This window comes from Providencia sp., from assembly GCF_040396775.1.
In the GTDB taxonomy this organism is placed as follows: domain Bacteria; phylum Pseudomonadota; class Gammaproteobacteria; order Enterobacterales; family Enterobacteriaceae; genus Providencia.
Genome location: NZ_JBEBNT010000007.1, coordinates 57672 through 115342, shown reverse-complemented (window position 1 = coordinate 115342; position 57671 = coordinate 57672). Strand labels below are relative to the sequence as shown.

The window sequence follows — 57671 nt, the reverse complement described above, 5'->3', positions numbered from 1 at the left end:
CCACTGTCGCTTTGGTGGAGTCGTCAAAAATTTCAGACAGGTCAGGGCGAGTACGGCCTTGTTCATCAACAGGCGCATTCACCTTATTAATGATAACACCGATAATATTCTTATTACGTTGGCCACCGAATTCGTTACGAACTAGCTCTAAACGCTCTTGCATTTGGGTGATTGAGCTATTACCCGTCGCAGTGACAAAAACAATTTCAGCGCCTAACGTTTTGGCAATTTCATAGTTTAACGACTGAGCAAAAGAGTGTTTGCGCGTTGGCACTAAGCCTTCGATTAAAATCACTTCCGCATTTTTGGTGTGATCATGGTAGCGGGCAACGATCTCTTCCATTAATACATCTTTTTTAGAAGAGGTCAGCAGTGATTCCACGTATTCCATCGTCAACGGTTCAACAATGGTTGTAATACTTGAATGGGAACGCAGAACTTCAGTAGTTTGGTCTTTATTGCCAGAGATGCGGGGCTGTGCGATAGGTTTGAAAACGCTTAATTGAACACCTTTTTGTTCCATTGAGCGAACGACACCTAGGCTAACGCTAGTTAAGCCAACGCTGGTGCCGGTAGGTATTAACATAATTGTACGGGACACGGGAACCTCTTTATTTCGGTTACTCTAATGACAAAACGATACCGCCAGCATTTGCTGGCGGTAGATGTTTCTTATGCGGTTAAACGCGCAGTATCTTGAGCGATAACCAACTCTTCATTGGTTGCGATAACCATTGCCGGGCGGCTGTTATCGGTAGTGATTAAACCTTCTTTACCGAAGCGTGCCGCTAAGTTACGTTCGTGGTCATATTCGAAACCAAGGATAGCCAGTTTCTTCAGGGTAATTTCACGAACTTGTGCTGAGTTTTCACCAATACCGCCTGTGAAGATGATAGCATCAAGACGGCCTTCCATCAGTGCACTGTATGCACCAACGTATTTTGCTAAACGGTGGCAGAAAACATCCATTGCACGAGTTGCATCTTCTTTTGTGCCATAGTTGTCTTCAACATAGCGACAATCACTTGTTACGCCTGTTAAGCCTAATAGTCCAGATTCTTTGGTCAGCATTTTGTTGATTTGGTCAACACTCATGCCTAAAGCGTCATGTAAATGGAAAATAATCGCAGGGTCGATATCGCCACTACGTGTTCCCATGACTAAACCTTCTAATGGGGTCAAGCCCATAGAGGTATCAACACATTGGCCGTTAACAATGGCAGTGACAGAACCGCCGTTACCTAAATGGCAAGTGATGACGTTTAATTCTTCAACAGGTTTGTTGAGTTTTTTCGCCGCTTCACGAGAAACATAGTAATGGCTTGTGCCGTGTGCGCCGTAACGGCGGATACTATGTTCAGAATACAATTCGTATGGCAGGGCATACAGATAGGCTTCTTGTGGCATGGTCTGATGGAACGCAGTGTCAAATACAGCCACGTTTTTGTTGATCAGATGAGGGAACGATTTTCTTGCCTCTTCAATACCAATCAGGTGAGCAGGGTTATGCAGTGGAGCAAATGGGATTGCTGCCTCAATACCTTCAATCACTTCGTCAGTGATTAAAACAGAAGAGGTGAATTTTTCGCCGCCGTGAACAATACGGTGACCGATTGATGTAATTTGCGCTGACAACTCAGGTTTTTCAGCAAGAATGGTGTTGACAATGAAATTCAATGCTTCGCTATGCGCCGCACCAGCACCTAAAGGAGCTTCCTTTTTAGCACCATCCATTTTCCATTTAATACGGGCTTCAGGGAGGTTGAAACACTCAGCTAAACCGGATAAAAATTCGTCACCGTTAGTTGGATCAATGATGGCGAACTTCAGCGAGGAGCTACCGCAGTTTAGAACCAGTACCAGCTTACTTGACATGGAAATACCTATCGTTAATTGTTGTTGTGAAGCCTTTTAAAAACATGAAAAGACTCAGATTAAAAATATGGTTCGCTAGAGCCTAGCGTATTTATGACCTGAAACATCATGATTGATATCATGTTAAAGGCGAAAAAGTTAAAGATCTTGGTAATCTTCAAGGGGGTTATAAAGCTATCGTTACGCTATTGTGCAAAGTGCTATATAAAAGAAAACTTCGCATCTGGTGTTGAAATAACGACCAAAACCCCAATATATAACTGTTGTCTATCTTTTTATTGAAAAGATAGATAAAGCGATAAAATAACAAATTCAACAGCAATTCTAAATGTGGCAGATTCTACTAAAAATATTTTATATTTTATACGTTTTTTTTAAAAATAGGTCGTTTGATTGATTAAAATCATAAGTGTCGTATAAAGTGTAGTTATAGCACGAAGTTAGATATTTATCAGAATAGCTGATTTTAATTAAGGTCGCTCAACTTAAGGTAAATTCAATAAAATAATTTGTTTAACTTAAGTGTGCGTTCTCGCTCACAATGGCGTAAGCTTAACGACAGCTAGTCAGTTTTAGAAGTGCATAGGAAACGATTCATGAGTACATTGCAAAATACACCCCCCGGTTTTTTTAAACGCTTCAGATTAGGCAACCGCTATCTGAAAACCTTTCCTATGGAAAAAAAACTGGCACCTATTTTCCCTGAAATCCGCATTAATAAAGCGGTGCGTTTTGGTATTCGCTTTATGCCACCGATTGCTATCTTTACGCTAGCTTGGCAAATCGCGTTGGGTGGACAGCTTGGCCCTGCTATCGCAACGGCATTATTTGCCTGTAGTTTACCAATGCAAGGGTTATGGTGGTTAGGGAAACGTGCGTCTACACCTCTACCCTCTAGCTTGCTGAGCTGGTTTTACGAGATCCGAGACAAATTTACGGAGGCGGGAATTGCGATGGCCCCCGTTGAACAACAGCCTGATTACATGGCGTTGGCTGACCTACTTAAACGTGCATTTAACCAACTCGATCGTTCCTTTATGGAAGATGTTTAGTAAAAAATGACTGTACAATTTTTATTAAAAGCTAGATTTAACAATAAGTAATGCAAAAAGCGTGTTTAGATCAATAAAAACGATGTTTTCACTGTCTTAGATGTGGGTTGAGTGCGAAGATAAACCATACTTTTCTGTAGGAGAGCCATAATGGAAATGACTAACGCCCAACGCCTGATTTTATCAAATCAATATAAAATGATGACAATGTTAGACCCAGATAACGCGGAACGTTATCGCCGCCTGCAAACGATTATTGAACGTGGTTTTGGGTTACAAATGCGCGAGCTAGACAGAGATTTCGGTCATTTAAGCGAAGAAACATGTCGCACTGTGATTGAAATTATGGAGATGTACCACGCGCTGCAAGTCTCCTACAGTAATTTGCCTGAAAAACAAGATATTGATGGCCGTCGTGTGCAATTTTTAGGCTTTGATGCAGCAACGGAAGCGCGTTATTTAAGTTATGTGCGCTTTATGGTGAATACAGAAGGGCGTTATACCCATTTTGATAGCGGAACCCATGGCTTTAACTCGCAAACGCCAATGTGGGAGAAATATGTACGGATGTTGTCGATTTGGCATGCGTGTCCGAGGCAGTATCATTTGTCAGCAGTGGAGATTACTCAAATTTTTAACGCTTAGTTTTGCTCGTCGCATTTTGCGCTGTAGCAGTGTTGGCTTCACACACTAACCCTAGTCACATACTTATGTATGCTCCTAGGGATTAGCGCGCTTGCCGCCTCGCTACAGCACAAACTCCTTAGAGCAATCTCGTCATACTTCACTTCGTCGCCTAGTGACAAGGCGAATTATTTAGAACAAACGGAATCAATCGATATAAAAATTTCAAATTCAAATTCAAATTCAAATTCAAATTCAAATTCAAATTCAAATTCAAGTTAACATTTCTTTCCTGTTTTAACTCACCAGTGCACTCAAATCTAAGTCATTAACGCAAATCTTGATTATTTTTGTTATTGAGGTTGCGTATTGGCGTCTATTTAGCGTTAACTAAGAGATAGAATCGATTCAAGCACATGAAAGGGGTAGATGTGAAACTAAAGGCAAAGGGTTTTCTATTTGATTTGGATGGGACACTGGCGGATTCGCTGGCGGTAGTTGAGCGTTGCTGGTGTAAATTTGGTGAGCGCATAGGGAAAAGCCCTGAAGAAATTATTAGCTTTATTCACGGAAAACCTGCACTGACCAGCCTGCGTCATTTTTTGCCAGAGGCCAGTGATGAAGAAATTATGCGTTATTTTCGCTGGCTCGAAAAAATGGAAAGCGAAGATGTCGAAGGCGTTGTGGCTCTACCAGGAGCAGTTGCCTTATTAACACGTTTGAATGAAATCGGTGCGCCTTGGGCGATTGTGACCTCAGGGACTGTACCCATCGCACATGGACGCCAGCAAGCGGCGGGATTACCAGAGCCGAAACACTGGGTGACATTTGAAAAAGTGTCCAAAGGTAAGCCAGATCCAGAGCCTTTTATGTTAGGGGCCGAAGCGCTTTCTCTGCCTGAGAAATCCTGTATTGCCTTTGAAGATGCTCAAGCAGGCATTCATTCCGCACTAAGTGCAGGTTGCCAAGTAGTTGCAGTCCATGCGCCAGAGAGCTTACCGCGCCGTGATGAAATCGATGTAATTGTTAGTTCGTTAGAGCAAATTTCTGTTATGGGACCTGACATTAATGGGGATTATGAACTTTTAGTGTCAAAATTGCCTTAATAGTGATCTAATCAAAGAAATTCTCCGTAAAACATGGTTAACTAAAGAAAATCTTTAGCAATGTTTTTTTTCGTCGAAAGGGGATGTTTTGAACGGAGAATTGCTGTGGGTATTAACCCTCCTGCTGATCGCTATCGTTCTTTTTACCACGAATAAAGTCCGTATGGATGTGGTGGCGTTATTGGTGATTGTGGCGTTTGTACTCAGCGACACCTTAACGTTAGAGCAAGCGACTTCAGGTTTTGCTGACCCGAACGTGTTGTTGATAGCGGCACTGTTCGTCATTGGTGATGGCCTTGTCCGTACTGGTATTGCATATCAAATGGGGGACTGGCTTGTTCGCGTTGCAGGAAGTAGCGAGAGCAAGATGTTGGTGTTTTTGATGCTAACCGTGGCTGGACTCGGTGCTTTTATGAGCTCGACAGGCGTTGTTGCCATCTTTATCCCCGTTGTACTGAGCGTTGCGGCTCGAATGAAAACATCTCCAGGTAGATTAATGATGCCACTGGGGTTTGCTGGGTTAATCAGTGGCATGATGACTTTAGTTGCGACCCCCCCTAACATGGTGGTAAACAGTGAGCTAGTGCGTGAAGGGATCAAGGGATTCCAATTTTTCTCAATTACCCCTATTGGTATTCTTATTCTACTGGCTGGTATTGCTTACATGTGGCTGACACGTCGTTGGTTAGGCAGTAATGAACCCGATAAACTTCCTGAACGCTATCGCCGCACCTTCCGTGATTTAATCCGTGATTACAAGCTAACAGGCCGTGCGCGCCGTTTAGCTATCCGTAAAGGTTCACCACTGATTGGCCATACTCTTGATGAATTGCACCTGCGTTCACGTTATGAAGCTAACGTGGTGGGGATTGAGCGCTGGCGGAAATTTCGCCGCGTGATGGTCAGTGCAACAGGGGGAACTGAATTACGTGAACGTGATGTCTTACTGGTAGATATATCGGTAAGTGATGACGATTTACGCCTTTTTTGCAGTGAACAATTGCTAGAGCCAATGATTTTACGTGGAGATTATTTCTCGGATCAATCTCGCGATGTAGGGATGGCCGAAGTGTCCATGAACCCAGACTCTGAGTTACTGGGGAAAAGTTTACGAGATATCAAGTTTCGTACACGATATGGCCTAAACGTGGTGGGTATTCGCCGTGATGGTAAGGCATTGGATGGCAAGCTGGTAGATGAGCCGCTGCGCCTCGGGGATATTTTGCTGGTGATCGGTGATTGGAAATTGATCCGTATCTTATCGACAAAACCACGTAACTTTATTGTATTGAATTTAGCGGCAGAGGTCGAAGCGGTCGCACCTGCGGCTTCACAAGCACCTCATGCCTTGTTTTGTTTAGCATTAATGGTCGCTATGATGGTGACCAATGAAATTCCTAACTTTATCGCGGCATTAATTGCGTGCCTGCTGATGGGGAAATTTCGCTGTATCGATATGGAAAGCGCCTATAAATCGATTCACTGGCCAAGTATCATCTTGATTGTTGGCATGATGCCTTTTGCGCTTGCACTGCAAGAAACTGGCGGGATAGCCCTTGCGGTTGACGCTCTAATGAAAATAGCGGGCGGTTTAGGCCCTCATGTGATGCTACTGTGTTTATTTATTCTGTGTGCCACGATTGGCTTGTTTATTTCTAATACAGCCACTGCAGTATTAATGGCACCGATTGCTATTGCTGCGGCACGGCAAATGGAGGTTTCTCCTCTACCTTTCGCGATGGTAGTAGGTATTGCGGCATCTGCGGCCTTTATGACGCCAGTTTCTTCACCAGTAAATACCTTAGTTCTCGGCCCAGGTGGTTATAAATTCTCTGATTTCTTAAAAATTGGTGTACCGTTTACCATTATCGTGATGTTTATTAGTATTGCGGTTATTCCTCTCCTTTTCCCTTTTTAAATAATAGCCCTAGCTAATAGGGCTGTTATTTATCACTCATAATATGGGTAATTGTAATGAACTTATTTGCTTTAATTCAGCTTAAGTTGAATTAAGGATAAGTCTGATGTCACTTATCTTGCATACATTTTTATAATTAAAACCATTAATTAAATTAGTCTTATTTTCTGGAAACTTAGAATGCATATTATCATTGCTGCGATTTCAGCGCTAGCCGCGCTTGTTTGGGCATTACACTCATTACAAAATTCAGGTGTTGATCTTAATTCGTTTAATCCATTTACGTGGGCTCGACGCAGAAAGTGGCAAAAACAATACGGCACAAAACCTATTTATAATTTATCGACCGCGACTGACGCTGCCGCTGCCATTATTGTGGGAACATTAAAGCAAGAGGGGGAAATTTCTCGAGAGCAAAAACAAACGGTTATTGATTTATTTGCTACTAATTTTAACTTGGGAAATCAAGAGGCAATGGATTTGTTTGCTTCATCCGCTCACCTCGTGCATAACGAAATAAACTTCGAACACAGTATTCCACATATTCTAAAATTAAGTATCAAACAATTCACGCCATCAATGATAACGACATTTCTTTCGCTATTAGAACAGGTTGTTGAGTTAGAAGGCACGCCTACAAAAATACAGGCTAATATTATTGAAAGAGTCGGTATTGAATTTAAAAAAATCAATAAAAATAAGATTGGTTGGAAAAATTAAATCTAATTTGCACCGCAAAATAAAGACCCATTTTATGGGTCTTTATTTTGTATAATTCGGAGGGGTTAATTACTAATTTCATCTAACGAAAGCGTAAATCCCGGAACAAATTTTTCCATAAAGTAATCCATTTCTGGGCTTTGTCTTTCGGCTAACATTTTTTCAAGGCGCTTTTTAGCCAATTTAAACTCACTATTTCCAGCAGATAACTCTTCTAAGCATTTTAAATAAGCGCATAAGGAATCGGCTTGTTTAACAATAAAATGTTCTTCTTCAGACTGTAAGTCTTCAATAATCAGTTCCCGAAAGTCACCTTGTAACTCTTCAGGTAACATATCCAGCAATTTTTGCTGCGCGAATTTTTCTATTTTTTTGTATTCATGGGCAATTTGCTGATTATGATACTTAATTGGCGTGGGTAAATCCCCGGTGATGACTTCGCTGGCGTCGTGATACATAGCAAGCAAGGCAATACGAGAGGCGTCGACATTCCCGCCAAATTTTTTATTTTTAATGATAGCGAGTGCATGAGCGACCATCGCGACTTGTAGGCTGTGTTCAGAGACATTTTCCGTTCGGACATTCCGCATCAGTGGCCAACGGTGGATAAGTTTCATTCTAGCTAAGTGTGCAAAAAAGTAGCTCATAAGTCCTCATAAACAGCGCTAAACAGTAGGTAAATTATAACGTGTATAGTCGCAGAGGGATATACATTTATGGCAGGTTATTATTTAGGAAATCTGAGTAAAGGTAATTAGCTCTGTTAATAAATAATATTTAATTTAAAAATTGGAACCGTATTATCTAATCTTAATGAAAATAATATTAATTAATAAAGGGGGTAATATGGCTGACAACGATCATAGACGAAAAGGCTTTGTTTCTATAGAGAACTATTGGGGAGAGGAAGTACAGTCAATTATAATTGTCCATCATTCAGGTAAGATGGAAAAAACAGAGGGATTTGTTAAAAATATAAAGCATGGTGAAAAAGAAAAAGATGTTTTTCATTTTTATTATCAAACCGGTTTATTTTCACCTAAAAACACGTGGAAGGTAATAGTAATCACCATTAATGGTGATGTTTATGAGACAGATGGCTATTTCTCATGTTCTATCGCGGATTCGGATAAAGGTGTGACCGTTATCGGCATTAATGGTGATACTAAAACGGCCTATGTTTCTTTTCCAGAATCAGGAAGTTGCTCTGAAAAATTAATACGTGTAAAACGCCATTCTTTATTCGATGCTCAATTAGAGAGATATCTGAGGTAAGCATTAAGAATTATATTTATTATAATTTGATTTGGTTGTGTTAATACATATAATGGAAAATCACTAAGTAAATCTTCAAGGGATATTATGAAATATTTTCCTTTTATACTTTTAGGTTTTTTTCTGGTTGCGATATATATTATTTCCATTATTTGATAATCAAAAAAATACATTCATTTATCGATGATTAAATGTTGAATTTAAAAAGCCTCCACAATTGGAGGCTTTATTGTTATTAATAAATAATCTAAATAGGATATTATTGGCGATAGCCTTCAAGGAAGCGGCCAAATTTATTAATTGCCATTTCAAGATCGTCTGCATATGGTAATGTCACGATCCTAAAGTGGTCCGGTTCTGGCCAGTTAAATGCGGTACCTTGTACTAATAACACTTTTTCTTGCAACAGCAAATCAAGGATCATTTTTTGGTCATCATGGATATTAAAACGCTTAATATCAATTTTCGGGAACATATACAGTGCGCCTTGTGGCTTCACACAAGATACACCAGGGATTTGGTTGATAAGTTCCCATGCACGATTACGTTGTTCGTATAAGCGGCCACCTGGCTGAATAAATTCACTGATACTTTGATAGCCCCCCAGTGCTGTTTGAATTGCATGCTGCATCGGTACGTTGGCACACAAACGCATAGACGCTAACATTTCTAAGCCTTCAATATAGCTTTTAGCATGTTTTTTCGGGCCGTTTAGTACCATCCAACCTTGTCGGAACCCAGCAACACGGTAGGTTTTTGATAAACCATTAAAAGTGATGGTGAGCAAATCAGGTGCTAAAGCTGCGATGGAATGGTGAACGGCATCATCGTACAAAATTTTGTCGTAGATTTCGTCAGCATAAATAATGAGGTTATGTTGACGTGCTAGTTCAACAATTTCTAATAGTAAATCTTTGCTGTAGACAGCCCCAGTTGGGTTATTGGGGTTAATGACAACAATACCACGAGTTCTTGGGGTGATTTTGCTACGAATGTCTTCGATATCTGGCATCCAGCCTTGTTGCTCATCACACATATAGTGAACCGCTTTCCCACCTGAAAGGGAAACAGCTGCTGTCCAAAGTGGGTAATCAGGTGCAGGCACTAACATTTCATCGCCATTATTAAGCAGGGCTTGCATCGCTTGGACAATAAGTTCAGATACACCGTTGCCGATGTAGACATCTTCCACAGTCATTTCGTGAATACCACGAGCTTGGTAGTGCTGAACGATAGCTTTACGCGCAGAATAGAGCCCTTTGGAATCACAATAACCTTGAGAACTTGGTAAGTTACGTAAAACATCCACAAGGATTTCATCAGGTGCTTCAAAGCCAAACGGTGCCGGGTTACCAATGTTTAGTTTGAGGACTTTATTGCCTTCCTCTTCTAAGCGTTTAGCTTCTTTTAATACGGGCCCACGGATGTCATAACAGACATTATCGAGCTTGCTGGATTTAGTTAGATTGTTCATTGTTTTCTCATTACCCTAACGGGATTACATTGGTAGGGGGAACCGGCTTTATTGTCTTACTGTACTCCTCCCTCAGAAGCTTTTGAAGATGCAAGGTTATTTTTGGTGTAAAAGGTTGGTTAAAGCATAAATGTGATGTTTGACATCTTATTATATTCTTTAAGTTAGCTTTACATTTCAAATAACACACTTAATTAGGATTAATATTTCAATAATATCGAGAGTTTTGGTGTGTAAAGATGGAAAAAAGAGAAAAATAACAGTTGAATTAAAAAATTGTATCAAAATGTAATATTGAGCCTGAATTCGTTATTCTGGACATAAATTTTGCCGAATATTGCCCTTTTTTTATGTTTTTTTGACCTTTTTTGTTAGTAATATTGATTGTTTCACTCAATGTTTTTTCACTTAACATGTGTTGAAAACATATAATTCATTGAAATTTATCAAAATAGTAAAATAGTGAAATGAATTTTATAATGTGCTTACATTAAAATAATTGCGATTACATTAAATATGTTACTATTTAGCCGTAGTTTATAAAGCGTTTCTTTAATCAGGTTCTGGAAGAGAATCCGCTTTTTGTTAACACCCTTTTTGATTTATTGGCAGTATTCTGTTTATACCCGCATTGATGTTATTCGTTAATAACGGGCAGGTTGTAACCAGATAAAATAATGAGAAGTCATTGCAAATCTAAGGATTAGAGATGCACTAGATGAGTCGTTTTAAATTATATCGCTGATTCTCATGGAGGAGAGCAGAACACCAGGTAACATAAATATTATATAAGAGAATGAACGATGATAAATTCCAATCGTCCCATCATGAACTTAGATCTAGACTTGCTGCGTACATTTGTTGCAGTCGCTGATCTAAACACATTCGCAGCTGCGGCTGCAGCAGTGTGTAGAACGCAGTCTGCGGTAAGTCAGCAGATGCAGCGTTTAGAGCAACTTGTCGGTCGTGAGCTGTTCGCGCGTCATGGGCGTAATAAACTCCTCACGGCACATGGTTTGCAATTACTGGGTTATGCACGACAAATCTTGCGTGCGAATGATGATGCGACCGCATCATTGACCTATAACGATGCAGAAGGCGAGCTACGTATCGGTGCATCCGATGATACCGTTGATATTCTATTGCCATTTTTGCTAAATCGTATCGCTTCTGTATATCCACGTATTGCAGTTGAAGTTCGCATTAAGCGCGCCCAATTTATTGAATCAATGCTGGATAACCATGAAATCGATTTAGCATTAACAACAGCACGTATTAGCCATCACCCAAAAACAGCGCTGAGAACCGTGCCAGTGCTATGGCACAGTTCGCCGGACTTTCAATTACGTCATAACGAGCCGATCCCGTTAGTCGTAATGGATGAAACCAACCCATATCGTAAACTTTGCACGCAAGCATTGGATGACGCTGGGTTACCATGGCATATCGCTTATGAAGCTGCATCTTTACCCGCAGTACGTGCGGCTGTAACCGCTGAAGTTGGGGTGACTGCACGTCCGATGGAAATGCAAAATGCAGATTTACGGATTTTAAATGAAACGGATGGCTTGCCTCGTTTGCCTGATATTCAATATTGGTTATATAAGAATGCAGACGAGCAGAAAGACTTTGTTTTGACCGTCTTTAGTGCCATTGAAAACAAAAAAATCCCTTATGTTGCGGCATCAGCAAGTGAACTCGCTGAAGGAAACGAAAGTAATAACTAATCGTTTCAAGTGATTTTGTATCACGGCTGATAAGTAAGTTATACAATAAATAAAACGGCAATTCCTATACTTTAAGGAATGCCGTTTTTTTATATCAAAAATTTGCATAAACAAAAGCGTAGGTAAAATATTTGCAATCTAATTATTTTACACAAAGGGAATGGGGTACTCAATTCAAAGGAATATATCGCCTAAAGTGATATTAGCTAAGTGAAAGTATAACCATATTAAACAAAGGGAAATGCCATTCTTTTTCAGATGTGTATATCTACAGAGTAAGATGCTTAGTAACTGAAACGATTATTTCATATTGATGTGTTAAATTTTCAATATTGGAGAAGACGTATAAGAAATCATTTTAAAACTAGGTATAAATATTGAGCAACTATTTTTAGAAATCGTTATCAAGTTCAAATTTATCATTTTTTTATCGATTTCAGTACACAAAACCCGCAATTAACCACTTAATAAGTATGGTTAAATGTTGAAGACCATGAAATAATTGTGATGTAGCTGGCAGAACCTGAATTTCATTTTTTAGTTAACGATTTGTTACGTTATTAACAATCTTTTTTTGCTGAATTGATAAAATAGCACTGGATTGTCAGCGAGTTAGTACAACTGTTGAATAAAAAAGCGTTACATGTTCTTAAAGTAAAATTGAATGCCATGTAAACAAATTGAGTACTTTTTCAATAAATCTGTGCGTTAGATCAAATAAAAAGCGCAATTTTTCATCTGTTAAGACAGGTTTTTCCTGCGATAATGGTGTAGTAAAAACGAATAATCAGTTAAACTAGTTTGAGTGTTTACTTATGTTTCATTACACTGACACGTTTTAGCAGATCATGAGTACTTTTTGTTGTTCGAATGTTTTTTGAGTGTGAAGTTTTTGTAATAAATACGGGTTATTTTACCTAATTTGGGTAAAGTAAATTGTAATGAGAGAGGACAAACCAAACGCAGTCATCAGGCTGATTTATGTTTGGTGATGATTTTTGGTCTTTCTTCTCGATTAACTGGGCAATTGTGGTGCAATACTGCCGTGTTGTAAAAAAGAGCAGTTTACGCACCATAAGTAATGAGTAAGCAACGAGTATGTCTACATCAATCCTAGCGTTAGCCCATAACTGGGCGTTTGCGATATTCCTTATCGGCACTATCGGTCTTTGTGCTTTCATGTTGGTCGCTGGTCACTTCTTGGGTAGCCGCGCCAAAGCCAGAACAAAACATGTTCCTTACGAGTCAGGTCTTGATTCGGTCGGTAGTGCACGTCTTCGTATGTCAGCTAAGTTCTACTTAGTCGCCATGTTCTTCGTTATCTTCGATGTTGAAGCCATGTTCTTATTTGCATGGTCAGTTGCCATCCGCGAAGCCGGTTGGGTAGGTTTCATCGAAGCCGCGATCTTTATTCTGGTATTGTTGGCGGGATTGTTTTATCTGGTTCGCGTAGGAGCATTGGATTGGACTCCAGTCCGTTCCCGCGGAAAAGTGAAGCATCCTAGTGAAGTTATTAAAATCAGCAATCGTCATCCGCAGTAAAAAGCGAGGCATTATACAATGGATTATACGCTCACCCGCATAGATCCGAACGGTGAGAACGACCGTTACCCACTGCAAACTCAGGAAATCGTTACCGATCCTCTGGAGCAGCAAGTTGAAAACAGTGTATACATGGGGAAACTTTCTCATGCACTTCACGATGTGGTTAACTGGGGGCGCAAAAACTCTCTATGGCCATATAACTTTGGTCTTTCATGTTGCTATGTAGAAATGGTGACTTCGTTCACGGCTGTTCATGACGTAGCCCGCTTTGGTGCGGAAGTACTTCGTGCTTCACCTCGTCAAGCCGACTTCATGGTTGTAGCAGGAACCTGTTTCACAAAAATGGCACCTGTTATTCAACGTCTGTATGACCAAATGCTCGAACCGAAATGGGTTATCTCCATGGGTTCATGTGCCAACTCTGGTGGCATGTATGACATTTATTCTGTTGTACAAGGCGTCGATAAGTTTATCCCTGTGGATGTGTATATCCCGGGTTGTCCACCGCGTCCAGAAGCCTACATGCAGGCTCTGCTTCTGTTGCAAGAATCTATCGGTAAAGAGCGTCGTCCGCTCTCTTGGGTCGTTGGAGACCAAGGGGTTTACCGTGCCAACATGCAATCAGAAAGAGAAAGAAAGCACGGTGAACGTATCGCAGTGACAAACCTGCGTACACCAGACGAAATTTAAGGCTTAAAGCCATACAGCGTAACAGAGCAATGTTGTTGCGAAATAATAAACCTGATCAAGCGTTATGGTGAAGAATGATGACAGATCAGATAGCGCAAGCGAGTAGTAACCAGCCAGGATGGCAGACACAGGATCATTTAAATGACCCTGTGCTTCTGGAACTGCGCAATCAATTTGGGCCGGATGCCTTTTCTGTTCAAGCAACTCGCACTGGCATGCCAGTGATATGGGTTCGTCGTGAACAATTACTGGAAGTAGTCGATTTTCTTAAGAAATTACCGAAACCGTATGTCATGTTATTTGACTTACACGGGGTAGATGAACGTCAACGAATTCACCGTCAAGGTCTGCCTGAAGCAGACTTTAGTGTTTTCTACCACATCATCTCCATCGACCGTAACCGCGATATCATGTTAAAAGTCGCTCTGAATGAGAAAGACTTGAATGTGCCTTCTGTGGTTTCACTGTTCCCAAATGCCAGCTGGCATGAGCGTGAAGTGTGGGATATGTTTGGGATCACCTTCCAAGGTCACCCAAATCTGCGCCGCTTGCTGATGTCGCCAAACTGGGAAGGTCACCCACTGCGTAAGGATTACCCTGCGCGTGCAACTGAGTTCGACCCCTTTGTTCTGACAAAACAGAAACAAGATCTGGAAATGGAAGCATTAACTTTCAAACCAGAAGAGTGGGGCATGGCACGTGGAAATGAAAACGAAGATTTCATGTTCCTGAACTTAGGGCCAAACCACCCATCATCACACGGTGCGTTTCGTATCGTATTGCAACTTGATGGTGAAGAAATTATCGACTGTGTGCCTGATATCGGTTACCACCACCGTGGTGCTGAGAAAATGGGTGAACGCCAGTCATGGCACAGCTACATTCCATACACTGACCGTATCGAGTATCTCGGTGGTTGCGTGAATGAAATGCCTTACGTGTTAGCCGTTGAAAAACTGGCTGGCATCGAAGTGCCTGACCGTGTGAAAACCATTCGTGTCATGCTGTCTGAGTTATTCCGTATTAACAGCCACTTGCTGTACATCAGTACTTACATCCAAGACGTCGGTGCAATGACACCGGTATTCTTTGCGTTTACTGACCGTCAAAAAGTGTACAACGTGATTGAAGCTATTACAGGCTTCCGTATGCACCCAGCTTGGTTCCGTATCGGCGGTGTTGCGCACGATTTACCACGCGGTTGGGAAAAGCTGCTGCGTGAGTTACTTGACTGGCTGCCAAAACGTTTAGAATCCTATGTCACGTCAGCACTGAAAAACTCCATCTTGAAGGGCCGTTCGATTGGTACAGCAATGTACAACAAAGAAGAGGCACTGGCATGGGGTGTAACGGGTGCAGGTTTACGTGCAACAGGCGTTGATTTTGACGTGCGTAAATGGCGTCCATATTCAGGCTACGAAAACTTTGAGTTCGATATTCCAATCGCGCACAACGGTGACTGTTATGACCGTGTGATGATCAAAGTGGAAGAGATGCGCCAGAGTATCCGTATTCTTGAGCAATGCTACAAGAATATGCCAGAAGGCCCATTCAAAGCCGACCATCCACTGACGACACCGCCACCAAAAGAGCGTACGTTGCAGCACATTGAAACCCTGATCAACCACTTCTTGCAAGTGTCTTGGGGCCCTGTGATGCCTGCGAATGAATCATTCCAGATGGTTGAAGCCACGAAGGGTATTAACAGCTACTACCTGACCAGTGATGGCAGCACCATGAGCTACCGCACACGTATTCGTACCCCGAGTTATGAGCACTTACAGCAAATTCCTTCGGTGATCAGAGGTAGTTTAGTTTCAGACTTAATCGTCTATCTGGGTAGTATCGATTTTGTAATGTCGGATGTGGATCGCTAACCATGCATAATGAACATAACGAAAATGAGAAGCACAACGAGCTCAATGTCGTGAATGTGTTTGAACCGCAAGTCAATCATGGCTTTGTCTTAACTGAGAAAGAACGTGAAGAGATTGAAGGTGAAAAGCACCATTACGAAGATGCGCGTGCTGCCTCAATTGAAGCACTGAAAATTGTGCAAAAAAACCGCGGTTGGGTTGAAGACGGAGCTATCCATGCGATTGCTGATGTCTTAGGCATTCCAGCCAGTGACGTTGAAGGTGTGGCCACATTCTATAGCCAAATTTTCCGTCAACCAGTAGGTCGCCACATTATTCGCTATTGCGACAGTGTTGTTTGCCATATTACAGGTTATCAGGGCTTAGAAGCTGAAATTATTAAACAGCTGAATATTCGCCCGGGTCAAACAACAGCTGATGGCCGCTTTACCTTGCTGCCAACCTGTTGCTTAGGTAACTGTGACAAGGGTCCAACGATGATGATCGATGAAGACACTCACAGCTACGTACAGCCTGAAAATATTCAAAAATTACTGGAGCAGTATCCATGACAAATTCTGTTAATCCAGTGATCCGTACTGCCGAAACTCATCCTCTAACATGGCGTTTGCGTGATGACAATCAGCCTGTTTGGTTAGATGAGTATCGCAGTAAAAACGGATACAAAGGTCTTGAGCGTGCGCTCAAAGGCATGGCACCCGATGAAGTTGTGAATCTCGTCAAAGACGCTGGCCTGAAAGGGCGTGGTGGTGCGGGCTTCTCAACAGGTCTGAAATGGAGCCTGATGCCGAAAGACGAAAACATGAAACTGCGTTACTTCTTATGTAATGCGGATGAAATGGAACCGGGTACCTATAAAGACCGTCTATTGATGGAACAACTGCCTCACCTGTTAGTTGAGGGGATGATCACAGGGGCTTATGCACTGAAAGCCTATCGTGGTTATATCTTCCTGCGTGGTGAATACGTTGAAGCAGCGCAAAACCTGCGCCGCGCCATTGAAGAAGCCAAAGCAGCAGGTCTGTTAGGCAAAAATATCCTCGGTTCTGGATTCGATTTCGAACTGTTTGTGCATACCGGTGCTGGGCGTTATATCTGCGGTGAAGAAACTGCGTTGATTAACTCCTTAGAAGGTCGTCGTGCAAACCCACGTTCTAAACCACCATTCCCTGCAACATCAGGTGCTTGGGGCAAACCAACTTGTGTAAATAACGTCGAAACTATCTGTAACGTGCCTGCAATTTTAGAGCACGGTGACCAGTGGTATATCGATTTAAGCGCAGGTAAGAGTAAAGATGCCGGCACAAAACTGATGGGCTTCTCAGGCCGTGTGAAAAACCCAGGTCTGTGGGAATTACCGTTTGGTACCACGGCGCGTGAAGTCCTTGAGGACTACGCGGGTGGGATGCGCGATGGCTTGAAATTAAAAGCATGGCAGCCGGGTGGGGCAGGAACAGATTTCCTGACCAATGACCACCTCGACTTACCGATGGATTTCGAAAATATTGCTAAAGCAGGCAGCCGTTTAGGTACTGCGTTGGCGATGGCGGTTGATCATGAAATCAACATGGTTTCGTTAGTGCGTAACTTAGAAACCTTCTTTGCGCGTGAATCTTGCGGTTGGTGTACGCCATGTCGTGATGGATTGCCGTGGAGCGTGAAAATTTTGCAAGCACTGGAAAAAGGCGAAGGCCAACCGGGCGACATCGAAACATTAGAGCAACTTTGCCGTTTCTTAGGTCCGGGTAAAACCTTCTGTGCTCACGCACCGGGTGCAGTCGAACCGCTGCAAAGTGCCATCAAATATTTCCGTGATGAATTCGAAGCGGGTATCTCGCAAAAAGATCTGCGCAATTTAGTGCAGATTGCAGGTATCCAGCCAAACCTGCTGAAGCAGCGCTGGTAATCGTTTCGCGATTGAGCAACCGCGAACGAGGTTTTTCACGAAGAACGTATTTTTGATTAACGCCTGCTTTATGCGGGCCTTTGGGAAGCATGCTGACTATGGCTACAATATATGTAGACGGCAAAGAATATGACGTTAACGGGTCTGAAAACCTGTTACAAGCCTGTCTTTCTCTCGGGCTAGATATTCCTTATTTTTGCTGGCATCCGGCGCTGGGAAGCGTTGGCGCTTGCCGCCAGTGTGCGGTTAAGCAGTATCAGAACGCGGATGACACCCGCGGTCGCCTAGTAATGTCTTGTATGACACCGGCAACGGAAGGCACGTTCATCTCTATCGATGATGAAGAAGCCAAGCAATTCCGTGAAAGTGTTGTGGAATGGCTGATGACCAACCACCCACACGACTGTCCAGTCTGTGAAGAGGGCGGTAACTGCCACCTGCAAGATATGACGGTGATGACCGGCCATAACATGCGTAAATATCGTTTTACGAAACGCACACACATTAACCAAGATCTGGGGCCTTTCATCAGTCATGAAATGAACCGTTGTATCGCGTGTTATCGCTGTGTTCGTTACTATAAAGATTACGCAGATGGTACGGACTTGGGTGTATATGGCGCACATAACTATGTGTACTTCGGTCGTACAGAAGACGGCACGCTGGAAAGTGAATTTTCTGGTAACTTAGTCGAAGTCTGCCCGACAGGGGTATTTACCGACAAGACCCACGCTGAGCGCTATAACCGTAAATGGGATATGCAATTTGCACCGGGAATCTGCCAACAGTGCAGTATCGGTTGTAATACCAGCCCGGGTGAACGTTATGGTGAAATTCGCCGTATCGAAAACCGTTATAACGGCTCAGTAAATCACTATTTCCTGTGTGACCGCGGTCGCTTTGGTTACGGCTACGTTAACCGTAAAGACCGTCCACGTCAGGCTGTCTTGAACAAAGGTGGCGTTAAACAGGTTATCTCTGCAATTGAAGCTATGCAAAGCGGTGCGCAAATTATCAATCAAGCGAAAAAAGTGATTGGTATTGGCTCGCCTCGTGCAAGCATTGAAAGCAACTACGCATTACGTGCATTAGTGGGCGCGGAAAACTTCTACTCAGGTATCTCTACGGGTGAGCAAAGCCGCTTAGCGCTGATGCAAAACATCCTGCAAAATGGCGGTATCTATACGCCAACACTGCGTGAAGTTGAAGGCTACGATGCGGTACTGGTTCTGGGTGAAGATTTAACTCAGACGGGTGCGCGTATGGCACTGTCTGTTCGCCAAGCGGTGAAGGGTAAAGCACGTGAAATGGCCGCAGCTCAGAAAGTCGCTGACTGGCAAATCGCGGCCATCATGAACATTGGTCAGCACGCGAAATACCCGCTGTTTATCACCAACGTTGATGATACTCGCTTAGATGATGTTGCCGCTTTCAATTACCGTGCACCGGTTGCTGACCAAGCGCGTTTCGGTTTTGCTATCGCCAATGTGATTAACGGTGAAGCGCCTGCGGTTAACGACTTACCTGCGGACCTGAAAGCGAAAGTGGAAACTATCGCACAAGCCCTTTCAAGTGCGAAAAAACCACTGATTATCAGCGGTAGCCACAGCGCGAGCGATGCAATGATCCAAGCCGCAGCGAATGTGGCATTTGCACTGAAAGCGAAAGGCGCACAAGTAGGCTTATCTTACTTAGCTTCTCACGCGAATAGCTTCGGTTTAGCGATGATGAACGCACAGCCATTAGACAGCGCATTAGCTCGCATTGAAGCGAACGAAGCGGATGTGGCTATCGTTATCGAAAATGACCTTTACCGTCACAGCAGTGTGGACGCCGTCAATAGCGCATTAGCGAAATTGAGCCACCTGATTGTTGCTGATCACCAGCAAACTGACATCATGGATAAAGCAACGCTTATTCTGCCAGCGGCGAGTTTCGCTGAAGCAGACGGTACGTTGATTAACCAAGAAGGTCGCGCACAACGTTTCTTCCAAGTCTTCGACCCTACGTATTACGACAAGGCTATCGTGATGAACGAAAGCTGGCGCTGGATGCACTCGCTGCAAACAGAAGCGCAAGAACGTGATGCAGATTGGTCGCAACTTGACCATGTGATCGCTGACTGTGTGGCTGCATTACCGCAATTTGCTGGTATTGTGGATTCAGCACCGAAAGCATCATTCCGTATCCGCGGACAAAAATTAGCGCGTGAACCACATCGTTACAGTGGCCGTACAGCAATGCTGGCGAACCAATCTGTGCATGAACCACGCCAACCGCAAGATATTGACTCTCCATTTGCTTTCTCAATGGAAGGGAACAACAGCCCAACCGCACCACGCCAGCAAATTCCATTTGCTTGGGCACCGGGTTGGAACTCACCTCAAGCGTGGAATAAATTCCAAGCGGAAGTCGGTGGCCATTTATTATTTGGTGACCCGGGTGTGCGTTTGTTCAATTCAACGGAAAGTAACCTGGGTTACTTCACTGATATTCCAGCAGCTTACCAAGCAGCGGACGCTCAGTGGGTGGTGGCGCCGTATTACCATCTGTTCGGCAGTGATGAAATGTCACAGCGTTCAGAGGTTATTCAACAGCGCATGCCTGAGCCCTATATCATGCTGAACACGCAAGATGCTGCGGCACTTGGCTTGGCTGCAGGGACAAAAGCTGAATTTAGCCATGCAGGCCAAGGGTTCAACTTGACTGTACGTCTCAGTAATAACCTGTCAGCAGGTCAAATTGGCTTACCATTAGGGATGCCGGGTATCGCACCTTCAATGGCTGGCGTGTCAGTCAATAATCTGCGGAGGGGAGCATGATGGATTGGATTTCTCCTGAAGTGATGGAAGTGTTAATTTCCATCCTCAAATCTGTCGTCATTTTATTGGTTGTTGTGACTTGTGGAGCATACATGAGTCTGGGAGAGCGCCGTATTCTCGGTCTATTCCAGAATCGTTATGGTCCAAACCGCGTTGGCCCATTTGGGATGGGCCAGTTAATCGCTGACATGTTCAAAATGCTGTTTAAAGAAGACTGGATCCCGCAGTTTGCGGACAAGAAAATCTTTACGCTTGCGCCAGTTATCGCATTTTGTTCATTGTTCCTTGCATTCGCCATCGTGCCTGTCAGCCCGACTTGGCACGTCGCAGACTTGAACATCGGAATTTTATTCTTCCTGATGATGGCGGGTCTGGCGGTGTATGCAGTGCTGTTCGCAGGTTGGTCAAGTAACAACAAATATTCATTATTAGGGGCGATGCGTGCTTCAGCACAAACCGTCAGTTACGAAGTGTTCTTAGGCTTATCTTTAATGGGCGTAGTCGCACAAGCAGGTTCATTCAACCTGATTGATATTGTGAACTCCCAAGAAGGCATGTGGAACATTATTCCTCAATTCTTTGGTTTTGTGACCTTTGCGATTGCGGGCGTTGCGGTATGTCACCGTCACCCGTTTGACCAACCAGAAGCAGAACAAGAGATTGCGGATGGTTACCACGTTGAATACTCAGGGATGAAGTTCGGTTTATTCTTCGTCGGTGAGTACATTGGTATCGTAACGGTTTCCGCCCTGATTGTGACGCTGTTCTTCGGTGGCTGGCATGGCCCGTTCCTGCCGTCATTCTTGTGGTTTGCTATCAAAACTGGCTTCTTCATGATGATGTTCATCTTGATCCGTGCCTCTTTACCGCGTCCACGTTATGACCAAGTGATGTCTTTTGGCTGGAAAATCTGCCTGCCATTGACGCTGCTTAATCTGCTGGGTACTGCAGCAGTGATTTTATACAACGCTCAGTAAGGGGTGATTGAACCATGACATTGAAAGAGTTATTGGTCGGTTTCGCCACCCAAGTACGTAGTATTTGGATGGTCGGCCTACATGCGTTCGATAAACGCGAAACGCAAATGTATCCAGAAGAGCCGGTTTATCTGCCACCCCGTTACCGTGGTCGTATCGTGCTAACGCGCGATCCAGACGGTGAAGAGCGTTGTGTTGCGTGTAACTTATGTGCGGTTGCTTGCCCAGTGGGTTGTATCTCATTGCAAAAAGCTGAGCACGAAGATGGACGCTGGTACCCGGAATTTTTCCGCGTTAACTTCTCGCGCTGTATTTTCTGTGGTCTGTGTGAAGAGGCTTGCCCAACCACGGCAATCCAATTAACACCTGACTTTGAAATGGCCGATTGGCGACGTCAGGATCTGGTTTACGAGAAAAATGACCTGTTGATTTCAGGTCCGGGTAAATATCCTGATTATAACTTTTACCGTAAATCGGGTATGGCGATTGCAGGTAAAGACAAAGGTGAAGCGGATAACGAAGCGAAACCGATTAACGTCAAAGACCTGTTGCCATAAGGAGCGATATTCATGGAATTTACATTTTATATCGCCGGTCTGGTTGCAATACTTGCAACTTTGAGGGTGATAACTAATACCAACCCGGTGCATGCACTGTTGTATCTGGTTGTTTCTCTGCTGGCACTGTCAATGGTGTTCTTCTCACTCGGCGCGTATTTCGCGGGTGCGTTAGAAATCATCGTTTATGCAGGCGCCATCATGGTCTTGTTCGTGTTCGTCGTCATGATGCTGAACCTAGGCCGCTCTGTGCAAGAACAAGAGCGCGCTTGGTTAACACCGAAAAACTGGATTGGCCCTGCGGCATTATCCGCCGTGTTACTGGCTATCCTAGTTTACGGCATCACGTCTTTATCTTATGAAAAAGGCATTGATGGCACAGTGATTGGGGCGAAAGAAGTCGGTATCAGCTTGTTCGGGCCATATGTTCTGGCTGTGGAACTTGCTTCATTGCTGTTATTGGCAGGTATCGTCGTCGCATTCCACGTTGGACGTGACCGTAAAGAAAACGGTGCTGATCTTGTTAGCATCGCGGAGGAGCAAAAATGATACCTCTAGAACATGGTCTGATTTTAGCGGCAATTCTATTTGTGATGGGGCTTAGCTGCCTTGTTATCCGCCGCAACTTGCTTTTCATGTTGATCGGACTGGAAATCATGATTAACTCAACTGCACTGGCATTTGTCGTCGCAGGGAGTTTTTGGGGGCAACCAGACGGCCAGATTATGTATATCTTGGCAATCGCGCTGGCTGCAGCGGAGGCGAGTATTGGATTGGCGTTGTTACTGCAACTCCATCGTCATCGTCAGAACCTGAATATTGATAAAGTCAGTGAGATGCGCGGATGAACCTACTCTATTTAACTATTCTGTTGCCTTTACTGGGGTCGGTGTTGTTAGCCTTCTCCCGTGGACGCTGGTCAGAAAACGTTTCGGCCATTATTGGTGCGGGGTCGGTCGGCTTAGCTGCCCTCGTCGCATTCTATGCTGGTAACGAATTTTTAGCTCAACCCGACGCTGGCGTGTTTGTTCAGCCACTTTGGACTTGGATGTCTGTCGGGACCTTTAATATCCCATTCACCCTGATGTTAGATGGTCTGTCACTGACTATGTTAGGTGTGGTAACGGGTGTGGGCTTCCTTATTCACGTATATGCTTCTTGGTATATGCGTGGCGAGGAAGGTTACTCACGTTTCTTCGCTTACACCAACCTGTTTATCGCGAGCATGGTGGTTTTAGTCCTGGCTGATAACATGATGCTGATGTATCTCGGTTGGGAAGGGGTAGGGCTGTGCAGTTACTTGCTGATTGGTTTCTATTACACCAATCCAGACAACGGCAAAGCCGCGATGAAAGCGTTCTTTGTAACACGCATCGGTGACGTATTCCTTGCTATCGGTATGTTTATTCTGTGGAATGAACTAGGCACACTGAATTTCAGCGAAATGGCGGTGTTAGCACCTCAGAAATTTGCTGAAGGTTCAAGCGCAATCAACTGGGCGACCTTGATGTTATTAGGTGGTGCAGTCGGTAAATCTGCTCAGCTACCATTACAAACATGGTTAGCCGACGCGATGGCGGGTCCAACACCCGTTTCTGCACTGATCCACGCCGCAACCATGGTAACCGCGGGTGTTTATTTAATCGCACGTACCCATGTCCTGTTCCTGTTAGCGCCTGAAGTATTACACTTAGTTGGCGTCGTCGGTGCGGTAACATTAGTACTGGCAGGTTTTGCTGCTGTTGTGCAAACGGATATCAAACGTGTCCTCGCTTACTCCACCATGAGCCAAATTGGTTATATGTTTTTGGCGCTGGGTGTTCAAGCTTGGGACGCGGCGATTTTCCACCTGATGACTCACGCCTTCTTTAAAGCGTTGTTGTTCCTGTCAGCAGGTTCGGTGATCCTCGCTTGCCATCACGAACAAAACATCTTCAAAATGGGTGGGCTGCGTAAGCAAATCCCATTCATTTACGCTGTGATGTTAATCGGCGGAAGCGCACTGGCAGCATTGCCACTGTTTACCGCAGGTTTCTACAGTAAAGATGCAATTTTGTGGGGCGCGCAGCTTGATGGACAAACTGTGTTGTTGTGGGCAGGTATCCTCGGTGCATTAATGACCGCAATTTATACCTTCCGTATGATTTTCATCGTGTTCCACGGTGAAGCAAAAATCAAAGCGCACAAGGTTAAAGGCATCACTCACACATTGCCACTTGGCATTCTGGCTATCCTTGCAACGTTTGTTGGTGCATTAATCCACCAACCATTAGAAGGGGTGTTCCCAGCGGAAGCCGCAGGAAGTGAAGACGGTAAAGTTTTACTTGAAGCGATTTCTGGCGGATTTGCAATCGCAGGTCTGTTGATTGCTGCATTCCTCTATCTGTTTAGACGTTCCATTGTTGATGCTATCGCGAAAACCGCGGTTGGCCGCTTCTTCAGTGCTTGGTGGTACCAAGCATGGGGATTCGACTGGCTGTATGACGTCGTCTTTGTGAAACCGTTTAAAGGTATTGCATGGCTACTGGAAAGCGATCCGATTAACTCACTAATGAATATTCCTGCGCGCTTATCAAGCTTAGCGAACAAAGGACTTTCTGTGAGTCAAAACGGCCAGATCCGTTGGTATGTTGCCTCATTGGGGCTGGGTGCAGTGCTGATTTTTGCTCTGCTGCTTTTGGTTTAATTAAGGGACACATTGCGCCATGCTACTACCTTGGCTAATACTTATTCCCTTCATCGGTGGCCTGCTGAGCTGGCAGGCTGACCGGTTCAGTCACCGCGCTCCACGTTGGATTGCGCTGGCGACGATGGGATTAACACTTATTCTTTCCGTGCAACTGTGGTTACAAGGGAGTTACTCTCTGGCTAATCCACAAGGCATTCCACTGTGGCAATCTGAGTTTTTAATGCCGTGGATCCCTGCACTGGGAATTAACATTCATTTAGCGATTGACGGTTTATCACTGTTGATGGTCGTTCTGACCTCTATCATGGGTGCGTTCTCGATTCTGAGCTCATGGAGTGAAAACCAAAAGAACCAAGGTGCTTATCACTTTAACCTCCTGTGGATTATCACTGGGGTGATGGGGATTTTCACCGCTGTTGACCTGTTCTTGTTCTTCTTCTTCTGGGAGATGATGCTGATCCCAATGTACTTCCTGATTGCAAATTGGGGACACAAAGGCTCAGAAAACAGACAACACGTTAACGCGGCGACCAAGTTCTTTATCTATACGCAGGCAAGCGGTTTGATTATGTTAGTGTCCATCATTGGATTGGCACTGGCACACTTCAACTCAACCGGTACCTTAACATTTGATTACGACCAGCTATTAGGCACGCAAATGTCTAGCGGTGTCGCATTCATGTTGATGTTAGGCTTCTTTATTGCCTTCGCTGTTAAAATGCCACTAGTACCATTCCATGGTTGGATGGCAGATACCCAAGAGCAATCGCCAACCGCAGGTTCGGTGGACATCTCCGGTATCATGCTAAAAACCGCGGCTTATGGCCTGCTACGTTTCACGTTACCGCTGTTCCCAGAAGCGTCTATCCAGTTCACGCCAGTGGCAATGACACTGGGTGTGATCAGTATCTTCTACGGTGCATGGTTAGCGTTCAAACAAACGGATATTAAACGTCTGGCGGCTTACAGTAGCTTATCCCATATGGGGTTTGTGACCGTGGCGATTTATGCAAGCTCAGTGTTAGCGTACCAAGGTGCTGTGATCCAAATGATCACCAACGGTCTGTCTGGTGCAGCGCTGATTATCATCAGTGGTCAACTGTACGAGCGTACGCAAACGCGTGATATGCGCATGATGGGTGGGTTGTGGAAACGCATTAAATGGTTACCAGGAATGTCCCTGTTCTTTGCTGCGGCAACATTAGGTATGCCAGGTACAGGTAACTTCATTGGCGAATTCATGATCCTATTCGGTAGCTTCAGCCAATTCACATTAGTGACCTGCATTATGGTATTTGGTGTGGTGTTTGCCTCTATCTACTCACTGTGGATGATGCAACAGACTTATTACGGCACACCAAAATCAGAAAAAGAAATGAAAGGGTTAACGGCGCGTGAATTCGGTGTGCTACTGGCTCTGGCTGCTTTACTGGTTATTATCGGTTTCTATCCACAACCAATTTTAGATACATCAGTTGGTTCAATGGAAACATTGCATAACCTGTATTCTGCTTCACTAACAACATTAGGGCTGTAATTCGCCATGACAATAACTCCTCAAGAACTGATCGCAATACTACCACTGATGATCGTCGGATTGACGGCGGTGGTTGTGATGCTGTCCATTGCGTGGCGACGCGATCACCTGACTAGTGCCGCGCTGACAGTATCGGGTTTTATCATTGCGTTGCTTTCACTGATTTGGGTAGCCGATGGCTACTTAATGGATGTGACTTCGCTTATCCGTGTTGATGGCTTTGCGCTGTTCTACAGTGCACTTGTCCTGATAGCAGGTATTGGTACCAGCATCTTTGCTTACCATTGGCTGGAAGGCTTTGGTGACAACAGAGACGAATTCCATCTGTTAGTGGCGATTGCCGTTGCAGGAGGTGTGCTGTTATCCATGTCGAACCACATGGCGTCAATGTTTATCGGTATCGAACTGATTTCATTACCACTGTTTGGTTTAGTGGCGTATACCTTCGAGCGCAGCCGTACCTTAGAAGCCGGGATCAAATACATGCTGTTATCCGCAGCAGCGTCTTCGTTCCTGTTATTTGGCATCGCATTGTTGTATGCAGAATCAGGTAGCTTAAGTTTTGCGTCAGTAGGCCAAAGCCTGTCGGACAACCAAATCCATGCACCATTAGTGATGATTGGCTTTGGTATGTTAATTGTCGGCTTTGGTTTCAAACTGTCTCTGTTTCCATTCCAACTGTGGACACCAGACGTATACCAAGGCGCACCAGCACCCGTTTCTGCGTTCTTAGCAACGGGCAGTAAAATTGCTATCTTCGCTGTATTAGTACGCATCTTTATGGAAGCGCCGATTACCAGCAGCAATACACTCGCCATTGTTATTTCAGTGATTGCGATTGCCTCTATTCTGTTTGGTAACTTACTGGCGATTACGCAGAAAAGTGCAAAACGTTTACTGGGTTACTCCTCTATCTCCCATATGGGGTATCTGTTAGTGGCACTTGTTGCCCTGCGTATTGACCCTGTTGCTTCACAAGTGACGATTGCCATTTACTTAGTCGGTTACTTGTTGGCAAGTTTGGGGGCATTTGGTGTGATCAGCATCGTTTCTAGCCCTTACCGTGGTGATGACCAAGACGATTTCAGTGCATTCCGTGGGTTGTTCTGGCACAAGCCAGTACTGGCTACAGTGATGACGGTTGCGCTGTTATCCTTAGCGGGTATTCCAATTACATTAGGGTTTATTGGTAAATTCTATGTGATTGTTTCCGCTGTAAATGCAGAACTGTGGTGGTTAACAGGTGCTGTCGTGGTAGGTAGTGCGATTGGTTTGTACTATTACCTGCGCTTTATGGCAAGCCTGTACAGCCGTGATGCAGAACATGCTGAGCGTTATACTGGCCCTGAAAAAGCAACATTGGGTACGGTTTTTGCGGCTATCTGTGCAATTGCAGCTATTGTCTTCGGTGTTTGGCCACAACCGCTTATTGATATTTCGGCATTAGCTGTTGCAATCGTTGGTTAATGAAAACAGCCTAAGTAATATGAAGCCGGTTACTGCAAAGTAACCGGTTTTTTTTTAATCGGGCAATTGGCGTTGGTATTGGTATTCCACATCATTTAAATAGGTCATCAGCATTTGGCTTGCTGTATTGATTTGTACCAAGTTAAGCGTTTGCTCGGACATCTTTTCGCTAATGTATTGACACCATGACTCCCAGTAATTTTTGAGTAATCCAACTTGATGAATAATGGTTTGTTTATGATTATCAATAGCCGTAATCTCGTTAGATAATGACATCAGTTGTGAAAGCCTAAAAATATTGGTGTCAATGGTATTCAATTCTTCTTTGTGTTCAATGATTTGGTCACTTAAATACAACCTGACATCGACTAATTTCGTAAACTCAAGACCGTCATCTACCATCGTTAGCAGGTTTCGAATATAACTAATCGCTGATTTTAAAATATCTTTTTTATTTGGGGTGATGTCTAAAGACTCAATTAACTCTTTCCCTTGAAAATATTTATCAAAAAAATCGGTTAGTTTTGAACGTAATACAATATCCTCAGCAGCAGTAATAATAGAGTGGTTTTTGTATAAATCATTTATTTTGGCTTGCATGCTATGTTTAGAAGTCAAAAGAACTTCTTTTTGACTCATGAATTGGGAGAGTTTTAATTTATTGGGTTCATTGAGATGAAATACCAGTAATGATTCATTGGTGTAGCGAATTTTTGAAATTAATTTTTCGAGTTCTGATTTTGCATCCCTTAAATCATCAATAAAACTTGATGTTAGAAATTGATTCTTTATATCTGAATAATCATCATTGCTGGAATTTATAACCTTTGATTCGTTTAATTCATTGCTCATTATGTAATTCAGTTTTATACGTAATATTGGAATTGAATTTCGGATTAGCTCATTTAACCGTTCCGTTTTTATTGCGATTTTTTGAACTCGTCCATAAATAATATAGTCATAATTCATAACGTTTTTATTGAATGAGACAATATTATTTGAAATGCATCTTAATTGATAAATATCAATAGGGGGTAACATGGGTAAATCAAGGTTGTCATGCATATTAATGCCTTTTATTGAGATGATGTGTTATTTATTTGTAGTTCATCAAATAATTTAATTAAATGAACTGAGTAGTCTTGAATTGAACTCCAAGACAGAATAATTCGTTTGAACTGGGCAATAAATCGAATGAGTTTGTCTGCATTGTTTATTCGTTGGAAAATATCTATGGATTGCTTTATTTCAGTCAAAATAACCAGCCACATATAGTCAAGGTGGTCAATTGCTAATCGAGCATCTTTAAACAAACTTTCAATTTTATGCAAGTTAAGTTGGATATCGAAAATGGTTTTTTGAATTAGCTTTTCATTATTAATCTTGGTGTTTAGTTCGGCGATTTCTTTTAATAACTCATTTTTTTTTGCTCTTATTGCATCTGCTTTAGGCCCAAAGATACTGCTGGTGATGACTAAACCAATAATTCCCCCTGTTAATCCCGTAAAACATAATTTGACAAAGTGGGAGTATTCTTGCTCTAGTTGTACAATATCCTGTTTTTTTAACTCTATCATTTCTTTTAAATATGATTCTGAGCTATCGCGATTGACGGGTTCGAGTTGTTGATAAAGGCCTTTTATATTAAATAGTAAGGATTCAACATGTTCAAAGTTTGAAAGGTATCCACCTGTAATATAAGCTCTAAAGTCTGATACTGTGTTTTTGATTTTTATTGTTTTTATAGATTGCTGTTTTATATCACTCTTAATTAAATTTAAAATGCTAACAAGCTCAGTGGCAATTTGTTGGTCATCATTTTGATAGGTAATTTTATCTAAATCATTTTCGGTTAAATCATCTAGACTATCGGATATTTTTTGCAAAATCGGCATGTGGTTAATGTACTCAATGATCTGGTTGCCTGTTTGCATAATATTTCGGCTGGTTAGAGATAGATTAACCGATTGTTCTTTAACTTGTTGTTCTACATGATCCCAACTGTTTGCATGGGTTCTAATATCCATGATCGCACTCGTTAAATCGTCAGGGCTAATAGGAAGCTCTGTTGATTCATTAATACCAAACCATTTTAAAATATCTATTTCTCGTAAGGGGAGTGAAAGCGCGAAACGAACATGTTTATGAATGTTGACCAAATCATCTAAGGTGAATATACCTGCTGAACGCGCAGATAGGGCATCTTGATTAGTTAACAATGCTAATGTTGCATTTCCTATATTTTCTTTTTCAATAATTCGGTCGTAACTTTCTTTAGTATGCATTATGAATTCCAACTTTATTAAGTTAATGAGTAATGAAGTCTTAACTTGATTCATTATTTGGATGCGTATGTATAGTAGGTTTCGAGATTACTTCTATTCACTGGAAATTGGTCATCAGTAAAGTATAAAGTGGACGCTTTATATTGAGTAACCTACTCGAAACTGAAGGAAGGGGTTGATACTAAAAAATGAAAATCATCGCTAAAAAATAACTCAATGTGTGTATCAAAATAGCAAAAGTTCATATTTATAAAATTGGTTTAATTAATAGAAATGCCAATTTTTAGAATACTTAGCGGTATGTCATGAAGGTTAATAACCTAAAGGGATCTTATCCATAAGGTCGAGCATCGCAGTACTTGCATTCAATTAGTATTAAAAATATGTTTCATAATGAAAAATAGGAAGAAGAGTGTATCTCGTACTTATTAATCGTTGCTATCCGTTTAACTGTTGATATTGATGATGCAAAACTGTTGATTGGTCAATAAATTGGCAACTAAAAACCCAGAACAGTGATAAAGCCACAAAATATCAATTAATTAAATGAATATGTCATTATATAATTGATAGAATAAACTATACTAGACGCAAGAAGAACGTCACATTCCAGCCTTAGTGGTTGTTGTGAATCAGCAGAAATAGTACTTGCGGGAGAATAGCTGTAGAGACAATGATTGATCAATGTATTAATGCATTTCATTGCGCTATATAATCTTTGATGTTAATCGATGTGCTGTGGTTGTAGGGATCTAAAGTGATAAATAAAAAAATTGATAAAGTAATAGCTGAAATTCTGGAACATTTGTCTACATTGGCACTGGGAAACAAAGAATACACACGACTTGTTTGGCAATTTGACGAGCAAACAGCTTTTCCAGGCTTAGCATGGCTATCTTCACAGGCCTGTTACCCGCAATTTTATTGGTATCAACGCACCGGTGCAGAAGAGTGTAGTGCACTGGGGCGCGTTAAATCCTTTTATTCTATTGAAGATGCTGAATATTTCTTATCCCAATACCCACAGACACCTGACGTGCGCCTATGGGGGCTAAATGGTTGGAATGCGGTGGGAGATGGACTTACGGATGAAGAAAAGCAGCAAGCAACATATTGTTTTCTACCGCGTTTAGAAATTCATCGGCTGCGTTCAACTATCAGTATTAGCTTGAATGTTGATGGGCAAGAGGATATACAAAATGCAATTGCTTTTCTCTTGAAACTGACATCAACATCGGATGCTTCTTTAACGCTTCTCGCCTCGATTACTGAGCAAAAACATATTCCTAGCCATGACGAATGGTGCCGTTTATTAAATTGCGCTATTAGCGATATGAAAGCGGGTAAGATGGAAAAAGTGGTGATGGCGCGCGAGACTCAGTTAACATTATCGAATACGATTTCAGTCGCAGAATTTTTATCGGCAAGCCAGCAGGTTAATCATCACTGTTACCATTTTATGATGGCGTTTGATAAGCACTCTGGCTTTATCTCCTCAACACCTGAACGTTTATATTTAAGGCAAGGAACGCAGCTTAATTCGGAAGCCCTTGCAGGTACAGTGGCAAATGATCCTGATGATAATATCGCTGCGGAATATGCTAAGTGGTTGATGGAAGACAAAAAAAACCAACATGAAAATTTAGTGGTGGTGGATGATATTTGCCAGCAATTGCAGGGAGCTGTTACTGGGATTGATGTTTCCTCTGCAAAAGTTATTCGTTTAAGAAAGATTCAACATTTATATCGTTCTATTGTGGCAACGTTAATTTCCCCGTCAGACCGTGATTGTTTGCAGCGCCTTCAGCCTACTGCGGCAGTGTGTGGTTTACCCAGAAAGGTGGCACGGCAATTTCTGGCAGAAAATGAGCCTTTTTATCGAGGCTGGTATGCTGGGACTGGCGGATTTATTAGTTTGAATAAAAGTGAGTTCGCTGTTTCTTTACGCTGCGCACAAATCAATGGCGCGCAAGTTTCATTGTATTCAGGTGCTGGTATTGTGAGCGGCTCTGACCCTGAACAAGAGTGGGAAGAGATTGAAAATAAAGCAGCAGGGTTGAAATCGCTGTTTGGAAATAACTAACAACCACATTATAAATATGGTTATTTTTTGTTTATTTTCAACTAGTTCATCAAAAATTGTTCTGAGATCAAGAAAAATTTTTCTATCAGTCTAAACTGATTGATAATTAATAATTTGCTGAGCATATTATGTCGAATTCTGCATTTAATATCCGTTGGGCTGAAGTGATTATTGAAGCACTTAGCCGTCATGGTATGAAACATATCTGCATTGCGCCGGGTTCCCGTTCGACGCCTTTAACGTTAGCCGCGAGTAACAATGTTAAATTGCATTGCCATACGCATTTTGATGAACGTGGTTTAGGGCATCTTGCTCTCGGGCTTGCTAAGGCAAGTGGCGAACCTGTTGGTGTCATTGTTACCTCGGGTACTGCGGTGGCCAATTTGTATCCGTCATTGATAGAAGCTGGGTTAACGGGTGAACAAGTTGTTTTTTTGACGGCGGATCGTCCCCCTGAGCTGATTGACTGTGGTGCAAATCAAGCTATCCGCCAAACGCATATTTTTGCTTCGCACCCAACTCAGTCCTTAATGTTACCTCGCCCAACGCGAGATATTTCAGCCAAATGGCTGGTGAGCGCGGTTGATAACGGTATGAACCAACTTCATCATGGCGCTTTCCATATTAATTGTCCATTTGCGGAGCCACTTTACGGTGAAAGCGAAGGGGAGTACGAATGGCAGCAAACATTAGGTGATTGGTGGAATTCGAATCATCCATGGTTAAGTGAGCCGCTAACCCACACGGTTGCGCTCGTGGCAGATTGGTATTTTTGGCGCCAGAAAAAGGGTGTTGTTATCGCTGGGCGCATGAGTGCGACAGAGGGAGAACTCGTTGCTGCGTGGGCTCAAGAGCTGGGTTGGCCAATATTAGGTGATGTGTTATCGCAAACAGGGCAACCGTATCCATGCAGTGATTTATGGCTGCAAAACCCAAGTGCTCAAGCCATATTGCAAGATGCTGAATTAGTAGTGCAATTTGGCTCAAGTATTACGGGTAAACGGTTACTGCAATGGCAAGCTCATTGCCAACCAAAAGAATACTGGATTGTGGACCCGATACCACAACGCCTAGACTCCGCGAACCACATGGGGCGCAAGCTGACTTGCTCAATTAAAGGCTGGCTTGAAAATCACTCTGCACAACCCCGTAGCCTGTGGTGTGAGTCATTATTAGAACTTGCTGAAAAAACACAAAATTGTGTTGAAAAATACCTATCAGGTCAATTTTCTGAAGCCGCAGTTGCACATCAACTTCCAGAGCTACTTCCCCCTCGAGGACAATTATTTGTTGGTAATAGCTTAATCGTACGTTTGATTGATTCATTCTCACAGTTACCGGTTAGTTATCCCGTCTATAGCAACCGCGGAGCAAGTGGTATTGACGGATTAATTTCTACATTGGCAGGGGTGCAGCGTGCAACAGCGAGACCGACTTTGGGGATTGTAGGTGATATTTCTGCGTTGTACGACTTAAATAGCCTTGCTTTATTGCGAGAACCTTCAGCACCGACCATTTTGATTATCGTAAACAATAATGGTGGGCAAATATTCTCTATGCTGCCAACCCCTGATGATGCAAGGCAAAATTATTATTGCATGCCGCAGAATGTCAGCTTTGAACCCGCTGCGAAAATGTTTGGGTTGCAATACAGTGCCCCGACAGACTGGGATGGTTTAAAAAATACAGTCCAGCAATTTTGGCACAATCAACATGGTACGCTTGTTATTGAACTGGTCGTTGAGGGTGATGAAGGGGCCCGCACATTAAAACAGTTACTTAGCGTTGCTGCGGAGCTCTAATGTTAGCAGCAAAACTATATAATCCAGAAAAATCAGGTCCTTGTCTCGTTTGGCTTCATGGGTTGTTGGGCAGTGCAGATGATTGGCTTTCTGTGATTGGGCAGTGTAATGATTACCGATCATTAGCGATTAATTTACCTGGACATGGTGGTTCACAAGAGGAAACGTGCCAAGGTTTCGAACACTTTAATGAACAATTGAATGCGCTTTTGCAGCACTATCAAATAAATGAATATTACTTGATAGGTTATTCATTAGGCGCTCGCCTTGCCATGTATTTTGCCTGCTTTTACCAGCCAAAAGGGCTATTAGGGTTGGTTATTGAAGGTGGAAATGTTGGGTTGGAAGACCTGCAGGCAAGGTGTGAGCGTAAAAAAAATGACAACGCATGGGCACAGCGTTTTCGTACAGAGTCCATGCACAAGGTATTGAGTGATTGGTACCAACAAGCTGTTTTTGCAGATTTATCGGCTGCTCAGCGAGATAAACTGATTGAATTGCGCCAAGAAAATAATCCGCAAGCTATTGCGGACATGCTAGAGAGCACATCGTTATCTCAGCAACCATTTTTAGTGCCAAATTTGCACCAACTGACTTGCCCATACCACTATTTTTGTGGCGAGCGAGATCAAAAGTTTCGAAGCGTTTCGCAACAATACACATTGCCATTAACGCTGATTGAAAATGCGGGGCATAATGCTCATCGGGAAAACCCTACGGGCTATGCAACTGCACTTCACCATTTTTTATCACACTGTGGTTAAAGGAATTTGAGAATGATTTATCCAAGCGAAGAAAAACTGTACGCACCTATTGAATGGCAAGACTGCTCCGAAGGGTTTGACGATATTTTGTATCACAAATCCCCTGAAGGGATTGCGAAAATTACCATTAACCGCCCACAAGTGCGTAATGCGTTTCGTCCTCAAACGGTTAAAGAGATGATCCAAGCCTTGTCAGACGCGCGTTATGATGACCATATTGGTACTATTATTTTAACAGGTGAAGGTGAAAAAGCCTTCTGTGCAGGTGGTGACCAAAAAATTCGTGGCGACTACGGCGGGTACCGCGATGAAAGTGGCACTCACCACTTAAACGTTTTGGATTTCCAACGTCAAATTCGCACTTGCCCAAAACCGGTAGTTGCAATGGTCGCGGGTTTTGCTATTGGTGGCGGTCATGTTTTACATATGATGTGTGACTTAACGATTGCGGCGGATAACGCAATTTTTGGTCAAACAGGGCCAAAAGTAGGTTCTTTTGATGGCGGCTGGGGTGCATCATACATGGCGCGTATCGTAGGGCAGAAAAAAGCTCGTGAAATCTGGTTCTTATGCCGTCAATATGATGCAAAAGAAGCGTTAGACATGGGATTGGTTAACACCGTCGTTCCTTACGCTGAATTGGAAAAAGAAACCGTTCGTTGGTGTCGTGAAATGTTAGAAAACAGCCCAATGGCATTGCGTTGCTTGAAGGCGGCATTAAATGCTGACTGTGATGGCCAAGCGGGTCTGCAAGAGTTGGCGGGTAATGCGACGATGCTGTTCTACATGACGGATGAAGGTCAAGAAGGTCGTAACGCTTTCAATGAAAAACGTGCACCTGACTTCTCTAAATATAAGCGTAATCCGTAATGCGTAAAGCCAAGATTTATTCGTTCAGCCTGCCCATGGAGGCAGGTGTTATCCTTCGTTATCAACGCCTCAAGACACGTGATGGGCTTTTGGTATGCTTGCAAGATGGGGATAGCGAAGGTTGGGGGGAAATTTCGCCTCTGCCTGAATTCAGCCAAGAAACGTTGGAAGAAGCAACTGCTGAAACCATTATGAGGATGAATGAATGGGTGAAAGAAGGCAAAATTTTTGATAGTCAACTTCCTTCTGTGGCATTTGGGTGCAGCTGTGCCGTGGCTGAATTAACTGGCGAGTTACCCAAAAAGGCAGATTATCGCAAAGCACCACTGTGCAGTGGTGACCCTGATGACTTAATTTTAAGCCTTGATGCGATGGAAGGCGAGAAAGTCGCGAAAGTCAAAGTGGGCCTATATGAAGCAGTGCGTGATGGCATGGTGGCGAATCTATTGTTAGAAGCGGTGCCAGAGCTCAAACTCCGTCTTGATGCAAATCGTAGTTGGACGCGTGCGAAAGCGGACGGTTTTGCTAAATATGTTAACCCTGACTACCGTGATCGTATCGCATTCTTAGAAGAACCGTGTAAAACGCGTGAAGAGTCCCTACAATTTGCTGCTGACACAGGCATCAACATCGCATGGGATGAGAGTGTGCGTGAAGAGGGCTTCAAGGTTGAAGCCCAAGCCGGGGTTGCTGCGATTGTGATTAAACCAACGCTTACGGGAAGCTTAGCTTATTGCCGTTCTTTAGTTGAAGAAGCTCATCGTCTTGGTTTACAAGCAGTGATTAGCTCTTCTATAGAAAGCAGTTTTGGCTTAACTCAGCTAGCTCGCGTTGCGCATTGGTTAACACCGAATACAATCCCTGGTCTTGATACTGTTTCTTTAATTCAATCACAGTTAATCCGTCCTTGGCCACAGTGCGAGATTCCATTACAACAGGTAGAGGATTTAACCGTTGTATGGCAGAGTTAACACCATTTAATGATTGGCCTTGGCAGCACTGGGCCAATCTCCAACCAGACTCAGTTGCTGTCTATTCAGATGGTGAAAGCCTAACGTGGGACTCGCTTAACCAACAGCTTAAGGATCTTGTCACTTATTTTTCAATGCAAGGTGTGACAGGGGGGCAATGCGTCGTACTTCGAGGGAAAAACTCGGTTGAGTTATTACTTAGTCAACTAGCCCTTATCGCTTGCGGTGCAAGGGTTTTACCGCTGAACCCTAGCATCCCTGAACGGACGCTCAGTGAATTACTCCCTCATCTTGGTATTAGCTCAGTAATTGATTTTACGGATGATACCGAGCTGCTTGCTAATTACCGAAACCTTGATTACCAACTGTATTATCACTTTATTGGTGAAGGTGATTTTCAACCTGCTCATTTTCAAGCGCAAGTGAAGCAACCTGCGACACTAATATTAACGTCGGGGTCAACGGGTTTACCGAAAGCCGCAGTTCACAGTGTTGAGGCCCATCTCAATAGTGCTGATGGTGTCTTGAGTGCGATGAATTACCAACAGGGTGATTGCTGGTTACTTTCCTTACCACTTTTTCATGTTTCTGGACAAGGCATCATTTGGCGTTGGTTACTTAAAGGCGGAGCACTAGCACTTAAAAATCAACCACTCGCTGAAGCCCTGCAAGGCGTTACCCATGCCTCATTGGTACCAACGCAATTATGGCGTTTGCTGAATAACGAAACGAATGCCCAACTTTCTCTTAAAGAAGTGCTATTAGGTGGTGCCTCAATCCCGTCTTCATTAACGGATTTAGCGCAGAGCAGGGGTATAGCATGCTGGAGTGGCTATGGTATGACCGAAATGGCTTCGACAGTTTGCGCTAAGCGCGCAGATGGTAAACGGGGTGTAGGTTTGCCGTTAAAAGGGAAACAAATTCGTATTGTTGCTGATGAAATTCAAGTTCAGTCGACGAGTCAGGCCCTAGGCTATTGGTTTGATGGAAAAGTTAAGCCTTTAAATTGTACTGATGGCTGGTTTAAAACGAATGATAAAGGGGCGTTTATTGATGGTGAATATCAAATACTGGGTCGCCTCGATAACCTATTTATGAGTGGTGGGGAGTGCGTTCAACCCGAAGATATTGAAGCGGTAATTAATTCTCACCCTAATGTGTCACAAAGTTTTATTATCCCCATTGATGATATTGAGTTTGGCCAACGCCCTGTGGCCGTAGTGGAGTGCGACTCAGATTTACCACTCAGTGAATTATCCGTTTGGTTAAAAGACAAACTTGCTCCCTATCAATACCCGAAAAGCTTTTATCAGTTAGAGCCTCGCTTAAAGAGTGGGGGAATTAAAGTTTCTCGTCAGCAAGTGAAAAACTGGGTTTTAGCGAGACTTCAATAAGCAGAATGATTGGCTAAATATAAATGGCATGGCGGCAAAACGGGAAAAACCATCATTTTAGCCCGCTTTGCCCATAGTTGAAACGATGGATATTAAATCCATCGTTTGTTTGTATCATTACTTCTTCAATGCATTCAACGCGTTCTCAACACCTGCACCGTACTCGGGGTGAACTTGTTTGAATAGCGCAATTTGGCGCACTTGTGTGGCTTCTGTTGCATCAATTAGCTCGCCAGCAATACGTTTAAACATACGTTGGTGCTCGGCATCATCTAATAATTCATATAATGCACGTGGTTGGCTGAAATAGTCTTGGTCTTCACGGTGATCCCAATGGTCAGCAGCACCCTCAATAGATAATGGCGGTTCACTAAAATCAGGTTGTTCTTGGAATAAACCTGATTCATTTGGTTCATAAGTTACATGATTACCACTGTTACCATCAACACGCATTGCACCATCACGATGATAATTGTGGAATGGGCAACGAGGTGCGTTTACTGGAATTTGGTGATGGTTGACACCAAGGCGATAGCGGTGTGCATCACCATACGAGAACAAGCGGCCTTGCAGCATTCTGTCTGGTGAAAAACCAATACCTGGGACAACATTAGCAGGGCTAAATGCCGCTTGCTCGACATCCGCAAAGTAATTATCCGGGTTACGGTTTAGTTCGAAATACCCCACATCGATTAACGGATAATCTTTATGAGGCCAAACTTTAGTTAGGTCAAACGGGTTATAAGGAACCTCTGATGCTTCTTTTTCAGGCATGATCTGAACTTGTAGATTCCAGCGAGGGAAGTCCCCTTTTTCAATCGACTCAAATAAATCGCGTTGTGAACTCTCTCTATCTTTACCCACTAATTGCTCTGCTTGCTCGTCAGAAAGATTTTCAATACCTTGTTGGCAGCGGAAGTGGAATTTCACCCAGAAACGCTCATTATTACCATTGATAAAGCTATAAGTATGACTACCAAAACCGTGCATATGGCGATAGCTTTGGGGAATACCTCGGTCACTTGCATCAATGGTTAATTGGTGCAACGACTCAGGTAATTGAGAGAAAAATGCCCATTTGTGTTCCATCGTACGCAGATTAGAGCGAGGGTCACGTTTGACGACGTGGTTTAAATCAGGGAATTTTAATGGGTCACGGAAGTAGAACACAGGGGTATTGTTACCTACCATGTCCCAGTTGCCTTCTTCAGTGTAAAACTTGAGAGCGAAACCGCGAATATCACGTTCAGCATCTGCAGCACCACGCTCTCCCGCAACTGTTGAGAAACGGGCAAACATTTCTGTTTTTTTGCCCACCTCAGAGAAAATTTTTGCGCGGGTATAAGGGCTGATATCGTGGGTGACAGTAAAAGTACCAAATGCACCAGAACCTTTTGCGTGCATACGTCTTTCAGGGATCACTTCACGGTCAAAATGGGCTAATTTTTCTAAGAACCAGACATCTTGTAATAACATTGGGCCGCGTTTACCTGCGGTCATGACATTATTATTATTGGCGACGGGAGCGCCAGAGGCAGTCGTAAGGCCTTTTTTCTTCATCACAATGCTCCTGATTTTGAATTTAATGACTACATAAACCTAACTAAAAAGTTATAATTTTGTAATAAAACAAAAATACCACCACAATAAACTTGTGATTCAGTATAGTAATTATGGATATGATTATCTAATTAATATAACCAATTACTGTGATTGAATGTGAGATAAGTGGGATTTTTAAGATAGAGGCTAAAAATTTAAACTTGGCTTAAGTGGGTTGAAATTATCTTTTGGCTGAATAGGTTGCGTAAATCTGAGTAATTTAGGCTGAGAAGCGTGTGTAAATCGCGTAATATCCGTAGGTAATAATTTAAAGAGGATAAAATAATGCGCAAAGTTGTGTTATTAGTGGCGGCCATGTCCCCGTTTTTTATGAATTCTGCTCAAGCAGTATCTGTGAGCGCACAAGCAGGTAAACACTATACTGAATTATCAGCAGGCTTAGGTAATCAAAATGCAGGCCTTGCATTTAATGGTTCTTGGGCACGTAGTGATCATGATGGTCAAATGGGAAGTTTAGGGGCTACATTTGGCCTCCCTGTTGGGCCTTTTGCTGCGTATGTTGGGGGTAAAGGTTTGTATTTATCGCCTGATAATAACAGCAGTGGTGCTGCATTAGCTGTTGGTGGTGGTTTAAATTGGCAGGCTCTACCTTCACTGAATATTTATGGTGAGGCTTATGGCGCGCCAGAGTCACTGACTTCGGGTAGCAAGTCTTACGTTGAAGCAAAAGCGGGAGCTCGTTATACCGTATTTAAACCGCTATCTATTGATGCGGGTTATCGTGTAATTGAAATGAAAGGCTCTCACAATAAGTCGAATGAGAAAATTGCTGACGGCCTTTATTTAGGTGCAGGTCTTTCATTCTAGTATTGCCACCTAATGTTTATTGCCCTTAGCTGCTTATGCAATTTGCTGCTAGGGGCATATTTTTTATTTAGCTGTAATTAAATACTTTTAAAGCAAATGATTATTTTTTGGTTATTTATCCTCAGATGTTCATATGTTCTTAGAGTATTACTGTAATGAAGTTAAAACATCACGGCTTAATCCTGTGCTTTTCATGATGATTTCGGGACTAACACCATTTTTAAGCAGTTGGGCAGCCATTGTAGTCATGGCCTCTGTTCTACCTTCTTCTCTGCCTTGCTGAATTCCTTGCTGGATCCCTTCTTCTTTGCCTTGTTGAATGCCCTGTTGAATGCCTTCTTGACGGCCTTTATTTTGTAAACGCTGTGCAATACTCATAACAGTCTCCCTATGTTGTTCTGTTTGCTCTTCTAAGGTTTGAACGACTTCTTCAAAGTTTGTGGCATCCAACGCAATGAACAGGTAATTAAGGATGGTAACCACATCGTTGTCGCTATTATAGTGCTTATTGAGCGCTTGCGCCAAAAGTGGAAGAACCCGCTGAAACTCATCCCGTAAATATTTATGTTTCATAGCCAGTTCCATCACGGCGACTTTACGGTGGTTGACTAATTCATTATCATCGATGACGGTGATATCCACTAAAGGAAACGGTTGTGTGTATAGCTGGTTTGCAATCTCTGCAAGGGGAAAACAATCAGTCCATAATAAGGAATGTGGATAAGGGGAACAGCCCCCGTGGTAAAAAAGAACAGGTACTACGAGCGGTAACGTTGTATTTCCTTGTTGCATATGCTGGTTCATCGCTAAGAAAGCGTAATGTATTAAGCGCCCCGCCATTAATTTATCAGGAGTAGACTGGTGTTCAACGAGTAAATAAAGATACCCTTGCCCACGTGTGGTTTGGACAGAATACAGAATATCGGATAAGCGCGAGCGTAATTGTTTATCAATAAAAGATGAGTTAGTAAGCGCTAATGTATTGAAATCACATAGAGATTTTATATGTTCAGGTAAGTGAATTTCAAAAAAGTCACGTGCGCTGTCAATGTTTGTCATAAACCCCTTAAATGCTGCATCATGCGCAGCAGAAACGCTTTTCCCTTTCATTCAATTCGCTTCCTCATTTATCTATCAGCCACAATAAAGTAAGAAGGCTTGATTGTCTTTTCGATCTTATTTGCTGTGATATAACGTAATAAAAGAAAAAAGCTTTGGTTTATTTGCTAATAATGAATATTAAAAGATTAAACGGAGAGGGTAGCGGTCCATCTATTTATAGGGTTATAAAGTAGCGGGGATTAGTTGGAAATAGAGGGTACAGATAAAAGAAAAGCCCCAAATTGACATTATTCAACTTGAGGCCTATTTAGATAGTTTCTTAACCGACGTTAGGTAGGAAGCCTGCGACGATGGAGAACTGGATAGCAATAACAGCGACACCACAGAGTAATATTAGCGTTAAAACAGGTGTGCCACCTTTAACGCGATATCCACCTTTAGCTTCTACCTTGCGAACACGCATAGTGAGAAGAGCAGGGATAATCAAAGCAAGAACAGACAATGCCACCGCAGCGTAAGTAAGGGCCTGTACAAAACTGCTATAAAATAGGGCGCACAACAGTGGCGGTACGAAGGTTAATAAACTGGTTTGAATACGACCAATAAAACGATTACTGCGTTTGAACAGGTCAGCAAGGTAATCAAATAACCCTAATGCCACACCTAAGAAAGAGGTTGCGAGGGCTAAATCCATAAATAAGCTGACGGCTAGGTTAACGCGAGGGTTGGCGACCACATCACGCACTGCAGTTAACAAACCATTAAGGCCTGACTCTTGAGCCAGAATGCCTAAGAATGTATTCGATGGAATTGAGCCTAATGTGGCGATTTGCCATAGGATATAGGCAACAAGAGGAATTGCACTACCTGTGATGAAAATCATACGCAGTTTGCGCACGTCACCATTCATGTAGTTGACAAGGCTTGGGACGCTACCGTGGAACCCAAAGGACGTAAAAATCACAGGGATAGCGGCAAGAACCAGTCCTTTTTCAATAGGCATTGTACTTAAATTGACAGCTTCTGCATGGGGGAGCATAACAAAAATCATGATCACCATAAAAATGGTTTTAGCTGTAAACAAAATGCGGTTAATAAAATCAACGGAATGTGTTCCGATTGTGACCACTGCGCCGCCCACCACAGTAAAGAGAATGATAGCAGTGCTTGGTGAAATTTTAACCCCCCACCAAGAGGATAAGCTGTCGGAAATCAATACGCCAGCTCCACCAATATAAGCGGTTGTTAGCGCATACATCAGCAATAACATACTTAAACCTGTGACGATTTGCCCTGCTGGGCCAAGGTATTTTTTTGCGACGGTACCTAATCCCATATTTGCAGGGTTATGTTGGTAGACCTCCACTAACAATAATGAGGTATAGCTCATTAACATCCATAACCCGACAAGCAAACAAACGATGCCTGTAAAACCGACGCCTGCAGCAGCAAGTGGCATTGCCAACATCCCTGCACCTATTGTTGTTCCTGCAACGATTAACACACTGCCAAGGGTACGATTCTTCACAAGTTCCTCTAATTGAATCTGAATAATTAATAAGTGATGCAGATTATGCGATTGTGCGTATTGTGTCAAATGTAAATTACAGTGAGTGTAAATATATGTGTACATCAATTGGCGGCATTACAATAGCAAATGACCTGCTAGATGTAAGGTTAATTAACTAAAGAAAAAATGATGAATTAAGGTAGCTAAAGGTAAATTTATTTTTGGTTTTTTGTTAAAAAAATAGGGGCAATCATTTGATTATAATGAATTATCATGCGGACTGAGTAGTATGGCAGTTACTTAAGATAAAGAGTGTGATGGGGTCATAATAAACACAACAAAAATAAAACTATATTGGTTTTTAAATTATCATAAATCAAATTAATGCTTGAAAATCATCTCGATAATAGGAGGCAAATACATATAAAAGGATGGAACTATGGACTTTATGATTCAACTTGCCATTATCCTTGTTTGCTTGTTCTATGGGGCAAAAAAAGGCGGTATGGCATTAGGGCTTCTTGGTGGGGTTGGTCTCGTTATCTTAGTATTTGGTTTCGGGTTACCGCCAGGAAAACCACCTGTTGATGTTATGCTGGTAATTATTGCTGTTGTTGCCGCATCAGCAACGTTACAAGCATCAGGTGGTTTGGATGTTATGCTGCAAATTGCAGAACGATTACTACGGAAAAATCCAAAATACATTTCTATTGTGGCACCTTTCGTTACCTGTATCTTAACCATTTTGTGTGGTACAGGGCACGTGGTGTACACTATTTTACCTATCATCTATGATGCGGCGATTAAAAATAATATTCGCCCTGAAAGACCGATGGCGGCAAGTAGTATTGGTGCACAAATGGGGATCATTGCCAGCCCAGTTTCTGTTGCCGTTGTGTCTTTAGTTGCCATGCTTAATGGTGTGACCATCAATGGTAAGTCTCTTGAATTCCTCGATTTATTGGCGATTACTATCCCTTCAACCTTAATTGGTATTTTAGCGATTGGTATTTTTAGTTGGTTTAGAGGGAAAGATCTCGATAAAGACCCTGTATTCCAAGAGTTTATCTCTGTTCCTGAAAACCACGACTACGTGTATGGCGGCAGTGTGACACTGCTTGACAAAAAGCTGCCAAAAATTAACTGGGTTGCGATGTGGATTTTCTTAGCATCCATCGTGGTTGTCGCGTTACTAGGTGCATTCTCTGAGTTAAGACCTTTAGTGAATGGCAAACCGCTATCGATGGTTTTAGTTATCCAGATGTTTATGTTGCTGGCAGGTGCGCTCATCATCATTATTTGTAAAACCAATCCAGGGCAAATTTCGAAAAATGAAGTATTCCGCTCTGGGATGATTGCGATTGTGGCGGTGTATGGTATCGCGTGGATGGCAGAAACCATGTTTGGCGCCCATATGGATGAAATTAAAAGTACATTGGGATCGTTAGTGAAAGACTTCCCATGGGCATATGCAGTTATCTTATTACTGGTTTCTAAGTTTGTTAACTCGCAAGCGGCAGCTTTGGCAGCGGTTGTGCCTATCGCATTAGGTATTGGTGTTGACCCTGCTTATATTATTGCATCAGCACCGGCATGTTATGGCTACTATATTTTACCGACTTACCCAAGTGACCTCGCAGCGATTCAATTTGACCGCTCAGGAACGACGCGTATCGGTAAGTTTGTCATCAACCATAGCTTTATCTTACCAGGCTTAATTGGGGTAGGTGTATCCTGCGTATTTGGTTGGGTATTTGCGGCACTTTATGGCTATTTATAATAGATAGAATGCATAAATTAGGATAAGCAGATAAGAAAAGCGATTGCATTGAAAATAGTGCAATCGCTTGTTGTATTAACCAATTTCGATATCAGTCAGAGGGTGGCAGCAACAGGGTAAAATTTCCCCTTCTTGTACAAATGCCAGTGGTTTACGTTTGTAACCCACTTTTCCGCGTAGCAATGTCACTCGGCAAGAACCACAATAGCCTTCTCGACATTGATATTCCACAGGTATACGACTATCTTCAAGCGCTTCGAGTAAACACGAATGAACTTCAGTGTGATAGGGGACTTGCACACCCTGCGTCATACGCAGGGTGATTTTATGATTGGCCATACTTACAGTTCAAAGTCGCTCAAATCATCGGTGTCAACTTGAGAATCAATTTGACCGACTAAATAAGAACTAACTTCAACTTCTTGCGGTGCCACTTGAACGTTATCTGATACCAGCCATGCATTGATCCATGGAATTGGGTTTGAACGACCTTCAAATGGCAGTTTTAGGCCGACAGCTTGCATACGAATGTTGGTGATGTATTCGACATATTGGCACAGAATATCTTTATTCAGGCCAATCATAGAACCTTCACTGAACAGATAATCCGCCCACTCTTTTTCTTGCTCAGCTGCCTGAACAAACAGGTCATAGCACTCTTGCTCGCACTCTGCGGCAATTTCTGCCATTTCAGGGTCATCTTGGCCTGAGCGTAACAGGTTCAACATATGTTGAGTGCCTGTTAAGTGTAAAGCTTCATCACGTGCAATCAGCTTGATAATTTTCGCGTTACCTTCCATTAGCTCACGCTCTGCGAATGCGAATGAACAGGCAAAGCTGACATAAAACCGGATAGCTTCCAGTGCGTTAACACTCATTAAGCACAGGTATAATTGCTTTTTCAGCGCACGCAATGAAACGGTGATTTGTTTTCCGTTACAGTTGTGTGTGCCTTCGCCGAACATGTGATAATAGTTGGTCATTTCGATGAGGTCATCATAATAACCAGAGATATCTTTCGCACGTTTTAAAATTTCTTCATTTTCAACGATATCGTCAAAAATAATTGCCGGGTCATTCACGATATTACGGATAATATGTGTGTATGAACGTGAGTGGATAGTTTCAGAGAACGCCCACGTTTCCACCCAAGTTTCCAGCTCAGGAATCGAAATCAGCGGCAATAATGCCACGTTAGGGCTGCGACCCTGAATAGAGTCAAGCAGCGTTTGGTATTTCAGATTACTGATAAAAATGTGTTTTTCGTGATCTGGTAGCGCATTGTAATCAATACGGTCGCGAGAGACGTCAACCTCTTCGGGACGCCAGAAAAACGATAATTGTTTTTCAATCAGCTTTTCGAAAATCGGATACTTTTGCTGATCATAGCGAGCCACGTTAACAGGTTGGCCGAAAAACATTGGCTCCTGCATTTGGTCATTTTTTTTCTGTGAAAATGTTGTATATGTATGTGACATAACAATTCCTATTAAATTTTACACGCGCCGCCTTCACAATCGGAATCAGCTGACTCAACAACTTCTTCCAGATCGCCCTGAACATCTTCCGCACCATCGCGGGTGTTATGGTAGTAAAGTGTTTTCACACCAAACTTATAGGCGAGCAATAAATCTTTTAGCAATTGGTTCATTGGCACTTTACCGCTCTCGAAACGAGTTGGGTCATAGTTTGTGTTTGCAGAAATCGACTGGTCGATAAACTTCTGCATAATACCAACGAGTTGCAGGTAGCCGCTGATAGATGGCATTTGCCATAACAGTTCATAAGCCCCTTTCAGGTTTTCATAATCTGGTACTACTTGGCGTAAGATGCCGTCTTTTGACGCTTTAATACTGATGTAGCCACGCGGTGGCTCAATACCATTGGTTGCGTTAGAAATCTGTGATGATGTCTCTGAAGGCATCAAAGCAGATAGTGTTGAGTTACGCAGGCCATAAGTTTGAATATCTTTACGCAGTGCTTCCCAATCGTAATGCAGAGGTTCATTGGTTAACTTATCGAGTTCTTTTTTATAAGTATCGATAGGCAATACACCTTGCGAATAGGTCGTTTCATTGAACCACGGGCAAGCGCCTTGCTCTTTCGCTAAATCGTTTGATGCCTTTAACAGGTAATATTGAATCGCTTCAAAGGTTTTGTGCGTTAAGTTATTTGCACTTCCATCTGAATAACGAACACCGTGTTTTGCTAAGTAATAGGCATAGTTAATCACACCAATACCTAATGTACGGCGGCCCATAGAACCTTGCTTAGCCGCAATAATTGGGTAGTCTTGGTAGTCGAGTAGGGCATCCAGAGCGCGAACCGCTAGGATGGCTAACTCTTCTAACTCATCAAGGCTATCAATTGCGCCTAAGTTAAATGCAGACAGTGTACATAACGCAATTTCACCTTCTTCATCATTGATATTATTCAATGGTTTAGTTGGCAGTGCGATTTCTAAGCACAGGTTAGATTGACGAACAGGGGCAACCTGCGGGTCAAATGGGCTGTGTGTATTGCAGTGGTCAACGTTTTGAATATAGATACGGCCTGTTGACGCACGTTCTTGCATCATTAATGAGAACAATTCAACCGCTTTAACGCTGGATTTACGGATAGTCTCATCTTGTTCATATTGCACATATAAACGTTCGAATTCATCTTGGTCTGCAAAGAATGCATCATACAGACCTGGGACATCTGAAGGGCTGAATAGGGTGATGTCTTGGTTTTTAATCAAACGCTCGTACATCAATTTGTTCAATTGCACGCCGTAATCCATATGGCGGACACGGTTACCTTCAACCCCGCGGTTGTTTTTCAGGACTAACAGGCTTTCAACTTCAAGGTGCCAAATTGGGTAGAATAAGGTTGCCGCACCACCACGGACACCACCTTGAGAGCAAGATTTAACAGCTGTCTGGAAGTGTTTGTAGAATGGAATACAACCAGTGTGGAAGGCTTCACCACCACGAATAGGGCTACCTAATGCACGAATACGACCCGCATTTACACCAATCCCAGCACGCTGAGAAACGTATTTAACAATCGCACTTGATGTCGCATTGATGGAGTCAAGGCTGTCACCACATTCAATCAGGACACAAGAGCTGAACTGACGAGTCGGTGTACGTACCCCCGCCATAATTGGCGTAGGTAAAGAAATTTTGAATGTTGAAACCGCATCATAGAAACGACGAATATAGTCTAAGCGGGTTTCTTTTGGATAATGGGAGAACAAGCATGCCGCCACTAAGATGTAGAGGAATTGCGCGCTTTCGTAGATTTCGCCCGTTACACGGTTTTGAACTAAATATTTCCCTTCGAGCTGTTTAACAGCAGCGTAGGAGAAATTCATATCACGCCAATGGTCAATAAAACCGTCCATTTGCTCGAACTCTGCTTGAGAGTAGTCTTCCAGCAAATGCTTATCATACTTGCCCATTTCAACAAGGCGTTTTACGTGCGTGTAGAGTGCTGGTGGCTCAAATTGGCCATACGCTTTTTTACGCAAGTTAAAGATAGCCAGACGTGCAGCAAGGTATTGATAGTCTGGTGTTTCACCAGTAATCAAGTCAGCAGCCGCTTTGATCATCGTCTCGTGAATATCAGACGTTCTGATCCCATCATAAAACTGAATCTGAGAACGTAACTCCACCTGTGAAACAGATACGTTACTTAGGCCTTCCGCGGCCCAGGTGATTACCTTGTGGATTTTATCGAGATCAATGCGTTCTTTATGTCCGTCACGCTTTGTGACTAACAGACTCTGGTTCATGAGTAAGTACACCTTGGTTGAACTACAAATAGTGTGCTGCAAACATAAAAAAGCTCATGGTTAAATACCATGAGACTAGTATTGTTTAGTTTAGCTTCACTACTATATGTAGTAGTTTGTTGAGTAGACAATAACAAGATAATGTTAATATGCGATTTTATCAAGTGAACAAATTGACGGGATCTTGTGGATAACTGGTTGGATAAGAAAAGTGATCATGTCGGTAAGCTGCATGGTAAAAGGGACTAATAAAAAAAAGGCTTCCGACATGATGACTAAAATAAATTTTGTAAACGTAGACCGTTTGCTGATTTCTTAAACGTACTGCTTGTGATTTATTCTTTTCGTGATTACTTAACTATTCGCTCACTGTATGGAGCATATAGTTCACATCGACATTTGGCCCCAGCCAGAACTTGTCAGTGATAGGATTGTAATGTAACCCAGTGATATGCTTATCTTTTAACTGGGTTCCATCAACCCAACTGATGAGTTCAGAAGGGCGAATAAACTTATTCACATCATGCGTACCTTTCGGCACCATCTTCATGACGTACTCAGCGGCAACGACTGCCATCAGCCACGCTTTTTTGTTACGGTTGATGGTTGAAAAAATCACATGACCACCTGATTTAACCAGTTTCGCACAGGCTCTCACAACGGATTGCGGATCAGGAACGTGCTCTAACATTTCCATACAAGTGACAATGTCATAAGCGTGTGGGTGTTTATCAGCATGTTGTTCAACGGTTTCTTGAACATATTCAACAGGAATACCCGATTCAAGAGAGTGTAAGCGAGCGACCATCAGCGGGTCTGCGCCCATATCAAGGCCTGTGACCTCTGCACCTTCACGCGCCATGCTTTCAGATAAAATACCGCCACCACAACCGACATCAAGAATTTTTTTACCGAAAATGCCATCAACACGTTGCATAATATAGCCAAGGCGTAATGGGTTAATGCGGTGCAATGGGGCAAATTCCCCTTCTAAATCCCACCAACGTGATGCAATGGATTCAAATTTCTCGATTTCTTGTTTATCGACATTCAAGTATGTTGGTGTATGGGTATCACTCATTGATAAAACTCCTATTTTAACCCTATGACCGTTGAACCCCTTTTATGATGATACAAATTAGGAACGGTGATAGGTGTCCGTCAGTCATTGATGGTCATAATCTAGACAATAATGCACTTAAGGCAGTTATTAATGAATAATCCCACAAGTTTCGGACACATAAACTTAATTTTCCGCTATTATACATAGCTTGAAAGACAAATACCCGTCTCTTATTTTTATTAAATTGGCGAATTGTGGTATAGTTCTACTCTTTGAATCCGAAGTTATGAGGGACAGTGGTTCCATGAGCGAGATTGCCAGAGAAATCACCCCAGTCAATATCGAAGAAGAGCTGAAAAGCTCGTATTTGGATTACGCAATGTCCGTAATTGTCGGCCGTGCGCTTCCAGATGTTCGTGATGGACTGAAGCCAGTACACCGTAGAGTACTCTTTGCGATGAATGTATTGGGAAATGATTGGAATAAACCCTATAAAAAATCTGCCCGTATAGTCGGGGACGTTATCGGTAAATACCATCCACATGGTGATAGCGCTGTTTACGAGACAATTGTTCGTCTTGCTCAGCCTTTCTCTATGCGTTACATGCTGGTAGATGGTCAGGGGAACTTTGGTTCGGTTGACGGGGACTCCGCAGCCGCAATGCGTTATACGGAAATCCGTATGGCGAAAATTGCCCATGAGTTACTGGCGGACCTTGAAAAAGAAACCGTAGATTTCGTTCCAAACTATGATGGTACAGAGCAAATTCCTGAAGTTATGCCAACGAGAATCCCTAACCTACTGGTTAATGGGTCATCAGGTATCGCTGTCGGGATGGCAACCAATATTCCGCCCCACAACTTGGGCGAAGTCATTAATGGTTGTCTTGCCTATATAGAAGACGAAGATATTAGCATTGAAGGCTTAATGGAGCACATTCCAGGGCCAGACTTCCCAACTGCGGCTATTATTAATGGCCGCCGTGGTATTATCGACGCGTATAAAACGGGTCGTGGTAAGGTGTATATCCGTGCTAGTGCCGAAGTGGAAGTCGATGAAAAAAATGGTCGCGAAACCATTATTGTCAGCGAAATTCCTTATCAGGTGAATAAAGCACGCCTGATTGAAAAAATTGCTGAATTAGTTAAAGAAAAACGTGTTGAAGGTATCAGCGCATTACGTGACGAGTCTGACAAAGACGGTATGCGAATTGTGATTGAAATCAAACGTGATGCAGTGGGTGAAGTTGTTCTGAACAACTTATATTCATTGACTCAACTGCAAGTATCTTTCGGTATTAATATGGTTGCTTTACACCAAGGCCAACCAAAAATCCTAAACCTGAAAGATATTATCGCTGCCTTCGTTCGCCACCGCCGTGAAGTGGTGACACGCCGTACGATTTTCGAACTGCGTAAAGCACGTGACCGTGCGCACATCCTTGAAGCATTAGCCATTGCACTGGCAAACATTGACCCAATTATTGAATTAATCCGTAAAGCACCAACGCCAGCTGAAGCAAAAGCAGGGCTGATTGCGCGCTCTTGGGACTTGGGTAATGTGGCCGCAATGCTTGAACGTGCAGGTGATGATGCGGCACGTCCTGAGTGGCTTGAAGACCAATTTGGTGTTCATGACGGTCAATACTTCCTGACTGAACAACAAGCACAAGCTATTCTTGATTTACGTCTGCAAAAATTAACTGGCCTTGAGCACGAAAAATTACTGGAAGAGTATCGTGAACTGTTAGTGCAAATTGAAGCACTGCTGTTTATCTTAAGAAGCCCAGAGCGCTTAATGGAAGTGATCCGCGAAGAATTAGAAATTATTCGTAGCACTTACAATGATCCGCGCCGCACTGAAATCACCGAAAACACCGCTGACATCAATATTGAAGATCTTATCAATCAAGAAGATGTGGTTGTGACTTTATCTCACCAAGGGTATGTGAAGTATCAGCCTCTGACTGATTACGAAGCACAACGCCGTGGTGGTAAAGGTAAATCAGCGGCACGAACGAAAGACGAAGACTTTATTGAGCGCTTATTGGTCGCCAATACTCACGATACTATTTTGTGTTTCTCAAGCCGTGGCCGTTTGTATTGGATGAAAGTGTATCAATTACCTGAAGCGAGCCGTGGTGCACGTGGTCGTCCTATCGTTAACTTACTGCCATTAGAGCCAAATGAGCGTATTACCGCTATTTTACCAGTGCGTGAGTACGAAGAGGGCTACACCGTGTTTATGGCTACCGCGAGCGGTACAGTGAAGAAAACGCCTCTGCAAGATTTCAGCCGCCCAAGAAGTGCGGGTATTATTGCCGTAAATCTCAACGAAGGTGATGAACTGATTGGTGTTGATTTAACCAATGGTTCTAACGAAGTCATGCTGTTCTCCGCTCAAGGTAAAGTGGTTCGCTTTGCTGAAGATGCTGTGCGTGCCATGGGCCGTACCGCAACAGGTGTTCGTGGTATTAAATTAATGGACGACGACAAAGTTGTTTCTTTAATTATTCCACGCGGCGAAGGGCACATCTTAACCGTGACCGAAAATGGTTATGGTAAGCGTACCGAAGAAGCTGAATACCCAACAAAATCTCGTGCAACTCAAGGGGTTATCTCCATTAAAGTGAGTGAGCGTAACGGGAGCGTTGTGGGGGCAATTCAAGTGGATGACACTGACCAAATCATGATGATCACCGATGCGGGAACGTTAGTCCGCACACGTGTTTCTGAAGTGAGCGTTGTGGGTCGTAATACGCAAGGTGTGACCTTGATTAGAACGGCTGAAGACGAAAAAGTGGTTGGATTGCAGCGTGTTGCTGAAACTGAAGATGATGAAAATGTAGATGAAAGTACCGACGAAAACGGTGCTGATGATGCAAACATCGATGAACAAGAATAAACAACGCGTTTAATCAACACAACGGGCAGCATATATGGCTGCCCGTTTTATTTATTTTCTATAGAACCGCCTATTTTATCCCTTTTCATGTTTATCGTTTTTTAATATTGTAATCGAGTATAATTAGCCGTTGTGATATCGCATAATTAGGAAGGCCCTTGAGATATTTACCCTCGTTTAAAACATCACTAAGATTGTCCCGGGATCTTTTTCGTATCCTCGGCTTGATGTTATGGGGAATGGGTGCCTTTATTACGCTATTTTTTCTCTATTCTCAATTTAACGAATATAAATCTGATATTCGCCAGCAATTTCATTCAGGTTTTGAAAGCTTACAATCCTATATTCAACAAACCGGTGAAACGCTACAAGCGATTCAATCTATGACTGAGCAGCATCGGGTGAAATTGGATGAGTATAAAAAATTACGTGATGATGAACCCGAGTTTATGTCATTACCGGGTTCAGCAAACTACTCTTTCTATAAATTAACGCTAAACTCTGATTGTGATTATTTTCAATACCGTGCTCAACGGTATTTACTTGCGTTTGAACAACTGAACTATTTTTGGAAAGATAGTATTGCCGCACCGCAAGGGTTGAATCACGTTTATTTAATTGGTTCCCAAAGCTATTGTTTAGTCGATTACCCCATTCGTTCGACAGTCTCTGATATTGAAGTGCTCAAAAAGGTTGCTTATGAAAGCGCTCGTTCCTATCAAAGCTTAAAACTACAAGGCAAAGAACGGAATATCTACACGATCGTGCATGGTGCACAACCTGACAATGGCCAGATTTATTTGATTCAGCCTATCCAAAATTCGGGGCCTGTGACAGGGTTTATCGGTATTGAGCGGACGATAAATTTAAATCAATTTAATATCAGCAAAGATAAATCCATCGAAATTATGGTAGCGAATTCGCATAACCAACCCGTCTTATACACGTTAACAGAGGTAAACCCGAAAAACTCTGCATTGTTGACGATTACAGAGCCTTCATTCTTTGGTTTTAACTCTGATTATTCAAAACTTATTTTTAAAAAACGGTTGTTACCTGCGCAAATAACGGTTTTCTTTTCAATTTCAACATCCGAGATTTTATCTAACCTTGAAAGCACCATATTTTATGGCGCAATGCTGAATATTTTTACTGCAGTTTTATTGTTTTTTTTGATTTGGTTACTCGAAAGAAAAATGTTAGAACCTGCCGCCAATACGGCTATCCGCTTAGAAGAGCACGAACAGTTTAATCATAAAATAGTCGCATCTGCGCCTGTTGGGATTATCATTCTAAGGTTAACTGACGGCGGAAACATACTGAGTAATGAACTTGCACACGATTATTTTAGGTTGCTTAACGATGATGATAAACAGCGAGTTTTGACGATTATTCGCCAAAAAACGAGTAATTATATTGATGTTGTCACGAAGAATGGAACGCATTTGCAAATCAGCTTCGTAAACTCGCGTTATCAAAATGAAGATGTCGCAATTTGTGTGCTGATAGACATTAGTATTCGCGTGCAAATGGAGAAATCCTTACAAGATGTCGCGGATGCAGCAGAGCAGGCCAACCATGCAAAATCGATGTTCTTAGCGACAGTGAGCCATGAATTAAGAACACCACTGTATGGGATCATTGGGAATATTGAATTATTGCAGCGCTATGAATTATCAGAAAAAGCAATGCGCTTAGTTTCTACGATGGATAACTCATCCGCCTTACTTCTACAAATTATTAGTGATATTTTGGATTTTTCAAAAATTGAGTCTAAGCAACTGAAAATTGAGAATAAACTTTTCAATTGTCGTGATGTTTTTGCTTTTGTTTTAGCCAACTACTTACCATTGGTGTCGAAAAAAAGAATCTCACTGTATTCATATATTGAACCTGATATTCCTGATTTGATATTAAATGACTCAGTGCGGCTACAGCAAGTTGTCTCTAATATTGTGAACAACAGTATTAAATTTACCCATTCAGGTTTTGTATTACTCCATGTTTGGAAGGATAATAATTATTTAAAAATTGAAATCCGTGATTCGGGAATTGGCATGACGCATGCAGTTGTGATGCAACTATTTGATCCGTTCTTCCAAGTTTATGACCAAAATAATACGGGGCATAAAGGTACAGGGTTAGGCTTGGCTATCTGTGAAAAACTGATAAACCTGATGGATGGGGATATTGAAGTAAGTTCTCAGCATGGTCTTGGAAGTTCCTTTATCATACGTATCCCACTATATGGGCAAGAGTATATTCAAAAAAATATCCCTGAATATCGCGCAAACTATCAAATTGCCATATCGTGCAAAAACGCATTTTTGATGAGCTTTTTATCACGTTTACTCAAGCACGCTGAATTTACTGTCATAGCAGCGAATGATATTGATAAGGATAGAGTTTATGACTTGCTCATCACTGATTTTACGGATGACACTGAAGTACAAAGTCACGACCAAATAAGGCTTTCAAGTTTCTATGCAGGGGAGTTTTATGAGTCTGAACCAAATGAGTGGGTTTATAATACATATCAATTAGATAAACTACCGGTGCTTATCGATAAGTGGTTAGTTAAAGTTGCAGAAGAAAATATAAAGAATCAGAATATTCATGAACCTATTGAAGCGGATTGCCGATTGAGTGGGTATCATGTTTTAATTGTTGATGATCATCCAATTAACCGCATGTTATTGAGTGAGCAACTTGCTAGTATCGGTTTTAGCACAAGCACTGCAGTTGATGGTATTGATGCACTTAAGTATTTAAAGAATAACCGTGCTGATATTGTTTTATCGGATGTGAATATGCCAAATATGGATGGATATCAATTGGCTCAGGAGCTACGACGTTTAGGGGAAACATTACCGATTATTGCACTGACCGCCAATGCAATGGCAGAAGAAAAACAACGCTGTATTGACGCGGGGATGAATGAGTGTTTATCTAAACCAACAACCATTGCAATTTTACGTGAAACGCTTATTCGATTTTGCTAACGCCAAGAGCAAAAAAATAAAAACCCGCAATCGGGTTTTTATCGTTTAGATAGGCTGATAAGCATTACTCAGAAGGTGAATTATCAATACTCACCGATGAAAGGTAATTGAGTAGTGCAATATCATTTTCTACGCCCAATTTCAGCATCGCAGATTTTTTCTGGCTACTGATTGTTTTAATACTGCGATTCAATTTTTTAGCGATTTCGGTTACCAAAAAACCTTCTGCAAATAAGCGTAAAACTTCACTTTCTTTTGGTGATAAACGTTTATCACCGTAGCCGCTTGCATTCACTTTTTCGAGTAATTTGCTGACGCTTTCTGGTGTGAATTTTTTACCTTTTTGTAAAGCCGCAAGCGCTTTTGGTAAATCTGCTGGTGCACCTTGTTTTAAAACAATACCTTCAATATCCAGCTCTAGAATAGCACTTAAGATAGCTGGGTTATTGTTCATGGTCAGAACAATAACTGAAAGGTCAGGGTAGTGGCGCTTAATGTATTTAATTAGTGTAATACCGTCGCCATACTTATCACCGGGCATAGATAAATCAGTAACTAGAACGTCAGCATTTAGTCGTGCTAAGTTATTAATCAAAGAGGTCGAATCTTCAAACTCACCGACGATATTCACCCATTCGATCTGCTCAAGTGACTTTCGAATACCGAAAAGAACAATAGGATGATCATCGGCAACAATGACATTTAGGTTATTCATATTATTGGTTACCTTCTGGCATTAGTTTTTTGACTGAATTATCCAGGTCTCTAATGCAATTTCTTATTTCAATTCCGTTTTTATCTGCTATGTAGTGTTCTAAGTCCTCACAAAGTTTATGAAGAACTGTAAACTCGAGCATAGCAAAAACTCCTTTTAAACGATGTGCAGTGTTTTTCAATTCGGCTAAATCCTCAACACTTTCACTATTATACAGTTTATTAATATCTATCGGTACTGTTGTGATGAACAAATCTCGATAACCACTTTGTGCCAAAGCCGATTGATATGTTGCAATTGCATTTTCTGTGGTGATTAACTGTTCATCAGGGAGAGCTGTTTCATTCACATTACTGCTATCGGTATTGGCATTTTCGATTAATAACGAAATTGCATCAATCATTTCATCAGCAAAGTTGTAGTTAGCTTCAATATAATTATGATTAATTATATTTAGCGAAGAGAGGCTCCCGTCAACTTTAACTGTATATTCAAAGGCCTCTTCATTGTTATCAGTGATGAGTAAATCCCAATCGGGTTGGGCAGAACTTTCACTTAAATCAAGAAATTCCGCACCGTAGTTTGACAGCGTACTTCTTACTATCCGCGAAATATCTGCATTGTGTATATTTAAACGAATGTATACGTCTTCTAATAGTGCAGGGTATTCAGACACGATAGATTCATTAATGGCTGGCAGCGAAAGTTCATAATGTGTTCCAATCGCCGCACTTGAACGAATAGAAAGTGTGCTGTTCATTTTTTTTGCCAATAATTTGCATAAATAGAGCGTCATTCCTGAGCGTGTAAACTGTGCAGATTTAACGGTTTGAGCGCTAAACGGATTTTGCAAATTACTCAGCTCTTGGTTACTTAAACCTGTTCCGCTGTCTCTAATATTAAGTGAGATAACATGTTTATCTATATCATAAGATAGCGTGAAAGAGATTTTACCAAAAGAGGTTGTGACAAGAGAATATTCCCAAATTAATTGTAAAAGATTTTGCAGGTAAATAGGATTTACTTCAATCAGTGACTCTGGATTTACATTGTTATGAAAATAGAGGGATAGACCTTTATTATTAATTTTAGATAGATTGTTCTTGAGAAATTGGTTGATCAATTGACTGATTGAAACCCTCTCTGGTTTAAGAGTGGCTTTTTGTGATTCTAACTGGTTAAGAAGTTCAATGTTATTAAACCAAGAGTAAATCGTCACTAATTGATTTTCAAGCTCTCGCAAGATGGTGTGCTCAGTGGTATCTGTTGGCAGGGTTAACTGCGAAAATTGTACTTCCATTGTGGATAGCGCAGGTAGGATTTCACTGCACATATTCTCAAACACAACTTTGCGCATTTGAATATTTTTTTGATACTCCCGCATTGCAAGCTCTTGGCGTTTTTGCGTCAGGACTT

45 protein-coding genes (2 of these 45 cut by a window edge) are annotated in these 57671 nt (G+C 42.4%); 30 read left to right on the top strand and 15 right to left on the bottom strand.

Annotated elements, in window-relative coordinates; all coding sequences use genetic code 11:
• Together pta and ackA are read right to left on the bottom strand one after the other, a co-directional pair.
• Window positions 1-601 carry the beginning of a phosphate acetyltransferase gene (pta, locus tag ABWP91_RS10180; RefSeq protein ID WP_353243172.1) on the bottom strand. Its footprint begins 1544 nt before the window's first position, so the window shows 601 of its 2145 coding nt (coding positions 1-601); the start codon lies at window positions 599-601; its stop codon lies beyond the left edge, outside the window.
• A gap of 71 nt (window positions 602-672) precedes the next feature.
• Window positions 673-1875: an acetate kinase gene (ackA, locus tag ABWP91_RS10175; protein ID WP_353243171.1), complete on the bottom strand. Its 1203-nt coding sequence runs from the start codon at window positions 1873-1875 to the stop codon at window positions 673-675.
• Between the two features lie 596 nt (window positions 1876-2471).
• Between ackA and yfbV the strand changes: the two genes are divergently transcribed.
• From yfbV to ABWP91_RS10150, 5 genes are all read left to right on the top strand, one after another.
• Window positions 2472-2927: a terminus macrodomain insulation protein YfbV gene (yfbV, locus tag ABWP91_RS10170; RefSeq protein WP_353243170.1), complete on the top strand. Its 456-nt coding sequence runs from the start codon at window positions 2472-2474 to the stop codon at window positions 2925-2927.
• A 150-nt stretch (window positions 2928-3077) separates the two neighbouring features.
• Window positions 3078-3572 carry a YfbU family protein gene (locus ABWP91_RS10165; RefSeq protein ID WP_353243169.1) on the top strand — a complete coding sequence of 165 codons (495 nt, stop codon included), beginning with the start codon at window positions 3078-3080 and terminating at the stop codon, window positions 3570-3572.
• A gap of 410 nt (window positions 3573-3982) precedes the next feature.
• On the top strand, window positions 3983-4657 hold the full coding sequence (locus ABWP91_RS10160; RefSeq protein WP_353243168.1) for a sugar phosphatase: 675 nt from the start codon (window positions 3983-3985) through the stop codon (window positions 4655-4657).
• An 88-nt stretch (window positions 4658-4745) separates the two neighbouring features.
• Window positions 4746-6575 (top strand): SLC13 family permease, encoded by a 1830-nt coding sequence (locus ABWP91_RS10155; protein WP_353243167.1) that lies wholly within the window; start codon window positions 4746-4748, stop codon window positions 6573-6575.
• A gap of 180 nt (window positions 6576-6755) precedes the next feature.
• Entirely contained in the window at window positions 6756-7295 is a 540-nt protein-coding gene (locus tag ABWP91_RS10150) for a phenylacetic acid degradation protein (protein WP_353243166.1), read from the top strand.
• Window positions 7296-7360: 65 nt separating this feature from the next.
• Here the strand turns inward: ABWP91_RS10150 and yfbR are convergent, their stop codons facing one another.
• The gene (yfbR, locus tag ABWP91_RS10145) at window positions 7361-7942 is read right to left on the bottom strand and encodes a 5'-deoxynucleotidase (protein WP_353243165.1); all 582 of its coding nucleotides are present in this window, start codon (window positions 7940-7942) and stop codon (window positions 7361-7363) included.
• 199 nt (window positions 7943-8141) lie between these two features.
• Here yfbR and ABWP91_RS10140 point away from each other — a divergent pair, with 199 nt between their 5' ends.
• Window positions 8142-8570, top strand: coding sequence for a hypothetical protein (locus ABWP91_RS10140; RefSeq protein WP_353243164.1), 429 nt, complete (start codon window positions 8142-8144; stop codon window positions 8568-8570).
• Between the two features lie 259 nt (window positions 8571-8829).
• On the opposite strand, the gene ABWP91_RS10135 is transcribed toward ABWP91_RS10140, so the two are convergent.
• Complete coding sequence (locus ABWP91_RS10135) at window positions 8830-10044, bottom strand: pyridoxal phosphate-dependent aminotransferase (protein ID WP_206082353.1); 1215 nt, start codon at window positions 10042-10044, stop codon at window positions 8830-8832.
• An 803-nt stretch (window positions 10045-10847) separates the two neighbouring features.
• On the opposite strand from ABWP91_RS10135, the gene ABWP91_RS10130 reads away from it, so the two are divergent.
• The 14 genes from ABWP91_RS10130 (at window position 10848) to nuoN (ending at window position 27838) form a co-directional block, all read left to right on the top strand.
• Complete coding sequence (locus ABWP91_RS10130; protein WP_353243163.1) at window positions 10848-11771, top strand: LysR family transcriptional regulator; 924 nt, start codon at window positions 10848-10850, stop codon at window positions 11769-11771.
• Window positions 11772-12869: 1098 nt separating this feature from the next.
• On the top strand, window positions 12870-13313 hold the full coding sequence (locus ABWP91_RS10125; protein WP_206082351.1) for an NADH-quinone oxidoreductase subunit A: 444 nt from the start codon (window positions 12870-12872) through the stop codon (window positions 13311-13313).
• Between the two features lie 18 nt (window positions 13314-13331).
• Window positions 13332-14006: a NuoB/complex I 20 kDa subunit family protein gene (locus ABWP91_RS10120; RefSeq protein WP_004912254.1), complete on the top strand. Its 675-nt coding sequence runs from the start codon at window positions 13332-13334 to the stop codon at window positions 14004-14006.
• A 74-nt stretch (window positions 14007-14080) separates the two neighbouring features.
• Window positions 14081-15883 (top strand): NADH-quinone oxidoreductase subunit C/D, encoded by a 1803-nt coding sequence (gene nuoC, locus ABWP91_RS10115; RefSeq protein ID WP_374447138.1) that lies wholly within the window; start codon window positions 14081-14083, stop codon window positions 15881-15883.
• Window positions 15884-15885: 2 nt separating this feature from the next.
• Window positions 15886-16434 (top strand): NADH-quinone oxidoreductase subunit NuoE, encoded by a 549-nt coding sequence (nuoE, locus tag ABWP91_RS10110; protein ID WP_004912250.1) that lies wholly within the window; start codon window positions 15886-15888, stop codon window positions 16432-16434.
• The gene (gene nuoF, locus ABWP91_RS10105; RefSeq protein WP_206082348.1) at window positions 16431-17789 is read left to right on the top strand and encodes an NADH-quinone oxidoreductase subunit NuoF; all 1359 of its coding nucleotides are present in this window, start codon (window positions 16431-16433) and stop codon (window positions 17787-17789) included. The genes nuoE and nuoF overlap by 4 nt, the downstream gene beginning before the upstream one ends.
• Before the next feature lie 89 nt (window positions 17790-17878).
• A complete protein-coding gene (gene nuoG, locus ABWP91_RS10100; protein ID WP_353243162.1) occupies window positions 17879-20611 on the top strand; it encodes an NADH-quinone oxidoreductase subunit NuoG in 2733 nt (910 codons plus the stop codon).
• Window positions 20611-21588 (top strand): NADH-quinone oxidoreductase subunit NuoH, encoded by a 978-nt coding sequence (nuoH, locus tag ABWP91_RS10095; protein ID WP_004912244.1) that lies wholly within the window; start codon window positions 20611-20613, stop codon window positions 21586-21588. Before nuoG ends, nuoH begins: the two co-directional genes overlap by 1 nt.
• Window positions 21589-21602: 14 nt before the next feature.
• Window positions 21603-22145 carry an NADH-quinone oxidoreductase subunit NuoI gene (nuoI, locus tag ABWP91_RS10090; RefSeq protein WP_004259834.1) on the top strand — a complete coding sequence of 181 codons (543 nt, stop codon included), beginning with the start codon at window positions 21603-21605 and terminating at the stop codon, window positions 22143-22145.
• Window positions 22146-22157: 12 nt separating this feature from the next.
• On the top strand, window positions 22158-22694 hold the full coding sequence (gene nuoJ, locus ABWP91_RS10085) for an NADH-quinone oxidoreductase subunit J (protein WP_353243161.1): 537 nt from the start codon (window positions 22158-22160) through the stop codon (window positions 22692-22694).
• Window positions 22691-22993, top strand: coding sequence for an NADH-quinone oxidoreductase subunit NuoK (nuoK, locus tag ABWP91_RS10080; protein WP_004912233.1), 303 nt, complete (start codon window positions 22691-22693; stop codon window positions 22991-22993). The genes nuoJ and nuoK overlap by 4 nt, the downstream gene beginning before the upstream one ends.
• Window positions 22990-24831 (top strand): NADH-quinone oxidoreductase subunit L, encoded by a 1842-nt coding sequence (gene nuoL / locus ABWP91_RS10075; protein WP_353243160.1) that lies wholly within the window; start codon window positions 22990-22992, stop codon window positions 24829-24831. Before nuoK ends, nuoL begins: the two co-directional genes overlap by 4 nt.
• Window positions 24832-24850: 19 nt before the next feature.
• Window positions 24851-26371, top strand: a complete 1521-nt coding sequence (gene nuoM / locus ABWP91_RS10070; protein WP_353243159.1) for an NADH-quinone oxidoreductase subunit M — start codon at window positions 24851-24853, stop codon at window positions 26369-26371.
• A gap of 6 nt (window positions 26372-26377) precedes the next feature.
• Window positions 26378-27838 carry an NADH-quinone oxidoreductase subunit NuoN gene (gene nuoN, locus ABWP91_RS10065; protein WP_353243158.1) on the top strand — a complete coding sequence of 487 codons (1461 nt, stop codon included), beginning with the start codon at window positions 26378-26380 and terminating at the stop codon, window positions 27836-27838.
• Window positions 27839-27892: 54 nt separating this feature from the next.
• Here the strand turns inward: nuoN and ABWP91_RS10060 are convergent, their stop codons facing one another.
• Both ABWP91_RS10060 and ABWP91_RS10055 read right to left on the bottom strand, forming a co-directional pair.
• The gene (locus tag ABWP91_RS10060) at window positions 27893-28903 is read right to left on the bottom strand and encodes an alpha-xenorhabdolysin family binary toxin subunit B (protein ID WP_353243157.1); all 1011 of its coding nucleotides are present in this window, start codon (window positions 28901-28903) and stop codon (window positions 27893-27895) included.
• 11 nt (window positions 28904-28914) lie between these two features.
• Complete coding sequence (locus ABWP91_RS10055; RefSeq protein ID WP_353243156.1) at window positions 28915-30123, bottom strand: alpha-xenorhabdolysin family binary toxin subunit A; 1209 nt, start codon at window positions 30121-30123, stop codon at window positions 28915-28917.
• 757 nt (window positions 30124-30880) lie between these two features.
• Here ABWP91_RS10055 and ABWP91_RS10050 point away from each other — a divergent pair.
• From ABWP91_RS10050 to menE, 6 genes are all read left to right on the top strand, one after another.
• A complete protein-coding gene (locus tag ABWP91_RS10050; RefSeq protein WP_353243155.1) occupies window positions 30881-32206 on the top strand; it encodes an isochorismate synthase in 1326 nt (441 codons plus the stop codon).
• Between the two features lie 128 nt (window positions 32207-32334).
• The gene (gene menD, locus ABWP91_RS10045) at window positions 32335-34008 is read left to right on the top strand and encodes a 2-succinyl-5-enolpyruvyl-6-hydroxy-3-cyclohexene-1-carboxylic-acid synthase (RefSeq protein WP_353243154.1); all 1674 of its coding nucleotides are present in this window, start codon (window positions 32335-32337) and stop codon (window positions 34006-34008) included.
• Window positions 34008-34772 (top strand): 2-succinyl-6-hydroxy-2,4-cyclohexadiene-1-carboxylate synthase, encoded by a 765-nt coding sequence (gene menH / locus ABWP91_RS10040; RefSeq protein ID WP_353243153.1) that lies wholly within the window; start codon window positions 34008-34010, stop codon window positions 34770-34772. The genes menD and menH overlap by 1 nt, the downstream gene beginning before the upstream one ends.
• Before the next feature lie 12 nt (window positions 34773-34784).
• Entirely contained in the window at window positions 34785-35642 is an 858-nt protein-coding gene (gene menB, locus ABWP91_RS10035) for a 1,4-dihydroxy-2-naphthoyl-CoA synthase (protein WP_206082336.1), read from the top strand.
• Complete coding sequence (gene menC, locus ABWP91_RS10030; protein WP_353243152.1) at window positions 35642-36613, top strand: o-succinylbenzoate synthase; 972 nt, start codon at window positions 35642-35644, stop codon at window positions 36611-36613. Before menB ends, menC begins: the two co-directional genes overlap by 1 nt.
• Window positions 36601-38007: an o-succinylbenzoate--CoA ligase gene (menE, locus tag ABWP91_RS10025; RefSeq protein ID WP_353243151.1), complete on the top strand. Its 1407-nt coding sequence runs from the start codon at window positions 36601-36603 to the stop codon at window positions 38005-38007. Before menC ends, menE begins: the two co-directional genes overlap by 13 nt.
• 117 nt (window positions 38008-38124) lie before the next feature.
• On the opposite strand, the gene ABWP91_RS10020 is transcribed toward menE, so the two are convergent.
• Window positions 38125-39567 (bottom strand): catalase, encoded by a 1443-nt coding sequence (locus ABWP91_RS10020; protein WP_353243231.1) that lies wholly within the window; start codon window positions 39565-39567, stop codon window positions 38125-38127.
• Between the two features lie 327 nt (window positions 39568-39894).
• Here ABWP91_RS10020 and ABWP91_RS10015 point away from each other — a divergent pair, with 327 nt between their 5' ends.
• Complete coding sequence (locus ABWP91_RS10015; protein ID WP_353243150.1) at window positions 39895-40437, top strand: YfaZ family outer membrane protein; 543 nt, start codon at window positions 39895-39897, stop codon at window positions 40435-40437.
• Window positions 40438-40584: 147 nt separating this feature from the next.
• Here ABWP91_RS10015 and ABWP91_RS10010 read toward each other — a convergent pair whose 3' ends face one another.
• Complete coding sequence (locus tag ABWP91_RS10010; protein ID WP_353243149.1) at window positions 40585-41547, bottom strand: Rpn family recombination-promoting nuclease/putative transposase; 963 nt, start codon at window positions 41545-41547, stop codon at window positions 40585-40587.
• Window positions 41548-41818: 271 nt separating this feature from the next.
• Window positions 41819-42967 (bottom strand): tyrosine transporter TyrP, encoded by a 1149-nt coding sequence (tyrP, locus tag ABWP91_RS10005; protein ID WP_353243148.1) that lies wholly within the window; start codon window positions 42965-42967, stop codon window positions 41819-41821.
• Window positions 42968-43448: 481 nt separating this feature from the next.
• Between tyrP and ABWP91_RS10000 the strand changes: the two genes are divergently transcribed.
• Complete coding sequence (locus tag ABWP91_RS10000) at window positions 43449-44789, top strand: anaerobic C4-dicarboxylate transporter (RefSeq protein WP_206082329.1); 1341 nt, start codon at window positions 43449-43451, stop codon at window positions 44787-44789.
• 75 nt (window positions 44790-44864) lie between these two features.
• Here ABWP91_RS10000 and yfaE read toward each other — a convergent pair whose 3' ends face one another.
• The 4 genes from yfaE to ubiG all read right to left on the bottom strand — a co-directional run bounded on the left by yfaE (window position 44865) and on the right by ubiG (window position 49651).
• Window positions 44865-45128 (bottom strand): class I ribonucleotide reductase maintenance protein YfaE, encoded by a 264-nt coding sequence (gene yfaE / locus ABWP91_RS09995; protein ID WP_353243147.1) that lies wholly within the window; start codon window positions 45126-45128, stop codon window positions 44865-44867.
• 2 nt (window positions 45129-45130) lie between these two features.
• On the bottom strand, window positions 45131-46267 hold the full coding sequence (gene nrdB, locus ABWP91_RS09990) for a class Ia ribonucleoside-diphosphate reductase subunit beta (RefSeq protein ID WP_353243146.1): 1137 nt from the start codon (window positions 46265-46267) through the stop codon (window positions 45131-45133).
• An 11-nt stretch (window positions 46268-46278) separates the two neighbouring features.
• Complete coding sequence (nrdA, locus tag ABWP91_RS09985) at window positions 46279-48570, bottom strand: class 1a ribonucleoside-diphosphate reductase subunit alpha (protein ID WP_353243145.1); 2292 nt, start codon at window positions 48568-48570, stop codon at window positions 46279-46281.
• Between the two features lie 358 nt (window positions 48571-48928).
• Window positions 48929-49651 (bottom strand): bifunctional 2-polyprenyl-6-hydroxyphenol methylase/3-demethylubiquinol 3-O-methyltransferase UbiG, encoded by a 723-nt coding sequence (gene ubiG / locus ABWP91_RS09980; RefSeq protein WP_353243144.1) that lies wholly within the window; start codon window positions 49649-49651, stop codon window positions 48929-48931.
• 286 nt (window positions 49652-49937) lie between these two features.
• On the opposite strand from ubiG, the gene gyrA reads away from it, so the two are divergent.
• Together gyrA and rcsC are read left to right on the top strand one after the other, a co-directional pair.
• On the top strand, window positions 49938-52538 hold the full coding sequence (gyrA, locus tag ABWP91_RS09975) for a DNA topoisomerase (ATP-hydrolyzing) subunit A (RefSeq protein ID WP_353243143.1): 2601 nt from the start codon (window positions 49938-49940) through the stop codon (window positions 52536-52538).
• A 158-nt stretch (window positions 52539-52696) separates the two neighbouring features.
• A complete protein-coding gene (gene rcsC, locus ABWP91_RS09970) occupies window positions 52697-55540 on the top strand; it encodes a two-component system sensor histidine kinase RcsC (protein ID WP_353243142.1) in 2844 nt (947 codons plus the stop codon).
• Between the two features lie 64 nt (window positions 55541-55604).
• Here the strand turns inward: rcsC and rcsB are convergent, their stop codons facing one another.
• Both rcsB and rcsD read right to left on the bottom strand, forming a co-directional pair.
• Window positions 55605-56255: a response regulator transcription factor RcsB gene (gene rcsB, locus ABWP91_RS09965; RefSeq protein WP_206082322.1), complete on the bottom strand. Its 651-nt coding sequence runs from the start codon at window positions 56253-56255 to the stop codon at window positions 55605-55607.
• Between the two features lies 1 nt (window position 56256).
• Window positions 56257-57671 carry the 3' portion of a phosphotransferase RcsD gene (rcsD, locus tag ABWP91_RS09960; RefSeq protein WP_353243141.1) on the bottom strand. It continues 1261 nt past the right edge of the window, so 1415 of the gene's 2676 nt are visible here — the last part of the coding sequence; its start codon lies off the right edge, out of view — the gene reads right to left on this strand; its stop codon occupies window positions 56257-56259.

Coding starts and splice junctions, on each gene's coding strand:
- ackA (WP_353243171.1), bottom strand. CDS start 1,875: ATGTCAAGTAAGCTGGTACTGGTTCTAAACTGCGGTAGCTCCTCGCTG.
- yfbV (WP_353243170.1), top strand. CDS start 2,472: ATGAGTACATTGCAAAATACACCCCCCGGTTTTTTTAAACGCTTCAGA.
- ABWP91_RS10165 (WP_353243169.1), top strand. CDS start 3,078: ATGGAAATGACTAACGCCCAACGCCTGATTTTATCAAATCAATATAAA.
- ABWP91_RS10150 (WP_353243166.1), top strand. CDS start 6,756: ATGCATATTATCATTGCTGCGATTTCAGCGCTAGCCGCGCTTGTTTGG.
- yfbR (WP_353243165.1), bottom strand. CDS start 7,942: ATGAGCTACTTTTTTGCACACTTAGCTAGAATGAAACTTATCCACCGT.
- ABWP91_RS10140 (WP_353243164.1), top strand. CDS start 8,142: ATGGCTGACAACGATCATAGACGAAAAGGCTTTGTTTCTATAGAGAAC.
- ABWP91_RS10135 (WP_206082353.1), bottom strand. CDS start 10,044: ATGAACAATCTAACTAAATCCAGCAAGCTCGATAATGTCTGTTATGAC.
- ABWP91_RS10130 (WP_353243163.1), top strand. CDS start 10,848: ATGATAAATTCCAATCGTCCCATCATGAACTTAGATCTAGACTTGCTG.
- ABWP91_RS10125 (WP_206082351.1), top strand. CDS start 12,870: ATGTCTACATCAATCCTAGCGTTAGCCCATAACTGGGCGTTTGCGATA.
- ABWP91_RS10120 (WP_004912254.1), top strand. CDS start 13,332: ATGGATTATACGCTCACCCGCATAGATCCGAACGGTGAGAACGACCGT.
- nuoC (WP_374447138.1), top strand. CDS start 14,081: ATGATGACAGATCAGATAGCGCAAGCGAGTAGTAACCAGCCAGGATGG.
- nuoE (WP_004912250.1), top strand. CDS start 15,886: ATGCATAATGAACATAACGAAAATGAGAAGCACAACGAGCTCAATGTC.
- nuoF (WP_206082348.1), top strand. CDS start 16,431: ATGACAAATTCTGTTAATCCAGTGATCCGTACTGCCGAAACTCATCCT.
- nuoG (WP_353243162.1), top strand. CDS start 17,879: ATGCTGACTATGGCTACAATATATGTAGACGGCAAAGAATATGACGTT.
- nuoH (WP_004912244.1), top strand. CDS start 20,611: ATGGATTGGATTTCTCCTGAAGTGATGGAAGTGTTAATTTCCATCCTC.
- nuoI (WP_004259834.1), top strand. CDS start 21,603: ATGACATTGAAAGAGTTATTGGTCGGTTTCGCCACCCAAGTACGTAGT.
- nuoJ (WP_353243161.1), top strand. CDS start 22,158: ATGGAATTTACATTTTATATCGCCGGTCTGGTTGCAATACTTGCAACT.
- nuoK (WP_004912233.1), top strand. CDS start 22,691: ATGATACCTCTAGAACATGGTCTGATTTTAGCGGCAATTCTATTTGTG.
- nuoL (WP_353243160.1), top strand. CDS start 22,990: ATGAACCTACTCTATTTAACTATTCTGTTGCCTTTACTGGGGTCGGTG.
- nuoM (WP_353243159.1), top strand. CDS start 24,851: ATGCTACTACCTTGGCTAATACTTATTCCCTTCATCGGTGGCCTGCTG.
- nuoN (WP_353243158.1), top strand. CDS start 26,378: ATGACAATAACTCCTCAAGAACTGATCGCAATACTACCACTGATGATC.
- ABWP91_RS10060 (WP_353243157.1), bottom strand. CDS start 28,903: ATGCATGACAACCTTGATTTACCCATGTTACCCCCTATTGATATTTAT.
- ABWP91_RS10055 (WP_353243156.1), bottom strand. CDS start 30,123: ATGCATACTAAAGAAAGTTACGACCGAATTATTGAAAAAGAAAATATA.
- menD (WP_353243154.1), top strand. CDS start 32,335: ATGTCGAATTCTGCATTTAATATCCGTTGGGCTGAAGTGATTATTGAA.
- menH (WP_353243153.1), top strand. CDS start 34,008: ATGTTAGCAGCAAAACTATATAATCCAGAAAAATCAGGTCCTTGTCTC.
- menB (WP_206082336.1), top strand. CDS start 34,785: ATGATTTATCCAAGCGAAGAAAAACTGTACGCACCTATTGAATGGCAA.
- menC (WP_353243152.1), top strand. CDS start 35,642: ATGCGTAAAGCCAAGATTTATTCGTTCAGCCTGCCCATGGAGGCAGGT.
- menE (WP_353243151.1), top strand. CDS start 36,601: ATGGCAGAGTTAACACCATTTAATGATTGGCCTTGGCAGCACTGGGCC.
- ABWP91_RS10020 (WP_353243231.1), bottom strand. CDS start 39,567: ATGAAGAAAAAAGGCCTTACGACTGCCTCTGGCGCTCCCGTCGCCAAT.
- ABWP91_RS10015 (WP_353243150.1), top strand. CDS start 39,895: ATGCGCAAAGTTGTGTTATTAGTGGCGGCCATGTCCCCGTTTTTTATG.
- ABWP91_RS10010 (WP_353243149.1), bottom strand. CDS start 41,547: ATGAAAGGGAAAAGCGTTTCTGCTGCGCATGATGCAGCATTTAAGGGG.
- tyrP (WP_353243148.1), bottom strand. CDS start 42,967: ATGTTGGCAATGCCACTTGCTGCTGCAGGCGTCGGTTTTACAGGCATC.
- ABWP91_RS10000 (WP_206082329.1), top strand. CDS start 43,449: ATGGACTTTATGATTCAACTTGCCATTATCCTTGTTTGCTTGTTCTAT.
- yfaE (WP_353243147.1), bottom strand. CDS start 45,128: ATGGCCAATCATAAAATCACCCTGCGTATGACGCAGGGTGTGCAAGTC.
- nrdB (WP_353243146.1), bottom strand. CDS start 46,267: ATGTCACATACATATACAACATTTTCACAGAAAAAAAATGACCAAATG.
- nrdA (WP_353243145.1), bottom strand. CDS start 48,570: ATGAACCAGAGTCTGTTAGTCACAAAGCGTGACGGACATAAAGAACGC.
- ubiG (WP_353243144.1), bottom strand. CDS start 49,651: ATGAGTGATACCCATACACCAACATACTTGAATGTCGATAAACAAGAA.
- gyrA (WP_353243143.1), top strand. CDS start 49,938: ATGAGCGAGATTGCCAGAGAAATCACCCCAGTCAATATCGAAGAAGAG.
- rcsB (WP_206082322.1), bottom strand. CDS start 56,255: ATGAATAACCTAAATGTCATTGTTGCCGATGATCATCCTATTGTTCTT.